Origin of the sequence: Streptomyces sp. NPDC002133, from assembly GCF_040296405.1 — a bacterium.
GTDB lineage: Bacteria > Actinomycetota > Actinomycetes > Streptomycetales > Streptomycetaceae > Streptomyces.
Genome location: NZ_JBEOXF010000028.1, coordinates 1 through 56331, shown reverse-complemented (window position 1 = coordinate 56331; position 56331 = coordinate 1). Strand labels below are relative to the sequence as shown.

At 70.9% G+C, this 56331-nt stretch carries 52 protein-coding genes, 5 tRNA genes, 1 other RNA gene and 5 pseudogenes (1 of these 63 only partly in view); 42 read left to right on the top strand and 21 right to left on the bottom strand.

Going from position 1 to position 56331, the window contains the following annotated elements:
* From purM to ABT078_RS24560, 4 genes are all read right to left on the bottom strand, one after another.
* Positions 1-483, bottom strand: partial view of a phosphoribosylformylglycinamidine cyclo-ligase gene (gene purM, locus ABT078_RS24575; RefSeq protein WP_351231183.1) — the start only. It extends 585 nt beyond the left edge of the window; 483 of the gene's 1068 nt are visible here — the first part of the coding sequence; the start codon lies at positions 481-483; its stop codon lies off the left edge, out of view.
* 36 nt (positions 484-519) lie between these two features.
* On the bottom strand, positions 520-2037 hold the full coding sequence (purF, locus tag ABT078_RS24570; protein WP_351231181.1) for an amidophosphoribosyltransferase: 1518 nt from the start codon (positions 2035-2037) through the stop codon (positions 520-522).
* 294 nt (positions 2038-2331) lie between these two features.
* A complete protein-coding gene (locus tag ABT078_RS24565; protein WP_351231179.1) occupies positions 2332-3162 on the bottom strand; it encodes an META domain-containing protein in 831 nt (276 codons plus the stop codon).
* Between the two features lie 60 nt (positions 3163-3222).
* Positions 3223-4026 (bottom strand): maleylpyruvate isomerase family mycothiol-dependent enzyme, encoded by an 804-nt coding sequence (locus ABT078_RS24560; RefSeq protein WP_351231177.1) that lies wholly within the window; start codon positions 4024-4026, stop codon positions 3223-3225.
* A gap of 139 nt (positions 4027-4165) precedes the next feature.
* Here ABT078_RS24560 and ABT078_RS24555 point away from each other — a divergent pair, with 139 nt between their 5' ends.
* Positions 4166-4573 carry a nuclear transport factor 2 family protein gene (locus ABT078_RS24555; protein ID WP_351231174.1) on the top strand — a complete coding sequence of 136 codons (408 nt, stop codon included), beginning with the start codon at positions 4166-4168 and terminating at the stop codon, positions 4571-4573.
* Positions 4574-4693: 120 nt separating this feature from the next.
* Here ABT078_RS24555 and purL read toward each other — a convergent pair whose 3' ends face one another.
* From purL to purS, 3 genes are read right to left on the bottom strand one after another with little or no spacing between them, the layout of a single operon-like run.
* Positions 4694-6943 (bottom strand): phosphoribosylformylglycinamidine synthase subunit PurL, encoded by a 2250-nt coding sequence (purL, locus tag ABT078_RS24550; protein WP_351231172.1) that lies wholly within the window; start codon positions 6941-6943, stop codon positions 4694-4696.
* The gene (gene purQ / locus ABT078_RS24545; RefSeq protein WP_351231170.1) at positions 6943-7623 is read right to left on the bottom strand and encodes a phosphoribosylformylglycinamidine synthase subunit PurQ; all 681 of its coding nucleotides are present in this window, start codon (positions 7621-7623) and stop codon (positions 6943-6945) included. Before purQ ends, purL begins: the two co-directional genes overlap by 1 nt.
* On the bottom strand, positions 7620-7865 hold the full coding sequence (gene purS, locus ABT078_RS24540; RefSeq protein ID WP_351231168.1) for a phosphoribosylformylglycinamidine synthase subunit PurS: 246 nt from the start codon (positions 7863-7865) through the stop codon (positions 7620-7622). The genes purQ and purS overlap by 4 nt, the downstream gene beginning before the upstream one ends.
* Before the next feature lie 344 nt (positions 7866-8209).
* On the opposite strand from purS, the gene ABT078_RS24535 reads away from it, so the two are divergent.
* The 8 genes and pseudogenes from ABT078_RS24535 to ABT078_RS24505 all read left to right on the top strand — a co-directional run bounded on the left by ABT078_RS24535 (position 8210) and on the right by ABT078_RS24505 (position 11183).
* Positions 8210-8539, top strand: a complete 330-nt coding sequence (locus ABT078_RS24535) for a histone-like nucleoid-structuring protein Lsr2 (protein ID WP_351231166.1) — start codon at positions 8210-8212, stop codon at positions 8537-8539.
* A gap of 137 nt (positions 8540-8676) precedes the next feature.
* A tRNA-Gly gene (locus tag ABT078_RS24530) sits at positions 8677-8748 on the top strand.
* 79 nt (positions 8749-8827) lie between these two features.
* Positions 8828-8900: transfer RNA gene (locus tag ABT078_RS24525), tRNA-Gly, on the top strand.
* Positions 8901-9034: 134 nt separating this feature from the next.
* Positions 9035-9471: pseudogene (locus ABT078_RS42755) on the top strand (ATP-binding cassette domain-containing protein); the annotation flags it as partial.
* Positions 9472-9660: 189 nt separating this feature from the next.
* Entirely contained in the window at positions 9661-9966 is a 306-nt protein-coding gene (locus tag ABT078_RS42750; protein WP_502981298.1) for a hypothetical protein, read from the top strand.
* A complete protein-coding gene (locus ABT078_RS24515) occupies positions 9966-10241 on the top strand; it encodes a hypothetical protein (RefSeq protein ID WP_502981290.1) in 276 nt (91 codons plus the stop codon). The genes ABT078_RS42750 and ABT078_RS24515 overlap by 1 nt, the downstream gene beginning before the upstream one ends.
* A gap of 229 nt (positions 10242-10470) precedes the next feature.
* Positions 10471-11088, top strand: a complete 618-nt coding sequence (locus ABT078_RS24510) for a response regulator (RefSeq protein WP_351231164.1) — start codon at positions 10471-10473, stop codon at positions 11086-11088.
* Between the two features lie 22 nt (positions 11089-11110).
* A tRNA-Gly gene (locus tag ABT078_RS24505) sits at positions 11111-11183 on the top strand.
* A gap of 47 nt (positions 11184-11230) precedes the next feature.
* Here the strand turns inward: ABT078_RS24505 and ABT078_RS24500 are convergent.
* The 6 genes from ABT078_RS24500 to ffs all read right to left on the bottom strand — a co-directional run bounded on the left by ABT078_RS24500 (position 11231) and on the right by ffs (position 19742).
* Complete coding sequence (locus ABT078_RS24500; RefSeq protein ID WP_351231162.1) at positions 11231-12130, bottom strand: phosphoribosylaminoimidazolesuccinocarboxamide synthase; 900 nt, start codon at positions 12128-12130, stop codon at positions 11231-11233.
* A gap of 81 nt (positions 12131-12211) precedes the next feature.
* Positions 12212-13669, bottom strand: coding sequence for a N,N-dimethylformamidase beta subunit family domain-containing protein (locus ABT078_RS24495; protein WP_351231160.1), 1458 nt, complete (start codon positions 13667-13669; stop codon positions 12212-12214).
* A gap of 205 nt (positions 13670-13874) precedes the next feature.
* Positions 13875-15758 (bottom strand): hypothetical protein, encoded by a 1884-nt coding sequence (locus ABT078_RS24490; RefSeq protein ID WP_351231158.1) that lies wholly within the window; start codon positions 15756-15758, stop codon positions 13875-13877.
* 211 nt (positions 15759-15969) lie between these two features.
* On the bottom strand, positions 15970-17220 hold the full coding sequence (gene purD / locus ABT078_RS24485) for a phosphoribosylamine--glycine ligase (protein ID WP_351231156.1): 1251 nt from the start codon (positions 17218-17220) through the stop codon (positions 15970-15972).
* A 61-nt stretch (positions 17221-17281) separates the two neighbouring features.
* Complete coding sequence (locus ABT078_RS24480; RefSeq protein ID WP_351231154.1) at positions 17282-19561, bottom strand: DNA polymerase III subunit gamma and tau; 2280 nt, start codon at positions 19559-19561, stop codon at positions 17282-17284.
* Between the two features lie 86 nt (positions 19562-19647).
* Positions 19648-19742, bottom strand: an RNA gene (gene ffs, locus ABT078_RS24475) — signal recognition particle sRNA small type.
* A 73-nt stretch (positions 19743-19815) separates the two neighbouring features.
* Between ffs and ABT078_RS24470 the strand changes: the two genes are divergently transcribed.
* The 4 genes from ABT078_RS24470 (at position 19816) to ABT078_RS24455 (ending at position 21563) form a co-directional block, all read left to right on the top strand.
* Positions 19816-19903, top strand: a tRNA-Ser gene (locus tag ABT078_RS24470).
* A 270-nt stretch (positions 19904-20173) separates the two neighbouring features.
* A complete protein-coding gene (locus ABT078_RS24465; protein WP_351231152.1) occupies positions 20174-20875 on the top strand; it encodes a helicase-associated domain-containing protein in 702 nt (233 codons plus the stop codon).
* A gap of 53 nt (positions 20876-20928) precedes the next feature.
* Positions 20929-21144 (top strand): type II toxin-antitoxin system VapB family antitoxin, encoded by a 216-nt coding sequence (locus tag ABT078_RS24460; RefSeq protein WP_351231150.1) that lies wholly within the window; start codon positions 20929-20931, stop codon positions 21142-21144.
* Positions 21141-21563 carry a PIN domain nuclease gene (locus ABT078_RS24455; RefSeq protein ID WP_351231148.1) on the top strand — a complete coding sequence of 141 codons (423 nt, stop codon included), beginning with the start codon at positions 21141-21143 and terminating at the stop codon, positions 21561-21563. The genes ABT078_RS24460 and ABT078_RS24455 overlap by 4 nt, the downstream gene beginning before the upstream one ends.
* Positions 21564-21991: 428 nt before the next feature.
* Here ABT078_RS24455 and ABT078_RS24450 read toward each other — a convergent pair whose 3' ends face one another.
* Positions 21992-24169, bottom strand: a complete 2178-nt coding sequence (locus ABT078_RS24450; RefSeq protein ID WP_351231146.1) for an FG-GAP repeat domain-containing protein — start codon at positions 24167-24169, stop codon at positions 21992-21994.
* Between the two features lie 386 nt (positions 24170-24555).
* Here ABT078_RS24450 and ABT078_RS24445 point away from each other — a divergent pair, with 386 nt between their 5' ends.
* From ABT078_RS24445 to ABT078_RS24420, 6 genes are all read left to right on the top strand, one after another.
* Positions 24556-26784 (top strand): FG-GAP repeat domain-containing protein, encoded by a 2229-nt coding sequence (locus tag ABT078_RS24445; protein ID WP_351231144.1) that lies wholly within the window; start codon positions 24556-24558, stop codon positions 26782-26784.
* On the top strand, positions 26781-26993 hold the full coding sequence (locus ABT078_RS24440; RefSeq protein WP_351231142.1) for a hypothetical protein: 213 nt from the start codon (positions 26781-26783) through the stop codon (positions 26991-26993). The genes ABT078_RS24445 and ABT078_RS24440 overlap by 4 nt, the downstream gene beginning before the upstream one ends.
* A 348-nt stretch (positions 26994-27341) precedes the next feature.
* Entirely contained in the window at positions 27342-27554 is a 213-nt protein-coding gene (locus ABT078_RS24435) for a DUF4287 domain-containing protein (RefSeq protein ID WP_351231140.1), read from the top strand.
* 266 nt (positions 27555-27820) lie between these two features.
* Entirely contained in the window at positions 27821-28519 is a 699-nt protein-coding gene (locus tag ABT078_RS24430) for a L,D-transpeptidase (protein WP_351231138.1), read from the top strand.
* A gap of 608 nt (positions 28520-29127) precedes the next feature.
* Positions 29128-29889 (top strand): CAP domain-containing protein, encoded by a 762-nt coding sequence (locus tag ABT078_RS24425; protein ID WP_351231136.1) that lies wholly within the window; start codon positions 29128-29130, stop codon positions 29887-29889.
* A 450-nt stretch (positions 29890-30339) separates the two neighbouring features.
* Positions 30340-31185 carry a nitroreductase/quinone reductase family protein gene (locus ABT078_RS24420; RefSeq protein WP_351231134.1) on the top strand — a complete coding sequence of 282 codons (846 nt, stop codon included), beginning with the start codon at positions 30340-30342 and terminating at the stop codon, positions 31183-31185.
* 4 nt (positions 31186-31189) lie between these two features.
* Here ABT078_RS24420 and ABT078_RS24415 read toward each other — a convergent pair whose 3' ends face one another.
* Positions 31190-31573, bottom strand: coding sequence for an ArsR/SmtB family transcription factor (locus ABT078_RS24415; RefSeq protein ID WP_351231131.1), 384 nt, complete (start codon positions 31571-31573; stop codon positions 31190-31192).
* Positions 31574-31670: 97 nt separating this feature from the next.
* On the opposite strand from ABT078_RS24415, the pseudogene ABT078_RS24410 reads away from it, so the two are divergent.
* The 8 genes and pseudogenes from ABT078_RS24410 to ABT078_RS24375 all read left to right on the top strand — a co-directional run.
* Positions 31671-32093, top strand: a pseudogene (locus tag ABT078_RS24410) (quinone oxidoreductase family protein); the annotation flags it as partial.
* A gap of 11 nt (positions 32094-32104) precedes the next feature.
* A complete protein-coding gene (locus ABT078_RS24405; RefSeq protein ID WP_351231129.1) occupies positions 32105-33091 on the top strand; it encodes a 2-dehydropantoate 2-reductase in 987 nt (328 codons plus the stop codon).
* Between the two features lie 109 nt (positions 33092-33200).
* Complete coding sequence (locus tag ABT078_RS24400) at positions 33201-33620, top strand: YciI family protein (protein ID WP_351231127.1); 420 nt, start codon at positions 33201-33203, stop codon at positions 33618-33620.
* Positions 33617-34849, top strand: a complete 1233-nt coding sequence (locus tag ABT078_RS24395) for an RNA polymerase sigma factor (protein ID WP_351231125.1) — start codon at positions 33617-33619, stop codon at positions 34847-34849. Before ABT078_RS24400 ends, ABT078_RS24395 begins: the two co-directional genes overlap by 4 nt.
* A 127-nt stretch (positions 34850-34976) precedes the next feature.
* On the top strand, positions 34977-36230 hold the full coding sequence (locus ABT078_RS24390) for a YncE family protein (protein ID WP_351231123.1): 1254 nt from the start codon (positions 34977-34979) through the stop codon (positions 36228-36230).
* Between the two features lie 118 nt (positions 36231-36348).
* Positions 36349-37114, top strand: a pseudogene (locus ABT078_RS24385) (class I SAM-dependent methyltransferase).
* Between the two features lie 45 nt (positions 37115-37159).
* The gene (locus ABT078_RS24380) at positions 37160-37741 is read left to right on the top strand and encodes an HhH-GPD-type base excision DNA repair protein (protein ID WP_351231121.1); all 582 of its coding nucleotides are present in this window, start codon (positions 37160-37162) and stop codon (positions 37739-37741) included.
* A 155-nt stretch (positions 37742-37896) separates the two neighbouring features.
* Complete coding sequence (locus ABT078_RS24375) at positions 37897-39438, top strand: M28 family metallopeptidase (RefSeq protein ID WP_351231234.1); 1542 nt, start codon at positions 37897-37899, stop codon at positions 39436-39438.
* Positions 39439-39621: 183 nt separating this feature from the next.
* Here ABT078_RS24375 and ABT078_RS24370 read toward each other — a convergent pair.
* Positions 39622-40047: pseudogene (locus ABT078_RS24370) on the bottom strand (helicase HerA-like domain-containing protein); the annotation flags it as partial.
* Positions 40048-40361: 314 nt separating this feature from the next.
* Here ABT078_RS24370 and ABT078_RS24360 point away from each other — a divergent pair.
* Together ABT078_RS24360 and ABT078_RS24355 are read left to right on the top strand one after the other, a co-directional pair.
* Positions 40362-40658, top strand: coding sequence for a type II toxin-antitoxin system VapB family antitoxin (locus ABT078_RS24360; protein WP_003999914.1), 297 nt, complete (start codon positions 40362-40364; stop codon positions 40656-40658).
* A 207-nt stretch (positions 40659-40865) separates the two neighbouring features.
* Complete coding sequence (locus ABT078_RS24355; RefSeq protein WP_351231120.1) at positions 40866-41486, top strand: LytR C-terminal domain-containing protein; 621 nt, start codon at positions 40866-40868, stop codon at positions 41484-41486.
* Between the two features lie 122 nt (positions 41487-41608).
* Here ABT078_RS24355 and upp read toward each other — a convergent pair whose 3' ends face one another.
* Positions 41609-42244 carry a uracil phosphoribosyltransferase gene (gene upp, locus ABT078_RS24350; RefSeq protein WP_351231118.1) on the bottom strand — a complete coding sequence of 212 codons (636 nt, stop codon included), beginning with the start codon at positions 42242-42244 and terminating at the stop codon, positions 41609-41611.
* 98 nt (positions 42245-42342) lie between these two features.
* On the opposite strand from upp, the gene ABT078_RS24345 reads away from it, so the two are divergent.
* The 9 genes from ABT078_RS24345 to ABT078_RS24305 all read left to right on the top strand — a co-directional run bounded on the left by ABT078_RS24345 (position 42343) and on the right by ABT078_RS24305 (position 48217).
* Positions 42343-42576 carry a hypothetical protein gene (locus tag ABT078_RS24345; protein ID WP_351231232.1) on the top strand — a complete coding sequence of 78 codons (234 nt, stop codon included), beginning with the start codon at positions 42343-42345 and terminating at the stop codon, positions 42574-42576.
* Positions 42577-42733: 157 nt separating this feature from the next.
* Positions 42734-43276 (top strand): tRNA adenosine deaminase-associated protein, encoded by a 543-nt coding sequence (locus ABT078_RS24340; protein ID WP_351231116.1) that lies wholly within the window; start codon positions 42734-42736, stop codon positions 43274-43276.
* Positions 43277-43323: 47 nt separating this feature from the next.
* Positions 43324-43752: a tRNA adenosine(34) deaminase TadA gene (tadA, locus tag ABT078_RS24335; protein WP_351231114.1), complete on the top strand. Its 429-nt coding sequence runs from the start codon at positions 43324-43326 to the stop codon at positions 43750-43752.
* Positions 43753-43800: 48 nt separating this feature from the next.
* A tRNA-Ser gene (locus ABT078_RS24330) sits at positions 43801-43885 on the top strand.
* 577 nt (positions 43886-44462) lie between these two features.
* Positions 44463-44627 carry a hypothetical protein gene (locus ABT078_RS24325; protein WP_351231112.1) on the top strand — a complete coding sequence of 55 codons (165 nt, stop codon included), beginning with the start codon at positions 44463-44465 and terminating at the stop codon, positions 44625-44627.
* 20 nt (positions 44628-44647) lie between these two features.
* A complete protein-coding gene (locus ABT078_RS24320) occupies positions 44648-44941 on the top strand; it encodes a Dabb family protein (RefSeq protein ID WP_351231110.1) in 294 nt (97 codons plus the stop codon).
* A 200-nt stretch (positions 44942-45141) separates the two neighbouring features.
* Positions 45142-45975 carry an RNA polymerase sigma factor SigF gene (locus ABT078_RS24315; RefSeq protein ID WP_351231108.1) on the top strand — a complete coding sequence of 278 codons (834 nt, stop codon included), beginning with the start codon at positions 45142-45144 and terminating at the stop codon, positions 45973-45975.
* A gap of 234 nt (positions 45976-46209) precedes the next feature.
* Positions 46210-47106, top strand: coding sequence for an RNA polymerase sigma factor SigF (locus tag ABT078_RS24310; RefSeq protein WP_351231106.1), 897 nt, complete (start codon positions 46210-46212; stop codon positions 47104-47106).
* Positions 47107-47452: 346 nt separating this feature from the next.
* Positions 47453-48217: a hypothetical protein gene (locus ABT078_RS24305; protein ID WP_351231104.1), complete on the top strand. Its 765-nt coding sequence runs from the start codon at positions 47453-47455 to the stop codon at positions 48215-48217.
* Positions 48218-48271: 54 nt separating this feature from the next.
* Here ABT078_RS24305 and ABT078_RS24300 read toward each other — a convergent pair whose 3' ends face one another.
* Positions 48272-48490 carry a hypothetical protein gene (locus ABT078_RS24300; protein WP_351231102.1) on the bottom strand — a complete coding sequence of 73 codons (219 nt, stop codon included), beginning with the start codon at positions 48488-48490 and terminating at the stop codon, positions 48272-48274.
* Between the two features lie 202 nt (positions 48491-48692).
* On the opposite strand from ABT078_RS24300, the gene ABT078_RS24295 reads away from it, so the two are divergent.
* The 4 genes from ABT078_RS24295 (at position 48693) to ABT078_RS24280 (ending at position 52942) form a co-directional block, all read left to right on the top strand.
* The gene (locus tag ABT078_RS24295; RefSeq protein ID WP_351231100.1) at positions 48693-49142 is read left to right on the top strand and encodes a MarR family winged helix-turn-helix transcriptional regulator; all 450 of its coding nucleotides are present in this window, start codon (positions 48693-48695) and stop codon (positions 49140-49142) included.
* An 84-nt stretch (positions 49143-49226) separates the two neighbouring features.
* Positions 49227-51557, top strand: a complete 2331-nt coding sequence (locus tag ABT078_RS24290) for an MFS transporter (protein ID WP_502981296.1) — start codon at positions 49227-49229, stop codon at positions 51555-51557.
* 98 nt (positions 51558-51655) lie between these two features.
* Positions 51656-52468: a YceI family protein gene (locus ABT078_RS24285; protein WP_351231096.1), complete on the top strand. Its 813-nt coding sequence runs from the start codon at positions 51656-51658 to the stop codon at positions 52466-52468.
* Between the two features lie 9 nt (positions 52469-52477).
* Positions 52478-52942: a PPOX class F420-dependent oxidoreductase gene (locus ABT078_RS24280; RefSeq protein WP_351231094.1), complete on the top strand. Its 465-nt coding sequence runs from the start codon at positions 52478-52480 to the stop codon at positions 52940-52942.
* A 27-nt stretch (positions 52943-52969) separates the two neighbouring features.
* Here ABT078_RS24280 and ABT078_RS24275 read toward each other — a convergent pair whose 3' ends face one another.
* The 3 genes and pseudogenes from ABT078_RS24275 to ABT078_RS24265 form a co-directional block, all read right to left on the bottom strand.
* Positions 52970-53737, bottom strand: a complete 768-nt coding sequence (locus ABT078_RS24275) for a TetR/AcrR family transcriptional regulator (RefSeq protein ID WP_351231092.1) — start codon at positions 53735-53737, stop codon at positions 52970-52972.
* Between the two features lie 70 nt (positions 53738-53807).
* Positions 53808-54128, bottom strand: a pseudogene (locus ABT078_RS24270) (MFS transporter); the annotation flags it as partial.
* Between the two features lie 57 nt (positions 54129-54185).
* Positions 54186-56204 carry an ArnT family glycosyltransferase gene (locus ABT078_RS24265; RefSeq protein WP_502981295.1) on the bottom strand — a complete coding sequence of 673 codons (2019 nt, stop codon included), beginning with the start codon at positions 56202-56204 and terminating at the stop codon, positions 54186-54188.
* Between the last annotated feature and the right edge of the window lie 127 nt (positions 56205-56331).

Genomic DNA, 56331 nt, shown 5'->3' with positions numbered 1-56331 from the left:
GGCGCCGGCGACGTCGAAGTCGTCCGGACCCAGCAGGCCCGGGTGCTCGGCGGTCTCGCCGCCGATCAGGGCCGTTCCGGCCAGCACACAGCCCTCGGCGATGCCCTTCACGATGGCGGCGACTCGCTCCGGGTGGACCTTGCCCACGCAGATGTAGTCGGTCATGAACAGGGGCTCGGCTCCGCAGACGACGATGTCGTCCATGACCATCGCCACGAGGTCGTGGCCGATCGTGTCGTAGACGCCCATCTGACGGGCCAGGTCGACCTTGGTACCGACGCCGTCGGTGGCGGAGGCGAGCAGCGGGCGCTCGTAGCGCTTGAACGCGGAGGCGTCGAAGAGGCCGGCGAAGCCGCCGATGCCACCGAGGACCTCGGGACGCCGCGTCTTCTTCACCCACTCCTTCATGAGCTCGACGGCGCGGTCGCCCGCCTCGATGTCGACACCCGCAGCCGCGTAGGAAGCACCAGCAGTCTCAGACATTGCCTGAAATCTTTCGATTGGTTGAACGGGGCCTGATTACGGACGACGGAGCGCGTCGGCGGCGTCGGCGCCGCCCGCCAGCTCGGTCTCCAGCAGCTGCTTGCCCAGCAGCTCGGGGTCGGGCAGCTCCATCGGGTACTCGCCGTCGAAGCAGGCGCGGCACAGGTTCGGCTTGGCGATGGTGGTCGCCTCGATCATGCCGTCGAGGGAGATGTACGCGAGGGAGTCGGCGCCGAGCGAGGTGCCGATCTCCTCGATGGACATGCCGTTCGCGATGAGCTCGGCACGGGTGGCGAAATCTATGCCGAAGAAGCACGGCCACTTGACGGGCGGCGACGAGATCCGGATGTGGACCTCGGCGGCGCCGGCCTCCCGGAGCATCCTGACCAGGGCGCGCTGGGTGTTGCCGCGGACGATCGAGTCGTCGACGACCACCAGGCGCTTGCCCTTGATGACTTCCTTCAGGGGGTTCAGCTTGAGGCGGATGCCGAGCTGGCGGATGGTCTGCGAGGGCTGGATGAAGGTCCGGCCGACATACGCGTTCTTGACCAGTCCCGCGCCGTAGGGGATGCCGGAAGCCTCCGCGTAGCCGATGGCGGCGGGGGTGCCGGACTCGGGCGTCGCTATGACGAGGTCGGCCTCGGCGGGCGCTTCCTTCGCGAGGCGGCGGCCCATCTCCACACGGGAGAGATAGACGTTGCGCCCGGCGATGTCCGTGTCGGGGCGGGCGAGGTACACGTACTCGAAGACACAGCCCTTGGGCTTCGCTTCTGCGAATCGAGAGGTGCGCAAGCCGTTCTCGTCGATCGCGATGAGCTCGCCCGCCTCGATCTCGCGGACGAAACTCGCACCGCAGATGTCGAGGGCGGCGGTCTCGGACGCGACGACCCAGCCGCGCTCCAGCCGGCCGAGGACCAACGGGCGGATGCCCTGCGGGTCGCGGGCGGCATAGAGGGTGTGCTCGTCCATGAAGACGAGGGAGAAGGCGCCCCTGACCTCGGGCAGGACCTTGGCGGCCGCCTCCTCGACGGTCAGCGGCTTGCCGTCCGCGTCGGTCTGCCCGGCGAGCAGCGCGGTGACGAGGTCGGTGTCGTTGGTGGCGGCGACCTGGGTGGCGCGGCCGTCCTTGCGGGGCAGATCGGCGACCATCTCGGCGAGCTGCGCCGTGTTCACCAGATTGCCGTTGTGGCCGAGCGCGATCGAACCGTGGGCGGTGGCCCGGAAGGTCGGCTGCGCGTTCTCCCATACGGAGGCACCGGTGGTCGAGTAGCGGGCGTGACCGACCGCGATATGCCCCTGGAGGGAGCCGAGGGAAGTCTCGTCGAAGACCTGGGACACAAGGCCCATGTCCTTGAAGACGAGGATCTGGGAGCCGTTGCTGACCGCGATACCCGCGGATTCCTGGCCCCGGTGTTGGAGGGCGTAGAGCCCGAAGTACGTGAGCTTGGCGACCTCTTCGCCCGGAGCCCAGACACCGAAGACGCCGCAAGCGTCCTGGGGGCCCTTCTCGCCGGGGAGCAGGTCGTGGTTGAGTCGTCCGTCACCACGTGGCACGCCACCGAGTGTAGGCGAGATCGACCACTGGTCCGAATTGGGGACGGCGCGGAAGCGGGTCCGAAGGACTCGGAGGTTCCCACAAAAGCCGCGTAACGAAGCCTTTGGGGGCTTGTACGGGCGGCTGCGGGGCGTCCGGGGGCGTGCCGCACATCACTCTCCGCACTGTCCCGGCAGGCCCTTTGCCGAGACGTCGTGCCCCGAGGGGCTCCGGCCCACCGCAGCCCCTCGCCGACCGCGCGGTCGCGCTCGTGGAGCGCCGACACGCCGACCGCACAGGGCCCGGCCGCGAGATCAGCCGGCCGTCGCCGCCAGCCCCTCGCCGCCCTGCGCTGTGAGGGTCAGGCCGCGGTGCTCCAGCTCGTACGTCACCTTGCCCTGCAGGACCTTGGCCACGGCCCGCTCCAGGGTCGTCTCGGGGCGGGGGCACATCCTGCGTGTGGTGGCCAGCCGGCCGAAGGTGATCTCGGATCCGGAGATCTTCGCAGCGCCGCTGAAGGTGTTGCAGCCGAGGCTGCCGCGTACGGAACCGTCCTTGCCGAAGACGAAGTGTGCCTTCTTCTCCGTGCCGGCCGGCAGGGAGGCCGCCGTGTCACCCGTCAGCAGGGACGTGACCGTCCACTCGGTGCCGACGAGCGGGGCGGCGGTCTGCCTGCTCAGGGCGATGGAGTCGCCGCTCGCCGTCGTCAGGGTGAGGTTCCGGCTCCCGTCCGACAGTTTCGCCGTGAGCTTGCCGGAGAACGCCTTGGTCATCGCCTTCTCGAAGGCAGCCAGGTCCTCCGGGCAGCCGATCTCGGTCATCTCGCCCGGTCCGACCGTGATCGTGTCGCCGTGGACCGTGACATCGGCGCCGAAGTGGTTGCAGCCGTTGTTGCCCGAGGCACGCCCCTTGGCCCCGTCCTTGGTGTCGATCTCGAGATGGGCACCGGCCGGGGCGGCCGTCCTCTTCCCGCCGACGGTGACGCTCTCGACGGTCCAGTGGATGCCGGTGACGGGCACCTCGGGCCGTACGGATCCGCCCGCGCCGTCCGAGCCCGCGCCCGCACCGGTATCCGTGCCACAGGCGGTGAGCGTGAGGACGGCGGTCACGGCGGCCGCGACGGGAACGATCAGCTGGGTTCGCATGCCGATGTGACGGTGCGGCCGCGACAGCGGTTCCCTCGTCGGTCCGGCCGGAGCGGCTGCTCAGCCCATCAGGGGCAGCAGCCCGGACAGGTCGGCCCGCTCCCCGCTCGCACTCACCTTCGCCGCGCCGACCGCCTCGCCCCACTCCGTACGCCCCGTCGCCAGCCGGATCCAGGTCAGCGGGTCGGTCTCGACGACGTTCGGCGGGGTGCCACGTGTGTGCCGGGGCCCCTCGACGCACTGCACCACGGCGTAGGGCGGGACCCGCACCTCCACCGAGCCACCGGGCGCCTTCACGGCGAGCGCGTCCGCGAGCAGCCGTACGCAGGCGGCGAGCGCCTGCCGGTCGTACGGGACGTCGAGTCCGGTCGCGGCATTGAAGTCGTCGGTGTGGACGACGAGCTCCACGACGCGGGTGACCAGGAAGTCACCGAGCCGCATCACTCCCATCCGGGCCTGGATCAACCGGTCGTCGGAGGTCGCCGCCAGGATGTCGGCGAGCTCCGCGGCGGTGCGCTCGTACAGCGCGTGCAGCGCGTCGACGTCCTGGGCCGCCTCCGTGACGGCGCGCGTGTCCTCGTCGATCGCCCCGGCCCGCTCGGCCGTCGTGAACGGCCAGTCCAGCAGCGCGACGTCCCGCTTCGGCGGCTCCGGCTGCCCGGCGGTCCGGGCGACGGACCCGACCGCGAGCGTGAAGTGGGCGGCCAGCTCGCGGACGGTCCAGTCGCCGAGCCGCGTGGGCAGGTCGAGCTGCTCGGGCGTCAACGCCCGCACCGCCTCCCGCACATGCCCGAACTGCGCGAGCACGGCGGCACGGATCTTGGCGGAGTCATAGCTGCGGGTGCGCTTCCTGGCCGGGGGCATGGAGCGAGGCTAGCCTCCCCCGGAGCTTCGCCCGGGAGGTGCCCGCCCCCTTCCGCCTGGCAGGTGGTACGGACCCGGCGGAGGATGAGAGAGGGCGGACCCATCACGGACGTACTCGCACGAAAGGCATGAAACGATCATGGCTGAGCACCCGGACAGCGCCCTCGTACGCCGCGGCTACGAAGCATTCGGCAAAGGCGACTGGGACGCCCTCGCGTCCATGACGACAGCGGACGTCGTCCACCACGTTCCCGGGAACAACCCGGTCTCCGGGCACCACAAGGGCCGCGACGCGGTGCTGGAGCTCTACGGGAAGGTCGCCGAGCTGACGCATGGCACCTACCGGAACGACCTGAGGACGGTGTCCGCCGACGGCCGCGGACACGTCATGGCCTTCCACCGGACCTTCGCCGAGTGCGGCGACCGCGGGATCGAGATGAACAACGGGCTGTTCTTCACCATCGTCGGCGGCAAGATCAGCGACATCGACGAGTGTGTCGAGGACATCGACGAGTCGGACGCGTTCTGGCACGCCGCCGCGGCCTGAGCCGGGAGCCCGCGCTCCTACGGCACGCGGCCCCGCTCCCGGGTGGGAGCGGGGCCGCGTACGGGTCCCAGCAGGGCGCCCGGCACCCGGCGCCGCGCGTCAGGTGTCAGGCCTGAGGCCTCAGGCGAGCAGAGCCGGAATGGTCTCCTCGTGCGCGGTGCGCAGCTCGCTCAGCGGAATGCCGAACTCGCCCTGCACCTCCACCGCGTCCCCGTCGACCACACCGATCCGCGTCGCCGGCAGACCCCGCGCGCCGCACATGTCGGTGAAGCGGAGCTCCTCGCTGCGCGGGACGGCGACGACCGCGCGGCCCGCCGACTCGCTGAAGAGGAACGTGAACGCGTCGAGGCCGTCGGGGACGACCAGGCGCGCGCCCTTGCCGCCGCGCAGACACGACTCGGTGACCGCCTGGATCACGCCGCCGTCCGACACGTCGTGCGCCGCGTCGACCATGCCGTCGCGGGAGGCGGAGATCAGGATCTCGCCGAGCAGCTTCTCCCGGTCCAGGTCGACCTTCGGCGGCAGGCCGCCGAGGTGGTCGTGGACGACCTGCGACCAGGCCGACCCGCCGAACTCCTCGCGCGTCTCGCCCAGCAGGTAGAGCAGCTGGCCCTCCTCGGCGAAGGCGATCGGCGTACGGCGCGTGACGTCGTCGATCACACCGAGGACCGCCACGACCGGCGTCGGGTGGATCGCCGTCTCACCCGTCTGGTTGTAGAGGGAGACGTTGCCGCCGGTCACCGGCGTGCCGAGCTGCAGGCAGCCGTCCGCCAGGCCGCGCGTGGCCTCGGCGAACTGCCACATGACGGCCGGGTCCTCGGGCGAGCCGAAGTTCAGGCAGTCCGAGATCGCGAGCGGCTTGGCACCCGACGCGGCGACATTGCGGTACGCCTCGGCCAGGGCGAGCTGCGCACCCGTGTACGGGTCGAGCTTCGCGTACCGGCCGTTGCCGTCCGTGGCGACCGCGACACCGAGGTTGGTGTCCGGGTCGATCCGGACCATGCCGGAGTCCTCGGGCTGGGCGAGCACGGTGTTGCCCTGCACGAAGCGGTCGTACTGGCCGGTGATCCACGCCTTCGACGCCTGGTTCGGCGACGCGACGACCTTGAGCACCTGCGCGCGCAGCTCCTCGGCGGTCGCCGGACGGGGCAGCGCACCCGCGTCGTCGGCCTGCAGCGCGTCCTGCCACTCGGGGCGGGCGTAGGGGCGCTCGTACACCGGGCCCTCGTGCGCCACGGTCCGCGGCGGCACGTCGACGATCTGCTCACCGTGCCAGAAGATCTCCAGGCGCTCGCCGTCCGTCACCTCGCCGATGACGGTGGCGATGACGTCCCACTTCTCGCAGATCTCCAGGAAGCGGTCGACGTACCGCGGCTCGACGATCGCGCACATGCGCTCCTGCGACTCGCTCATGAGGATCTCCTCGGGCGAGAGCGTCGCGTCACGCAGCGGCACGGTGTCGAGCTCGACCCGCATACCGCCGGAGCCGGCGGAGGCGAGCTCGCTGGTGGCGCAGGACAGACCGGCGCCGCCGAGGTCCTGGATGCCCGCGACCAGCTGCTCCTTGAAGATCTCGAGCGTGCACTCGATGAGGAGCTTCTCCTGGAACGGGTCGCCGACCTGGACGGCCGGGCGCTTGGCCGGGCCGGTCGACTCGAAGGTCTCGCTCGCGAGGACCGACACGCCGCCGATGCCGTCGCCGCCGGTACGGGCGCCGTACAGGATCACCTTGTTGCCGGGGCCGGACGCCTTCGCGAGGTGGATGTCCTCGTGCTTCATGACGCCCACGCACAGGGCGTTGACCAGCGGGTTGCCCTGGTAGCAGGAGTCGAAGACGACCTCGCCGCCGATGTTCGGCAGGCCCAGGCAGTTGCCGTAGCCTCCGATGCCCGCGACGACGCCCGGCAGGACGCGCTTGGTGTCGGGGTGGTCGGCCGCGCCGAAGCGCAGCGGGTCCATGACGGCGACCGGGCGGGCGCCCATGGCGAGGATGTCGCGGACGATGCCGCCGACGCCGGTGGCCGCGCCCTGGTACGGCTCGATGTAGCTGGGGTGGTTGTGCGACTCGACCTTGAAGGTGACCGCGTACCCCTGGCCGACGTCCACGACGCCGGCGTTCTCGCCGATGCCGACGAGGAGGGCGTCGTTCTCGGGGGCCTTCTCGCCGAACTGGCGCAGGTGGACCTTGCTGCTCTTGTACGAGCAGTGCTCGGACCACATGACGGAGTACATGGCGAGCTCGGCGCCGGTGGGCCGGCGGCCGAGGATCTCGCGGATGCGCGCGTACTCGTCCTCCTTGAGGCCGAGCTCCTTCCAGGGCTGCTCGACCTCGGGCGTCTCGGTGGCGTGCTTGACGGTGTCGAGAGTCATCAGACGTTGACCAGCTTCTTCAGGATCGAGGTGAAGAACCCGAGGCCGTCGGTGCGGCCGGTCCCGATCAGCGGCTCCACGGCGTGCTCGGGGTGCGGCATCAGACCGACGACGTTGCCGGCGGCGTTGGTGATGCCGGCGATGTCGCGCAGCGAGCCGTTGGGGTTCATGTCGACGTAGCGGAAGGCGACACGGCCCTCGGCCTCCAGCTCGTCGAGGACGCGCTCGTCCGCCACGTACCGGCCGTCGATGTTCTTGAGCGGGACGGAGATCTCCTGGCCCGCTTCGTAGTCGGTCGTCCAGGCGGTGCCGGCGTTCTCGACGCGGAGCTTCTGGTCACGGCAGATGAAGTGCAGGTGGTTGTTGCGCAGCATCGCACCGGGGAGCAGGTGCGTCTCGGTGAGCACCTGGAAACCGTTGCAGATGCCGAGAACCGGCATTCCGGCCTTCGCCTGGTCGATGATCGTCTCCATCACCGGCGAGAAGCGGGAGATCGCTCCGGCTCGCAGATAGTCGCCGTAGGAGAAGCCACCGGCAAGGACGACCGCGTCGACCTGCTTGAGGTCCTTGTCGCGGTGCCACAGCGACACCGGCTCGGCGCCCGCGATACGGACGGCACGCAGTGTGTCCCGGTCGTCGAGCGTTCCGGGGAAGGTGACGACTCCGATGCGAGCTGTCACGACTCCACCTTTACGACGAAGTCCTCGATGACGGTGTTGGCGAGGAACGTTTCGGCCATCTTGTGGATACGGGCGAGGGCGGCGTCGTCGACGGGCCCTTCCACCTCGAGTTCGAAGCGCTTTCCCTGACGTACGTCGGCGATCCCGTCGAAGCCCAGGCGGGGCAGTGCGCGCTGCACCGCCTGCCCCTGCGGGTCGAGGATCTCCGGCTTGAGCATGACGTCGACTACGACGCGTGCCACTGGCACTCCCGGTGGTGTGGTGCTGAAGGCGGTTCCCTCAGCGTACCCGCCCGAAAAATCTACGCGCATAGATATCCGGAGAGCCCCGGTGAAACCCCATGTGAAAATCCAGAGAAAAACCTTCCAGCCCCATTGCGGAAGACACGCTGATGCAATTGGCTGGGCTTCACAATGCGACGCCGACCGCTGTACAAAGGAATACAGCGGAAAGCAGCATTGCCCACGCATCAGCCGGAATACCGGTACCGCCGCATGTCAACACCGACCGGATGGCAATCCGGTCGCGATCCGGTCGCATCCGACCGGCCCTGACACGGCGAAACCGCAGGAAAGGACCGATATCCGTGGCTCAGCGCGTAGTGGTCACGCTCTTCGACGACATCGATGGCGGAGAAGCGGCGGAAACGGTCACGTTCGGCCTGGACGGGAAGTCGTACGAGATCGACCTGAATCCCTCCAATGCAGAGAAACTGCGCAACGCGCTCGCCCCGTACGTGGCGGCAGGACGCAAGACGTCCAGGCACGCGGGCAAGGCCCGCACGGAGTACCGGCACACCGCACTCGAACCCGCCCCGGCCGCCGTTCGCGCCTGGGCCCAGTCCAACAAGATGGACGTGCCGGCCCGCGGCCGGATCCCCAAGCGGGTCTACGAGGCCTTCCGCGAAGCGAGCTGAACCCACCCCGGAAAACCGGCAGAAGAGCCCCCGGAACCTCGTCGCCGATGAACCGAGTTGCACTCCACCCCCGCAGGTGGGCTAGAGTCTGGATCACGCCGAGGGGCGAGGCCGGAAGGCCGGACCTCGCGGAGCGTGCGGGTGTAGTTCAGTAGCAGAACAGCCCTCTTCCAGAGGGAAGGCGCAGTGTGCAATTCCTGTCACCCGCTCCGCACCACTCATCGACCACTCCGGTGGATCAGGTACAGTGGTGAACGCACCGCCCAGTGAGAGCTGAGCGGCAGCAATGCGGACGTGGCTCAGTTGGTAGAGCATCACCTTGCCAAGGTGAGGGTCGCGAGTTCGAATCTCGTCGTCCGCTCAGAGAGCGAAGGCCCTGGTCATCACGACCAGGGCCTTCCTCGTTCCCCTCCCGCCATCGGCACTGACATTTGTCATCTGCGGCGATGACATCGCGCACTGCCCGACGCCCCGTTCCGGCGGAAGCCCTGCAGCATGAAGACCGATGGCTCCTTGAAACACGTGATCGAAGCCGGTGAACTGCGCCGCAGTTGCGCGGGCGGCTTCGAGGCCGTGAGCGGAATCACCTTTTCCGTGGCACGCGGTGAGCTGTTCGCGCTGCTGGGCACGAACGGCGCGGGCAAGACCTCCACCGTCGAACTGCTGGAGGGCATGGCCGTCCCGAGCGGCTGCACCGTACGGGTGCTCAGGCAGGACCCGTACTGCGAACGGGCCGCCGTACGCCCCCGGATCGGGTCATGCTCCAGGAAGGCGGCTTTCCCTCCGAGCTGACGGTCACCGAGACCGTGCGGATGTGGGCCGGCTGCACGAGCGGCGCCCGCCCGGTGGCGGAGGCACTGGACATGGTCGGTCCCGGCGGCCGGTCCGGCGTGCGCGTCAAGCAGCTCTCCGGCGGGGAGCGGCGGCGGCTCGATCTGGCGTTGGCCCTGCTCGGCAGCCCCGAGGTCCTCTTCCTCGACGAGCCGACGACGGGGCTCGCCGCGGAAGGGCGCCGGGGCACCTGGGAGTTGGTGCGCCGCCTGCGGGACGGCGGGACGACCGTGCTGCTGACCACGCACTACCTGGAGGAGGCGGAGGCGCTCGCCGATCGCCTGGCGCTCATGCACCAGGGACGGATCGTGGTGTCCGGAACCCCGGCGGAGGTGACCGCCGCGCCCCTCCGGTATCCGCTTCCGTCTCCTGAGGGCGTCCCTGCGGGGCGACTGCCACTCACCCTGCGGGCAGCTGCGGACGAACGGCGCATCGAGACCCGCACCCGGGAGCTGCAGACCGCGCTCGGTGAACTGCTGCGCCGGGCGGCCGAGTCCGGCGTACGGCCGGCAGGGCTCGACGCCCGCTCCGCCTCGCTCGAAGAGGCGTTCCTCGACATCGCCGAGACGGCGCAGACGGAAACGGTGGGCATGTGATGCCGGTGGGTACGGTACGGCTGACCGCGCTCGGGCGGGCCGAGCTGACGCTTCTGGTGCGCAACCGGACGGCGCTGTTCGTCGCGCTGCTCCTGCCCGTGGCGATGGTGGCCGCGCTGCGGTCCTCGCTCGGCAGGTTCGACCTCGAAGGCGCGGGTGTGAGCCCGCACGGCGCACTGCTCAGCGGCGGCATCGGGATGGTGCTGATCCTTGTCGGGTACGTCAACCTCAACTCCGCGTTCGTGGCGCGGCGCGGCGCCAGGAGCTGGTGCTGAAGCGGCCGCGGGCGGGCGAGGTGACCCACACGGAGATCCTCGCCGGGACCGCGGGCATGGCGGGTGTGACCGTCGTGATGGGCGTGACGGGCATGACCGGTGTGACCGGCGCCCGCGATGACCGGCCGGAACCGCCGGGCGGCTCCCCGGTGTCCGGCCGCGGGCCGGGCGGGCGCGGGCCGACGGATGCTGGGGCGGGAAGCAGGACGTCATGGGTCGGGAGGACCACGTGCGCCGGAACCGCGTGCGGGTGCTGCTCGCCGACGACGAGCACCTCATCCGGGGAGCGCTCGCCGCGCTGCTCGGGCTTGAGGACGATCTCGTCGTCGTCGCCGAGGCGGCCTCCGGACCCGAGGCGCTCGCCATGGCGCGGGCCCACCGGCCCGATGTGGCGGTGCCGGACCTCCAGATGCCGGGCGCCGAGGGTGTGAACGTGGCCACATCACTGCGGGCCGAGCTGCCGGAGTGCCGGACCATGATCGTGACCGGCCACGGTCGCCCCGGGCATCTGAAGCGAGCCCTCGCTGCGGGGGTGCGCGGCTTCGTGCCGAAGACCCTCAGCGCCCGGCGGCTCGCCGAGATCATCCGCACCGTCCACCAGGGAAACCGTTACGTGGACCCCGAATTGGCCGCCGACGCCATCTCCGCCGGCGACTCGCCGCTCACTGCGCGCGAGGCCGAGGTGCTGGAACCGGCCGGGGACGGGGCGCCCATCGCGGAGATCGCGGAGCGGGCCTCACTGTCCCAGGGAACGGTCCGCGACTACCTGTCGTCGGCGGCCGCGAAGCTCGGCGCCGAGAACCGGCACACGGCGGTGCGCCTCGCACGCGAGCGAGGTTGGGTATAGTGGTTCCCGCGCTACGGCGCATGCGGACGTGGCTCAGTTGGTAGAGCATCACCTTGCCAAGGTGAGGGTCGCGAGTTCGAATCTCGTCGTCCGCTCTGTACGAACGAAGCCCCCGGCCGGTCGGCCGGGGGCTTCGTCGTGCTCAGGACCAGCTCGTACCGGTCAGCCGCTCGTACGCCTCCACGTACTTGGCGCGGGTCGCGTCCACGACCTCCTGTGGCAGCGCCGGCGGCGGCTGTTCGCTCCTGCGGTCCCAGCCGGAGGCCGGGGAGGTCAGCCAGTCGCGCACGTACTGCTTGTCGTACGAGGGCTGGGCGCGACCGGGCTGCCACTGGTCGGCGGGCCAGAAGCGCGAGGAGTCCGGGGTCAGCACCTCGTCGGCGATGATCAGCTGCTCGCCTTCGAAGCCGAACTCGAACTTGGTGTCCGCGAGGATGATCCCCCGCTCGCGGGCGATGTCCCGGGCGCGGCCGTAGACGGCGAGGGTCTTCTGGCGCAGCAGGGCGGCGTTCTCGGCGCCGACCTGGTGGACGACTTCCTGGTACGGCACGTTCTCGTCATGGTCGCCGACGGCCGCCTTCGTGGCGGGGGTGAAGATCGGGGCCGGGAGCTCGGATCCGTCCACCAGGCCCTCGGGGAGGGCGAGGCCGCAGACCGTGCGGGACTGCTCGTACTCGGCGAGGCCGGAGCCGGTCAGATAGCCGCGGGCGACGCACTCGACCGGCACCATCTCCAGGGCCTTGCAGACGAGTGTGCGGCCCGCCCAGTCGGCGGGGGCCCCGGCCGGGAGGTCGGTGGAGATCACATGGTTGGGGACGAGGTCCACGAGGCGCTCGAACCACCAGAGGGACAGCTGTGTGAGGACCCGTCCCTTGTCGGGGATCTCGGTGGGCAGCACCCAGTCGTACGCGGACATCCGGTCGCTCGCGACCATCACGAGCTCACCGGCCTCGGTCTCGTACAGGTCTCGCACCTTGCCCGTGTGGAGGTGGGTCAGACCCGGAACCTGAAGCGGCTCGGGCTTTTCTACGAATCCGGACACGGTTCCTCCGCGTAGATTGATCCAGGAGCGCTTCGATTCTCCCGTATGCGACGCGGACCGGCTCCCGTGGGGGTCCTGCGGTCAGTCGCGCTTGCAGATGCGGTCGAGGAGATTGGCAGTCGCGCGCTGGATACGGGTGTCCACATGGCCGGGGCGGTCGAGGGCAGGGGACCAGGCGAACGTGCCGGACGCGAAGACGAGGGCACCCGAGGGGGCTCGGTAGAGGGACGTCTCCTGGTGGCGGAGGACGCCGTCGCCGTCCTGGTAGGGCGAGTGGGCGAGGAGGATGCGGCCCTGGTGATCGGGGAGCGGGGTGCGGGGGAAGTAGCGGTCGGCCTCGCCCGCGACCAGGCCCGGGATCTCGTCGCCGTCTCCCGCGCCGGTCGCCTCCCAGAGCCAGTGCTCTGCGTTGCGGACCACCAGGGGGTGGGGCTCGGGGACCCGGCCCACGTACTGGATGCCGAGCAGCTGCTGCTCCGCGCGGTCGACCTCGCGCCAGAGGGCGGGGCGGCCGGGGCCTCGGCGCTTGCGGCAGGTGAGGAGTCGGTCGGCGACGCCGGAGGGGGACGGGCCGAGCTCGACCTGCCAGTACATGGTGTTGGCGGAGAGGAAGACGAGGGATGTGCCGTGCTCGCGGGCGAGCTCGGCGGTGCGGCGCATGGGCGCCGACCAGTACTCGTCGTGGCCGGGGAAGACCAGGCCCCGGTAGCGGGTGGGGTCGACCCGCCCGGCGTGCAGATCGCGGGTGTCGGCGTAGGCGAGGTCGTAGCCGTACCGCTCGGCCCAGCGGATGAAGTCGTACGCGTGCCCCACGTGCAGAGGGAGGCCCGCGCCCGCGTACGGGCGGTCGAAGGAGACCGTGATCGCGGCGTCCTCCTCGCCGAGGAGCCGCCCGTGCTCGTCCCAGGCGTGGTAAAGGCTGGCCCCGGTGCGGCCGTCCTCGGGATAGAGGTTGTACGCCTGCCAGGTGACGTCGGGGAGCAGCAGGAGCAGATCGGCCGGATGGCTGTCGCGGACGGTGAAGGGGATGTGCGAGCGGTATCCGTCGACGGTGGTCAGGACCGCGACGTAGGCCCCGATCGACCAGAAGGCGGGGATCTGCAGCCGCCAGGAGAGCCACCAGTGGTGACAGGAGACCGTGCGGTCGGCGGTGAGCGGGGGCGGCTGGACGATGCCGGAGAGGCGCGGGCTCGTGGTGATCTTGGCGGCGCCGTCGCCGCTGTAGTGACCGATCCGGTAGACGTCGACGGAGAACTGCTGCGGCGGGTCGACCGTCACATGGAAGTCGATGGCCTCGCCCGGGGCGACGGCGCCGGTGGAGGCGAAGCCCTTGATCTGGCGGCGTACGTCGTCGGCGGTGCGGGGGCCGCGGGCACTCCGGCCGCGATCGGGGTCCGCGTACCACGGCACGACCTGGCCGGTGTCGTCGAAGTAGTGCTCGCTGCCGCGCAGCCAGGGCAGGGGGCCCTGGCCGAAGGGGTCGGTGACGGCGTGGGCGAGGGCGCCCGATTCCCACCGCCGGATCTGCTCCGCCCCCATGGCGCCCCTCCTTCGACTCTCCGCGACCGCTGGTGATGAAAGCCGTTGATGACGATGACGGACTGCTGACACCCGTGCCGACAGCGGTCGATGGAAGCGCCTGCTGTCGGTGCCAGTCCCAGCACATCACATAACGCACGCACTCCGTCACCGTTCGTCGTGAATTGACGTGAACGGAATTCACCATTCCGCTCAGGTCCGGTCATCAGACCAGGCGGACGGGCTTCTCGGAGCGGATTCCGACGGAGGTGAACCAGTCGCGCAGGGGCCCCGGATCGCCGTCCTCGACCAGGCTCAGCACCCGGCCGCCCAGATCCGCGCTGCGCTCGCCGCGTATGAGGAGGGCCGGTCCGTCGAGCCAGTCGAGCCCGGGCACGGCGCCCGCGGTGTCGACGGCCGCGCAGCAGACCATGGCGGTGACGTGGTCGGCGAGGAGCTCGCGGTCGGTACGGGGTGGCAGGAGGGGGAACAGGGGCAGCGGGTCCTTGCCCCACATGGCCGCGGCGCCGCTCACCGGGTCGGCGACCGGGGCGCCGCATGCCGTGGCGCCCGCGGACCGTTCGCGCGCGGCCTCTTCGCGTGCCACCTCGGCGCTGATCCCGGCGGCGAGCGCGGCGCCGGGGACGGCGGACGCGGGGAGACGGTCGGTGTCTTCGCCGGCTTCCGCGGCGTCGGCGGTGTCAGCGGCCTCGGACGACTCTGTCGCGGGGCGGCCGGGCCCGGGGGCGGCCGGCGCATGTCCGGCGTCTGCGGCCACGGGAGCGGCCGCGGGTACGGCGGCGCCCGCATCGCCCTTACAGCCGGGACTGGCGCCGGAGAGGTAGTCCACGACCCGGGCGAGGGTCGGCCCTGCGGGCGCCGCGGCGGGGCGGACCCCCATCACGTCCAGGACGCGGTGCAGCCGGGCCGCCTCCGTGCGCCACTTGCGGTCGACGACCTCTTCCGGATACGCCTGCCAGTCCACCGGCGACCAGTCGGCGCCGCCCTCGGCCGGGCCCCCGTGGAAGAGGCGGGCGGCCAGCAGCGATGCGGCCTCGTCGACCGCGCCGGGCTCCTCCAGGAGATCGCAGGCGGGGCGCTCGCCCAGCCGGGACGCGAAGCCCTCCGCCAGCCGGTCGCGCCGGGACAGCTCGGTCAGCGCGGAGACCACGCCGGCGTCGAGGCGGGAGGGCCAGCGCCCCATCCGCCAGGCGGGCAGCGCGACCCGGGTCAGCAGCCGGTCCCAGCCGGCATAGGCGAGCCCGACCTGCTCCTGGGCGACGATCCGCAGACCGTAGTCCACCGTCTGTGCGCGCTCGGACGCGGCGGCGGCGACGCCCCGCTCCATCTCGGTGGCATGGGCACGGCAGCTGCGCAGCAGGACCTTGGCGACCCCGCCGGCCAGGCCCAGCGCCGGGCCGCGTATCGGACCGAGCCCGGGGCGGGCGGCGACGCCCACCGCGGCGTCCAGCCCGCGCACGAAACGGCGGGCGGCGGCTATGTCCGGGTGTGCGGACGGGCCCGTACCGGCAACGACCGGGGCGAGCACGGCCCGCAGCTCGGCCACCCGCATCCACCACAGGAAGGGCGAGCCGATGACCAGCACGGGTGCGTCGGCAGAGCGGCGGGCGCCGCCCGGTATCGCGCCGGACGGTCGGCTGCCGGGGCGCCCGGCGGCCTGTTTCGCCTGGGTCGCCGGATGCGTACGGTCCTCGAGCCAGCTGTCGCAGTCCGGCGTGAGGGCTATCGCGGACGGCACGGGGACGTCCAGCCGGCCGGCGAGGTCCTCCACCAGCCGGTACAGATCCGGGGCCGCCTTCTCGGCCAGCTCCACCGTCGGACTGACGGCCGGCCTGGCCCGGGCGATCACCGCGGCGACGGCCGCCGCGACGAGCAGCACGACGACCGCGGTGACCGTCGCGACCCAGCGGGCGGTCTCCCAACTTCCGCCGCCCGTACGTCCCGTGGCCTCGCCTGCGAGCAGGACGACGGCGACGGCCGCGGGCAGCAGCGCAACGGCCAGCGCCCTGCTGCGGATGCGCAGCACGGCGAGGGCTCGGGAGCGCGCGGACAGCGCGCCCGCCTCCTCACCGATACCGGTTCCGGACACGGCCGGACTCACCCCCTCTGCCCTGCGGCGGTGTAGCTCACTCCCCCACTGTGGCACCCGCCACCGACATCGCAATGCCGGTGGGCCAAGTGCCCGAACGCCTGCGCCGCACCCTAGTTGGGGCGTCGACAGGCGTCATCCGGATGGGGCAGCCGTCACTCGATGGAATGGCTTTGGGCAAAGGTGATGACGGCCGTCGGCGTCCGTGGGTTCAGCCTTCCGCGGCCTTGCGTGCGATGTCCGTACGGTGCTGCGAACCGTCGAGCCGGATACGGCCGACTGCCGCGTACGCACGCTCGCGGGCCTGCGTCAGGTTCGCTCCGGTGGCGGTCACCGAGAGCACACGGCCGCCGGCGCTCACGATCTCGTCGCTTTCCTGCCTGGTCCCGGCGTGCAGGACGTACGCGTACGGCGAATCCTGCTCCGCGACCGCGTCGAGTCCCTCGATCGGGTCGCCGGTGCGCGGTGTGTCCGGGTAGTTGTGCGAGGCGATCACGACGGTGACGGCGGCGTCGTCGTGCCAGTTCAGCGGGGGCTCGATGTCGAGTGTGCCGCGCGCCGCGTTGAGCAGGACGCTCGCGAGCGGGGTCTTGAGGCGGGCGAGGACCACCTGGGTCTCGGGGTCACCGAACCGGGCGTTGAACTCGATGACCCGCACGCCACGGCTCGTGATCGCCAGACCGGCGTACAGGAGTCCGGCGAACGGGGTGCCGCGACGGCGCAGCTCGTCCACGGTGGGCTGGAGCACGGTCGCCATGACCTCGTCGACGAGCTTGGGGTCGGCCCACGGGAGCGGGGAGTACGCGCCCATGCCGCCGGTGTTCGGGCCCTCGTCGTCGTCCAGCGCGCGCTTGAAGTCCTGGGCGGGCTGGAGGGGAAGCACGGTCTCGCCGTCGGTGATGGCGAAGAGGGAGACCTCGGGCCCGTCGAGGTACTCCTCGATGACGACGCGTTCGCAGGCGAGGGCGTGCTCGCGGGCCTTCTCCAGGTCGCCGGTCACGACGACGCCCTTGCCGGCGGCGAGTCCGTCGTCCTTGACGACGTAGGGGGCCCCGAAGGCGTCGAGGGCCTCGTCGATCTCCTCGGGGGTGGTGCACACGTACGAGCGGGCGGTGGGCACGTTCGCCGAGGCCATCACCTCCTTGGCGAAGGCCTTGGAGCCTTCCAGCTGGGCGGCCTCGCGGGACGGGCCGAAGCAGGCGATGCCCGCGGCCCGTACGGCGTCGGCGACTCCTGCGACGAGGGGTGCCTCGGGTCCGACGACGACCAGGTCCGCCTGGAGCCCGGTGGCGAGCGCGGCCACGGCGGCGCCGTCGAGGGCGTCCACCGGGTGCAGTTCGGCGACCCCGGCGATTCCGGCGTTGCCGGGCGCGCAGTGCAGAGCGGTGACGTCGGGGTCGAGGGAGAGAGAGCGGCACAGGGCGTGTTCGCGGGCGCCGCCGCCGATGACGAGGACCTTCACGGCAGCCAGGGTAGCCCGCGCGGTGCGGGTGACCTTGTGCGGGCCGCCGAAGCACCCGTCCCTACTCGTTTGTGTATTCCTCCACGACCGTGGCGCCGAGCTCCCGCACGATCAGGTCGTGGCCGGAGAGCGCGGAGTCCACAAGGTCCGGATCATCCTCTTCCGGGATGTCGTCCTCGGGCGCGACGGGCACCTGCTGAGGCTGCGCATGTCCCTGCGGCCGCGGGCCTGCGGCGGTGGGCGTGGCATGCGAGGGCTCGGGGGCGGACGACTGCGGCGCGGGGCCTTGGCCCTGCGGTGCCTGGGGGGACGGCGCCGCCTGAGGCGCGTGCTGCGCCGGGCGAGGCGGTGCGGGGGCGGGCGCGGGGGCCGCCGGGGGACGGCCCGCGTAGCCGCCGCTGCTTCCACCGGCGGGGCCTGCCGGGGGCTGACCGACGCCGCCCGACGGGTCGATGATCGCCTCGATCTTCCACTGGACGTTGAACTGCTCGGCGAGCGCCTGCCGCAGCACGTCCTCACTGCCGCTGCTCGCGAAATTGTCACGGGCGCCGGCATTGATGAAGCCGATCTGGAGGGTCGTGCCGTCGAAGCCCGCCACCTGGGCGTTCTGACTGAGCAGGATCCAGGTGAACCTGCGGCGGTTCTTGACCGCCTCCAGGATGCCGGGCCACATGTTCCGCACCTGGCCAGCGCCTTGGACGGCTCCCGGCGCGACGGCCTGGGCCGGCTGCGGGGCGGGGAAAGCGGAGGGCGTGGCAGGCCCGGCCGTCGGAGCCGGAGCGGGTGCCGGGGTCGCGGCGGGGCGTCCCTGGCCGGGGGCGGCGGCGGAGGGCCAGGCGCCGGGGCGCTGGGCCGCCGGGGCGGGCGCTCCGTAGTCCTGGGATGCGGGGCTCTGCGCGGCGGGGGGCTGGGATGCGGGGCTCTGCGCGGCGGGGACCGCGGCGGCACCGGGGGTCGCGGCGCCGGGCCAGGCACCGGGCCGCGGTGCGGCGGCGGGCTCCTGGGCAGGCGCGGGCGGAGCCTGGACCTCGGCCGGAGCGGCCTGCGGCTCGGGGGCCTGCCCCCGTGCCGCCGCGCGCGCGGCGGTCGGCCCGCCGACGGGGCCCACGGGGCCGGGCGGCATATGGGCGTCCGTCGCCGGTACGTACCCCATGGCCGGCGCCTGCGCGCCCGTCGAGAAGGTGGCCCCCCGCTCCAGCCGGTCGAGCCGCGCCTGCAGCGAGCGCTCGTCGTCGAAGGCCGCGGGCAGCAGCACCCGGGCGCAGATCAGCTCCAGCTGGAGCCGCGGCGAGGTCGCACCGCGCATCTCCGTGAGCCCCGTGTTGACGAGATCCGCGGCTCGGCTGAGCTCGGCGGCTCCGAACACCTGGGCCTGCGCCTGCATCCGCTCGACGACATCGGCGGGGGCGTCGATCAGCCCCTTCTCGGCCGCGTCCGGCACGGCCGAGAGGATCACCAGGTCGCGCAGCCGCTCCAGCAGATCGGCGACGAAGCGCCGTGGATCGTTCCCGCCCTCGATGACGCGGTCCACGATCTCGAACGCCGCGGCCCCGTCCCCCGCCGCGAAGGCGTCCACGACCGCGTCCAGCAGCGACCCGTCCGTGTACCCGAGCAGGGCCGTCGCCATGGCATACGTCACACCGTCGTCGGCCGCACCGGCGAGCAGCTGGTCCATCACGGACATCGAGTCACGCACCGACCCGGCGCCGGCCCGCACGACCAGGGGAAGCACCCCGTCCTCGACGGGAATGCCCTCCCGGCCACACACCTCCGCCAGGTAGTCCCTGAGCGTCCCGGGCGGCACGAGCCGGAACGGGTAGTGGTGCGTCCTCGACCGGATCGTCCCGATGACCTTCTCGGGCTCGGTCGTGGCGAAGATGAACTTGAGGTGCTCCGGGGGCTCCTCGACCACCTTCAGCAGGGCGTTGAAGCCCGCCGACGTGACCATGTGGGCCTCGTCGATGATGTAGATCTTGTAACGGCTCGACGCGGGCCCGAAGAACGCCTTCTCCCGCAGCTCACGGGCGTCGTCCACACCACCGTGCGACGCGGCGTCGATCTCGATGACATCGATCGAGCCCGGCCCGTTCCGGGCGAGGTCCTGGCAGGACTGACACTCCCCGCAGGGCGTCGGTGTGGGTCCCTGAGCGCAGTTCAGGCAGCGCGCGAGGATGCGCGCACTGGTCGTCTTGCCACAACCGCGCGGCCCGCTGAACAGGTACGCGTGATTGACCCGGTTGTTCCGCAGCGCCTGCTGCAGCGGGTCGGTGACATGCTCCTGCCCGATGACCTCGGCGAAGGACTCGGGACGGTAGCGGCGGTACAGCGCAAGGGACGACACGCCTACGAGGTTATCGGGGCGCGCCGACAACCGGACCCGCCGCACAGATCCACCGCGGAACCACGCTCACGACCCGCTACGGAACGCAAAACGCCCCTCACGCACCCGCCAGAGCCGACCTACCCTTGCTGCCTTCCGGCCCTGGGGGAGTTCAGTCAGATAGCGCCACGTGAGGGGCTCCGCACAGAGTACCTGATGGCGGGGGTGGAGAACGAGTTCGCGAGCACTCCTCGCCGTCATGTAATGTTTCCGGCGGAGGATTCGCCTAGAGGCCTAGGGCGCACGCTTGGAAAGCGTGTTGGGGGCAACCCCTCACGAGTTCGAATCTCGTATCCTCCGCCAGTGCCTCACCGGGCACGATGTCGAAGGGCCCCACCGTTCGCGGTGGGGCCCTTCGACGTGTCTCGGCCCTTGTTGTCCTGGTCTTTGTCCACAAAGGCCTTTCCGGGGCTCCCCGGAAAGGTCCGGCACGTGGAGGTACCGCGCTCGCATCCGCGCGGCACCGCCCACCTTGATCCGCGAGGCCGAGCTCCTCGGCGTACTCGCTCGCGGCGCGCTGTCTCCTCTCGGCAACGCCCTGATGGAAGACGACGTCACAGGGCTGGCCGCCGTGTGCCAACAGCTCCTGCCCACGGCTACCCGGACGGCACGGATCGGATCGGCGCCGACCTCACCGCTGTCGTCACCGGGACCCCATCGGCGCCACTCGCCGCGCTGCTGGATCTGGTCGCCGACCGTGAAACCAGCGGCACGGCCTCGGTGTGGCGCTTCAGTCCCGGCAGCGTCCGTCGGGCACTGGACGCGGGACACTCACCGGACGAACTCACAGCCGACCTTGGCGCCGTCGCCGCCGGGCCCCTACGGAACCGTGCGCCTCGAAATGAAACGACCGCAAAGGGCCGCCGCCCCCGTACCGACCCCCGAAGGGGCGGCGCGGGCGTCGATCGCCGCAGCGCGGTCCGCCACACCGCGACAACACCAACCGCCGCAGACCCGAACGCCCTGGCCGCCCGTCTGCTCACCGCCCCTGACCCCGACCCGTTCGGCAGCGGCGTCCCCTTCGGTACCGACACCGAGGAGATCGTCGCCGGGCACGCGAAGCGGCTGCCCTACACCGATGTCCGTCAGCTCGCCCATGCCATCGACACCGGAACCCGTGTCACGGTCGAATACGTCGCCACCTCCGGCAACCGCACCGTACGCACCCTCAGCCGCCTCGAACTCGACCCGCCCTACCTCGAAGCCTGGTGCCACCTGCGAGAGGACGAGCGCGTTTTCACCCCGTCCCGGATCCACAGCATCATGCCCTCGTAGTCGTACACCTCTCGAGATATACTTGTCTCCATAGTTGATATCAGGAGGTGCACATGAGCCGGACTGTCATCGATCTGGACGACGAGCTGGTCGCCGATGTGGCGAAAGCCCTGGGGACGAGCACCAAGAAGGAAACGGTCAACACCGCGCTGCGCGAGGTGCTGGAAAACCGGCGCCGCGCCCTGGCCCTCACCCGGCTCCGCGCCGCCGCCGAGGAGGGTGCCTTCGACCTGGAGCTGTTCGAGGACAAGAGGAACTACCGGCGGTGAACGCGGCACAGTTCCTGATCGACACCAGTGCCCTCGCACGCTTCCTGCGGGGTGAGGCGGAGCAGTACGGCTGGGACCAGGCGGCAGCCGCCGGGCTCATTGCCACATGCCCGATCACAGAGCTGGAGTTCTTCTACAGCGCCCGGTCCGCCACCGACCGGGCTCGCGGCATCGAGGACATCCGGCTGATCTTCGGCTGGGTCCCCGTCGACGACCGCGCCTACGACCGCGCCTGGCAGGTTCAGGAGGCCCTCACCAAGCAGGGCAAGCACCGCAGTGCCAGCGCAGTGGATCTCGTGGTGGCCGCGACAGCGGAGCTGCAGGGTCTCGCCCTCCTGCACCGCGACCACGACTTCGAATGCATCGCCGCCGTGACCGGACAGCCCCTCCAGTGGTACGGCCCGGACGGAGGCAAGTAGGACCCGTGGTTGCAGTTCTGGTTGCATTCAGCTCCGTCCGGGGCCGTTCGGGCGGCGGCCATCAGAACGATCCGGCCCAGATCAGGACATGCATGGCCTCAGACGGACGGACATACGAACATTTGGAAAGCGTGTTGGGGGCAACCCCTCACGAGTTCGAATCTCGTATCCTCCGCCGGCTCAGAGGGCCGGACCGCATCAGCGGTCCGGCCCTCCGGCGTTCGATGGTGCCGTAGCCCTGCCGGGACTCCGGCCGCTGCGGCGAGGGCACGGTGCTCGACATGGCGATCGGCTCGCTCTTCGCCGAGGCGTTCACGGTCTGTCTGGTGTCGGACCCCGTTCCCGCCCCGCAGCCCGCTGGGTGCCTGTCCGCTCGCTGAGCGGCCAGGGTCGGGGGCTGCGGGGCGTAGACCGTCACATGCGGCCGGTCAGGCGACGTGGTTGTACGGCCCGTTGGCGAGGGTCAGCCCTGCCGGCTGCGCACCGCGCAGGGGGGTGCGCCAGTCGCCCGTGCCCCGGTACAGGTATTCGGACTTCGGGCCGAAGCCGACGAGGTCGGGGCGGCCGTCCCGATTGGCGTCGCCGACGCCGACGAGGTGGGTGTACGCGTTCCAGCCGCCGCCGACCTTCGTCCGCGGCGCGAAGGTGCCGTCGCCATTGCCCAGGTACAGCCAGAGGACACCGGCCTTGTCCCGGGCGAGAAGGTCCCCGGCCGGGCCTCCCGCGAGGTTGCCGACGGCCGCGAGGTCGTTGTAGATCCCCCACCCGGTACCGATCTTCTTCCGCGCGGAGAAGGGGGCGGTGGCGGAGCCGGTGCTCTTGTAGAGCCAGAGACCGCCCGACGTATCGGAGGCGACCAGGTCCGAACGCCCGTCCCCGGTCAGGTCGCTGCCGCCAGCGATCTTGTCGTAGATCTGCCAGCCGGCGCCGACCTTCACGCGCGTGGCGAAGCCGCCGCGGCCCGTCCCCTGGTACAGCCACAGCACACCGGCCTTGTCCCGGGCCAGGACGTCGCCGAACGCCGAGCCGCCGACGTTCCCCGTCGCCTCGATCCGGTCGTAGATCTGCCAGCCCGCACCGATCAGTTGACGCGGGTGGGCCCGCAGTTGGCCGTTGTCCTCGAAGTAGGTGGTGTCGCTCCGCCACAGCCGGCCGGAGCCGTCGCGGAAGAGTGCATCAGGGGCCCCATTGTCGTCGAAGTCGTGCGGCGCGGTCTTGCGGACGGCCTTGAACGTGCCGGAGGCGGTCGCGGTCGGCCCGATGCCGTTGAGCGGCCGTGCGGTCATCTCCCAGGTGTAGTCGCCGTTGTAGGCGCTCTCGGTGTCCGGTCCGAGGTCACCGTGCCATGTGAACGACACACTCGGGTTGTACGGGTGGGTCTCGGAGAACTCGCGGGTCTTCCCGGTCCGGACGTGGCGCAAGGTCACCTTCACGTCCACGGTGTTCCGGGACAGCCCCCAGGTGAAGGTCGTTTTCCCGCCGTTCGTGTCGAGGTCGACGGTGGCGGGGACGTTGTTGCCCGTGATCACGACCTCGGTGGGCTCCCCGGTGCCCGCCACCAGGGCGACGGCCGGAGTCCCGTTCGCACCGGGCGCGATCTTGTACAGGCCCTCGCCCTGGGCGACGGTGCCGCCCCGCACGTACAGGCCGTCGGGGGCGGCGGCGGACGAGGTCAGGTGGTCGAGAAGTTTCACCTTCGTCTTGGTGGCCGGGTCGTACGCGGTGAGGACGTACAACGGGTTCGTGTCGCCGCTGGAGAGGCCGCCCGCCTCGCCGTACACCACCCAGCCGCCGACCAGGCCGACCTGGAGGTCGCTCGCCCACACGTCCTCGACCGGGACCTCCTCGACCGTGCCCGTGGCGCGGTCCAGCAGGAACACCGCAGGCCGGGAGGTCGCAATCCCCTCGGTCCAGGTGACGTGCGTCTCCGAGACGGCGACATCGCCGTTGACGGAGCCCGCCGGGCGGTCGCGGATCTCGTCGACGGCTCCGGTGGCGAGGTCGAGCAGGCCCCACTTCTTCACCGTGCCGTCGGTGAACGTGACCAGAGCGTCCTCGGGGGTGCCCGGGGCGACCGCCACCGCGGTCGCGCCGGCCGGCAGCCCGGTCACGGTCACTGTGCCACCCGCCTTGGTGTGCTTCCGCAGTGTTACACCCTCCGCGGACGCCACGGTCGTGAACAGCGCGTCAGCCGCCGATCCGACGTACACGGCGCCGCCGGCCGAGGTACCGACGGGGACCTCGAGCGACGAAAAAGTCCTCAAGTCCCTGAGCGTCACGGAATAGAGGCCTGGGAAGACCAGGAAGTCCGTGGTCCGCGACGACCGCAAGGCGGTTTTGAGCCCGTACGTCTGCGAGGAACCGTCCGCATACCTCGTCCAGCGCGTCTCGGAGGCCGAGCCGGGCCGCGAGAGGAAGCCGGTCAGTCCGGCATCGATCAGCTTGGAGTCTTTCGGGAGGGTGATGGCGTCCGCCGCGGCGTTCATCGTCCCCGCCGTGGTGGCGGCGCTCGCCGGGACGGACAGCGCACCCGCCCCCATCGTGACGGCGAGAATGGTGGTGACGGCGGCGACGAGGAACCGTCGAGTCGAGCGAGCATGGGGCACGTTCAGTTCTCCCTTAAAACACCAGGCGCACCGTGCGCCGCACATGGTGCGACTCTCGACAGAACAAATGGTTGTACGAGCAAGTGCCGCATCAGGCAACGCTCGCCCTGTTCACGACTTCGCGTCCGAGCTCAGTGCCTCCGCCAGGCGCGGCCCCGGTCGGTCGAGCCGGACGAGCACCGCGTCAGGTCATGGCCCGGATCAGCGCGCGGGGCAGGCGGGGTACGTGCGGGGGTGGTGGAGCAGGCGGACGGGGGTGACGGGCGCTGCCACCCGACCCGATGAAGTCGAACGGTTCATCGAAATCCCCGTACAACTGAGCGACTCGATCATGAGTCTGATCGGGTACGGCACTTCCGTGTCCGATCTTCTCGTGGGGGTTCACCTTGCAGTTCCGCTCCACCGGCACTCGTCTCGCCACGGCCGTCACGGCCGTCCTCGCCGTCACGGCCCTCGGCGCCGGCACTCTGGCCACCGCCCCGGCCGCCTTCGCCGCCACCTCGGGCTCCGTCGCGGGCTCGGCAGCCTCGGACAGTCAACCCGCCTCCCTTCCCGTCTTCCCGGTGGACGCCCAGCTCGGTGGCGCGGGCGCCACCGGTTTCCTCACGTACTCCTTCACCCACGACGGGACCCGGGAGCTGCGCTGGAGGCCGTACGGGGGCGGGGCCCCGACCCTGCTCAACTACCCTGCCGACGGCGGGTGGTCCACGTCGGGCAGCGACGTGGTCGTCCTCGGCGACGACAACTGGGTCTCCCAGATGCGTTCGCTCACCCTGCGGAACATGGCCGACCCGTCCGCCCCGGGCGTGGACATCGACCTCGGCGCGCTCGACGCGAACTACGTGGCAGTGGTGAGCCCGACGAGCGTGCTCGCACAGGTGACGAAGAGCGACGGCACCGCGGAACTGCACGTCGTGAGCAAGGACGGCGCCACGACGACCAGCCGCAAGGTCTCGGGACTGCCCGCGGACGCCACCGACTTCTTCGGCACGACTGTTCGGGACGGCGTCGCCTTCGTCGGGTACGAGACGGGCCCGGCGGACGCGCGGACCGGCGGCCGGGCGCTGATCGACGTGGCGAACGGGACGGTGTCCGAGACGTACTCCTCCGCCGAGTCCGGGTACGGCTTCAGCAACCTGATGTTCTCCGGTTCGCACGTGGCCTGGCTCGACTGGAAGTCCGGCACCGGACTGTTCGTCACGTCCGTCGACCGCAAGACGCGCGAGGAGAAGCGGACCCTCCTCGGCGCCCGCGACGACGAGTGGTACACCGAGCTCGTGGGCAGCTGGCTGGTGCACGGCAACCCCTCGACGCCCGTCCGGGCCGTCTCCCTGACCAGCGGCGAGATCCGCGACCTCGCCGACCGCGCGTCAGGCTCGGCGGCCGCGGGCGACGGCAGCGCGGTGGTGAGCGGCGGGCGGGCCGCCGACGGCGATGGGCTGTTCCGGATCGAGGCCGCGGAGGACGGCACCCCGACGGTCACCAAGGTGGCGGAAGCGGGTCAGCCGGTCGGTGTGGAGATCGAGCAGGTCCACATCCCCGAGGTGGCGTACCTCGACAAGACCGGCGGCAAGGTGACGCTGGGCTGGACGCTGTCCCGTCCCGACGCCCGCCTGGACCTCACGCTCACACACGTCGGCACGGGCAAGGAGTTCCGGAAGCGGGTGAACGCACCGGCCACCGGCACCCTCTTCAGCTACACCTGGGACGGCACCATCGACGGGGTGGACGCGCCGAACGGCACGTACGGGGTGGAGGCCGAGGCGACGCCGCTCGACGGCATCGGCGAGCCCGCCTACCAGGGCTTCCTCATGACGGTCGCCCGGACGAACAACCCGCACGATTACACCGACAACGGCTCCACCGACGTCCTCGCCCGGGACGCCGCCGGCGTGCTGTGGCGCGACGACCTGCGTGACCGGCCGGTGAGCGGCCAGGTCAAGCCCGCCCAGCGCACCCGGGTCGGCTCGGGCTGGCAGACGTACAAGCAGATCGAGGCCGTCGGCAACATCGCGGGCAACCAGGTCGGCGACCTGGTCGCCCTCGACGGCTCGGGCGTGCTCTGGCACTACCTCGGCAAGGGCGACGGCACCTTCACGCCCCGCGCCCGCGTCGGCGCCGGCTGGCAGATCTACAACAAGCTCACCGGCGGCTCGGACCTCGACGGCGACGGCCGCGCCGACCTGGTGGCCGCGGACACCGCCGGCGTGCTGTGGTTCTACAAGGGCACGGGCTCCACCACCGCCCCCTTCGCCACCCGCGTGCGGGTCGGCGGCGGCTGGGGCGTCTACAACCAGCTCACCGCCGTCGGGAACATCGCCGGTACGGCCGCCGGGGACCTGGTCGCCCGCGACAAGGACGGCGTCCTCTGGCTGTACCAGGGCAACGGCCGCGGCAACTTCTCCACCCGCGTGCGGATCGGCGGCGGCTGGGGTGCCTTCACCCAGCTCGTCGGCGCCGGTGACGTCGACAACGACGGGCGCCCGGACCTGATCGCGTACGGCGCGGGCGGCACGTACGTCTACCGCTCGACGGGCTCCACCACCGCCCCCTTCAGCCGTCAGTCGACGTCGCTGTACGCGGGTGAGGGCTCCAAGTTCAACAACATCGCATGAGAAGCAGCACCACCGTGCACTGCACCATCCGGCACCACCACCGGCTCGCCACCGCCGCCGCGGTCACCCTCGGGGTGACCGCAGGCGCCGGGGTGGCCGCCCGGCCATGGGCGGTGGCCGCCTCGTCGGCGGCGGAGGAGCCGGGCCCCGCCGTCGTCGGTCCCGTCTCCCTGCTGCTGGGCGGGGGCCGACCGCATGAACACAGCTGAACGGCCCCGGACAGGTCTCTGACCAGCGCCGACAGACTTGGAAAGCGTGTCGGGGGCAACCCCTCACGAGTTCCAGTCTCGTATCCTCCGCCAGTGATTCGCTCCGGGTGTACGGCAATGGAGACGGCTGCAGCGCTCCGAATTCATCGCGCCGTCAGATGTATCAAGAGTGATGCAGCGCACATGTCCGCACGGCTCCCCGGCCGGATGTGACCCAGGACATATCAGCGAACCGATCACTCCGCTCTTCGCCGCCGGTCCTCCGGACAGCAACACCGCGACGCCCCGGCACCGCGGCGAACGAGGCAACACCCCAGGATCACTCGACACCGATGGATGGACTCGGACATGACCGAACCCGTGAAGGGCCCTGCGAGCTACTTCCCTTCGATCGAGAAGAAGTACGGCCGCCCGGTTGCGGAGTGGAAGGACCTCATCCGTTCCTCGCCCCTGACCGGACACATGGAACTCGTCTCCTGGCTCAAGGCTGAGCACGGACTCGGCCACGGCCACGCCAACGCCCTGGTCGCGCACACCCTGGCCGAGGACAACGGCACCTGATCGTGAGGCTGACACCGGGGCCCACGAGCAGATGACGACGCCACCGGCCACCGCGCCGGGCGAGAGGGCCGGACCGTCTCGACGGTCCGGCCTTCGTCGTCGCCCTGGAGAATCCGGTGGCGACTCCCTCCGCGGCGGGTGACCGCGCCGCGGCCGTTACGGAACTGTCCCCTTCCCGCGTGCAACCACTCCGCACCCTTGCCCGTCTACCAGGCGGAACACGCACCACGTGCGCCACAGCCGCAGGACATGAGGAGTCGACAGCAGTGGGGGACACACGCCGACGAGGAGTCGTCGCACTGGGGATCGCCGCGCTCGTGGCGCCGCTCACGCTCGCCATGGGGACCACGACCGCTCAGGCCGCGACCTCGTGCACGACGCAGACCGGGCCGTACCAGAAGCAGGTCGAGAAGTTCCTCGGACTTCCGGTGGACGGAAGGCAGTCGGCCGCCGACTGCAAGGCGATCCAGGCATTCCAGACGAAGCACTCGATCAGCCCGAACGCCGGGCTGGCGGGGCCCATCACCTGGGGCGTCATGGATCTGATGAACAAGCAGAAGGCCGTCGGGAAGACCCCGAACAAGGCCGGCAAGTGCCCCACGAACAAGGGCCGTATCGCCTGCGTCGACCTGACGCTCCAGCTGAGCTGGATCCAGGACGGCACGAAGCTCGTGTACGGACCGGTCCCGGTGCGTACCGGCCGCGACGGGCACGAGACGCGCACCGGGCCGAAGAAGATCTACTGGCGGCACATCGACCACGTCTCCAGCCTGTACGACGTGCCGATGCCCTACAGCCAGTTCTTCGACGGCGGCCAGGCCTTCCACTCGGTCGGCATCAGCGTCTGGGCACCGCCCGGGTCGCACGGATGCGTGAACATGACCAAGACCGACGCGGCGAAGTACTGGAGCCTGCTGCGCAACGGCGACGACGTCTTCGTCTACGGCCGCAAGCCCGGCACCTGACACACCCCCGGCAGCGCTCGCGCACGCATCACACCGTGATGGCGACCCTTGCCGCGAGCGTTGTCCTCCCGGGGGCGGCGAATGGCCTGGGGGCCTCGTCCAGCGGGTACGTCGCGCCGACAACCGGCGCGACCGCATCAAGGGCGGCCGCGCCGCCCGGAGCGGGCCGGCGGACGGTGCTCGATTCGCGGACCGGAACCAATGGTTCCGTGACATCCGTCACTTCCGCTTCGGGCACTAAGGCTGTCGAATAGTAGATAGCGCCCTGGCGACATAGTGAGATTTGTCCGTCTTGACGTAGACATATGTCGTGCGGGACTCGAGGACGCTCGGGCCGTCCGGCACCCTCGCTCGTTTCTTTAGCAAACAGGCACTTCTGACGATGCGGCAGGTTCTCCGGAGGTCCCGGAAGCCCGGTCAGCACGCCTGTGTCCCCTTTTCAAGGGCCCTGCATCGCTACGAGCGCGCGTAGTACCGAGGCTCGTTGCCCTGCCCTTGGAGTGCTTCTAAGAATGGCGCCCGCAAAGGCGTCCCCGCCGCTCAGGTGCAGTGTCTGGACAGAGTCGGCCGCACCGGGGGCGCTCCGCGATCACCGAGTGAGGTCATGCATGAGGAAGCACCGCAGGAAGACGCACTACCGGAAGATAGCCATCGCCGCCGTCGCCCTGGGCGCAGTGGGTGTGCCCTCCGTCGCCATGGCCTGCATGGATCCGCAGGAGGGCCAGGACGGCAGGTCCTGGGGACAGGAGAGCCAGGACGACAGGTCCTGGGGACAGTGGAAGAACGCGTCCGCCGATGAGCGGTGGTCGGGCGGCGACCGTGACTGGAAGCAGAAGCAGGGCAAGGAGTGGGGCGGCAGGGCGGAGCAGACCGCTCCGGCCGCGCCCGAGCCCACCGCGCCGCCGAGCACCTCGAAGCCCGCCGCCCCGGCCAAGCCCGCCGCTCCGGCCACCACCGCCCCGGCCAAGCCCGCCACGCCTGCCGCCCCCGCGTCCGGCGCCGTGGCCCGCGTCGTCCAGCTCGTCAACAGCGAGCGCAGCAAGGCCGGTTGCTCGCCGGTGAAGCTGAACGCCACGCTGACGAAGGCCGCGCAGGACCACAGCAAGGACATGGCGGCCCACCGGAACATGTCCCACACGGGCTCCGACGGTTCGAACCCGGGCGACCGGATCACCCGCGCCGGTTACAACTGGAGCACCTACGGCGAGAACGTCGCCTACGGCTACTCCACCCCCGAGAGCGTCATGCAGGCCTGGATGACCAGCCCCGGCCACAAGAAGAACATCCTGAACTGCGCGTTCAAGGAGATCGGCGTCGGCCTGGCGCAGCCCAACGACTACTGGACCCAGGACTTCGGCACAGCTCGATAAGCAGCCCGATCGGCAGCCCGGCATCGAGCACAGCGCCAGGCCATCACCCGGCGCAGGGCAGACGCGAGGGCCCCGACCGCATGCGGTCGGGGCCCTCGCGTCTCCGTCCGGGCGCGGCCTGCGGGTTCCTGGCCGGGGTCCGCGCCGTCGGCCGCGGCCGGTTCGGCTGCTGACGCTACGGACGCCCCCGTCGCCGTCTCCGCCCCGGGCGGGCTCCACCGGCCGCACCGGGGTCACCGAGTGCGGGGTGCGGCGGTCGTAGGCGGGAGTCCCGATACGGCGTTGCCCGGCGGCCGTTGACACCTTACGGTTGACGCCGTGACTGCCGGGTCGGCCATGGGCCACGAGCGAGTGGGGTACCCGGCCCTGGCGTGAGCGCAGGGCGGGCGAGGGGCCCGCCGTTCTTCTTTCTTCTCCGTTTCCGTTCGACCCCCGAGAAGAAAGCAGCGCATGCCCAACGATTTCAACCAGCAGATCATCGACGAGTTCCGTGCCAATGGCGGACGCGTCGGCGGCCCCTTCGAGGGCGGCCGGCTGCTCCTGCTCACCACCACCGGGACACGGTCCGGCGCCCGCCACACCACTCCCGTGGGCTATCTGCCCGACGGAGGCGAGCGCGTCCTGGTCATCGCCTCGGCCGGTGGCGCGCCGAGGCATCCGGACTGGTTCCACAACCTGGTGGCCGATCCCCGCGTCACGGTCGAGGCCGGAGTGTTCACGTACGAGGCCGAGGCCGTCGTCCTGGAGGGCCCCGAGCGTGATCGCGCCTTCGCCCGCGCGGTCGAGGCCGACCCCGGGTGGGCCGAGTACCAGGCCAGGACGGAGCGGGTGATCCCCGTGGTCGCCCTCCAGGAGATCCCCGGTCCGCCGAACATCGCCGCGGCGTCGTTCGGAGCGGCCGTCAAGTCCGTGCACGACGGGTTCCGGCGGGAGCTGGCGCTGATCCGCGAGGAGATCGCCGGTTCCGGGACCGGACCGGGAATCGGCGCCCAGCTCCGCGTGAACTGCCTGACCGTCTGCGCCGGAGTGCACCACCACCACACCGGCGAGGACATCGGGATGTTCCCGCTGCTCGCCGAGCATCATCCCGAGCTCGCCCCGGTCCTGGACCGGCTGCGCGACGAGCACGTGCGGATCGCCGAGCTCGTCGAGGACCTGCGGAAGGTCGTGTCGGCCGAAGGGGCCGACGCCGTACGGGTCCGCGCCGAGGTCGAGCGGCTCACGGAGGAGCTGGAGAGCCATCTGCTCTACGAGGAGGAGCAGCTGATCCCGGTGCTCGATCCGCAGGTGTCCTAGGTGTTCAGCCGCCGTCGTGAGCGCCGGGTCCGGCCTGCCGGCGGCGGTCCTCGTCCGCGCGCAGGACCAGGGCCAGCAGCCCCGGGAAGCGCGCGTCGAACTCCTCGCGGCGCAGGCGGTTGACGCGTTTGGGCCCCTCGTCGCGCTGTTCGACCAGGCCGGCCGTGCGCAGGACCGAGAAATGGTGGCTGAGCGCCGCCTTGCCGACCGGTACGTCGAAACTGCCGCAGGTGCGCGTCCAGTCGGCGGATCCCTCGAGCTCGCGGACGAGTTGGAGGCGTACGGGATCGGCGAGCGCCGAGAGGGCGACCAGGACCGGGACCTCGTCGGGATGCGTGTGCACGGGCGCGGCGCGGTGTCCGCCGCTCGCCGTCGTCGCGTCGCTCATGGCGTGCTCGCTCCTCCCCTTGCCGAGTGTTCGATGAACATCATACGCTCCGAGTGTTCGACTTCCATTGAACACTCTTCGAAGGGCGTGTGCTTCTGTGCGTGCGGTCGAGATCCACGAGTACGGCGGTCCCGATGTGCTGACGGTCGTGACGACCGACGCACCCGATCCGGGACCCGGCCAGGTCACCGTCGACGTCGCCTACGCGGGCGTGAACTTCGCCGATCTCAAGGCACGGGCCGAGGGCTACCGGGTGGAGGCCCTGCCCTACGTCCCGGGTCTGGAGGTCTCGGGCCGGATCCGAGCCGTCGGCACGGGCGTGACGGGCCTGCGCCCGGGGCAGGAGGTCGCCGCACTCACCGCCGCGGGCGCGTACGCCGAGGTCGTGGCCGTACCGGCCGCCACCGTGTTCCCGCTGCCCGAAGGGGTGGACCTGCGGACCGCCGCCACACTGCCCACCGTGCTGCCGACCGCGCACGCCCTGATGGGCGGACGCACCTCGACCGGCAAGCTCCTGCTGAAGGTGGCGCCGTGAACTCCACGAGCTCCACGGGTCCCACGAGCTCCACAGGCTCCACGGGCCCGCTGAGGATCGCGGTCGTCGGCGCGGGCGGCATCGGCGGCTACTTCGGTGGCCGCCTCGCGCTCGCCGGACACGACGTCGCCTTCGTCGCCCGCGGCGCCCACCTCGAAGCGCTCCGGCGCGACGGGCTCGCCGTGAAGAGCGTGGCAGGCGACTTCACGGTGCCGTCGGCCCGGGCGACGGACGACACCGCGGAGATCGGCGAGGTGGACTACGTCCTCCTGTGTGTGAAGACGTGGCAGCTGGCGGCCGTCATCGACGCGCTGCCCCCGCTCCTGGGGACCGGCACCGCCGTCGTCACGCTCCAGAACGGCGTCGAGGCGCCCGCCGAGGTCGCGCGGGCCATCGGCCGGGACGCGGTCCTGCCGGGTACGGCGAAGATCATCGCCCATCTCGACGGACCCGGTCGCGTACGCCATCTCGGCGGACCCGGCCTGCTGGCCTTCGCGGAGTGGGACAACCGGCCGACGGGCCGGGTCGCACGGCTGCAGGCCGCGCTCGACGCGGCCGACGGCGTGACCGCCGTCGTCTCCGAGGACATCTGGGCCGAGCTCTGGGCCAAGTTCCTGTTCGTCGTGCCGCCCGGCGGCCTCGGCGCCGTGACGGACGTCCCGTTCGGGCTACTGCGCACCCGGCCGGGTACGCGGCAGCTGCTCGTGGCCGCGATGACCGAGATCCGGCAGGTGGCGCAGGCGATGGACGTCGAACTGCCGGACGATGTCGTCCCGACGTCGATGGCTTTCCTCGACCAGCAGCCCGCCGCCGGCACGACGTCGCTGCACCGCGACCTCGTCGCCGGGCTGCCCTCCGAGCTGGAGGCCCTGACCGGTGCCGTCGTGCGCATCGGCGAGCGGACGGGGACGGCGACGCCCGTCAACAGCGTCCTCTACGAGGTGCTGCGCCTGCGGGAGGAGGCGTCGCGCAGCACCTCCTGACATCGGGGCAAAAAACTTCCCGCGCCGTGTCGAGAAACCGTCGTCCGCTCCGACGTCCCCTGTGAGAGTTGCCCACAAGGGGCGGCCCCGCACCCGAGGGAGCGAAACCATGAAGTATCTGGTGATGGTCCAGGCGAGCCAGGCCGACTACGACGCCATGCGCGGCAAGGGCTCCGAGCACAGCCCCGCCTGGAGCGAGAAGGACCTGCAGGCGATGTTCTCCTTCATGGAGGCCGTCAACAACGACCTGGCCGAGTCCGGTGAGCTCGTGGACGGGCAAGGCCTGGTCGAGCCCGCGCAGACCCGTTTCGTGAGCGCGGGCGAGGACGGCAGGCCGGTGATCTCGGACGGGCCGTACGGCGAGACGAAGGAACTCCTCTGCGGCTACTGGGTGCTGGACTGCGAGAGCCTCGACCGGGTCACGGAGATCGCGGCGCGCATCGTGCAGTGCCCCCAGCCCGAGGGCACGCCCGACTACCCGGTGGTCATCCGCCCGATCGACGGAAGCGGAGGCGACCTGCGCCCGTGACGCGCGCGAACGGCATCGAGGACCTGCTGCGCCTGCACGCGCCGCAGGTCCTCGGCGCGCTCGTACGCCGGTACGGGCACTTCGGCCCGGCCGAGGACGCCGTACAGGAGGCGCTGCTCGCCGCCGCGCAGCAGTGGCCCGAGGCGGGTGTGCCGGACAATCCGCGCGGCTGGCTGATCAAGGTGGCCTCGCGCCGCCTCACCGACCAGCTGCGCAGCGACGAGGCGCGGCGCCGCCGCGAGGAGACCGCCGCGCAGCTGGCACCCCCGGACGCCTTCATCGCCCGGCCGCCCGGTGAGGGCCGGGCGCCGTCCGAGGACGACACCCTCACGCTGCTGTTCCTCTGCTGCCATCCCGACCTGACGCCCGCCGCGCAGATCGCGCTCACCCTGCGTGCCGTCGGCGGTCTGACGACCGCGGAGATCGCCCGAGCGCTGCTGCTGCCCGAGGCGACGACGGCCCAGCGCGTCAGCCGGGCCAAGGCGAAGATCAAGGGCGTGCCCTTCCGCCGGCCGGGGCCCGAGGACCGCGACCAGCGGCTCGCGGCGGTCCTCCAGGTCCTCTACCTGATCTTCAACGAGGGCTACACGGCCTCGTCCGGCGCCGCCCTGCACCGCGCCGACCTGGCCCAGGAGGCGATCCGGCTGACTCGTGCCGTACGCAGGCTGCTGCCGCACGACGGCACGGTCACCGGACTCCTGGCCCTCATGCTCCTCACCGAGGCGCGCAGTGCCGCCCGCACCGGCCCGCACGGCGAGCTGATCCCCCTCGACGAGCAGGACCGGGCGCTCTGGGACCGGGACGCGATCGCCGAGGGCACGGCGCTGGTGGAGGAGGCCCTGGTCCAAGGGCCGGCGGGCGCCTACCAGTTGCAGGCGGCGATCGCGGCGCTCCACGACGAGGCGGCGCGTGCGGAGGACACCGACTGGCCGCAGATCCGCGCCCTGTACGACGTGCTCGTGCACCGCGCTCCGGAGCCCATGGCCGAGCTGGGACGGGCGGTGGCGGTGGCCATGGTGGACGGGCCGGAGGCGGGGCTCGCCGAAGTGGCGAAGCTGGTGGACCGGTTGGCGGGCCACCACCGACTCGACGCCGTACGGGCCCATCTGCTGGAGAAGGCCGGGGACCGGGAGGGCGCGCGGGCGGCGTACCAGCGGGCGGCCCAGCACACACTCAGCGTCCCGGAGACCCGCTACCTCCGGATGCGGGCGGCCCGGCTGAACCCCTGAACACGGGGCCCGAGGAAGTCGGGAACGGAAGTCGGGAACGGACTATGGCCATTCATCTGACCCGCCAGTACCTTACCGCGCAGTAAGTTTCTGTCTCCCTCCTGCCCCACACCTTCAGGAGCGCGCCGTGAAGACCGCACTCACGCCTGCCATCACCGCCGTGGCCGCCGCTCTCGCGGTCACCGTCACGTCCGCCGCCCCGGCGGCGTCGGCCACGAACCCGGACGGGCTCCGGGAAGTGCTGTTCGTCGGCAACAACTGGGAAGGAACCGCCGACGTACTCGAATCGTCAGGAGCCCTCACGAAGATCGGCCGGGTGAACGTCGTCCCCGACAAGGACGAACGGCTGCTGGAGATCCACCTCAATCCCGTGAAGCTCGCCTACTTCCTCGGAATACGGATGACCGTGGGCGAGGGCCACGACCAGTACGTGGACGACATGTACTCGACGCCCGACGGGTCGGCCGTCGTCGTCTCCCGCCCGAGCTTCGCCGACGTCGTCTCGATCGACGTCGCGACCAACAAGGTCAACTGGCGCTTCCCCGTGTCCGGTTACCGCTCCGACCACATGGCCGTCTCCCCGGACGGCAAGCGGGTCGCCGTGTCCGCGTCCACCTCCAACACCGTGCATGTGCTGGACATCGCCACCGGTCGCCAGACCGGCTCGTTCAAGACCGGCGACAAGCCGCACGAGAACGTCTTCACGGCGGACGGCAGGCACATCTGGAACTCGGCCATCGGCGAGGTCAACACAGCGCTCGACGATCCGCTCCTCGACTGGACCAAGGGAGACCGGAAGATCACGGTCGTGGACGCGGACACGTACCGGACCGTGAAGGTGATCGACATGCGGGAGCGGCTGGACGCCTTCGGGCGCAAGGACCTGTCCGACGCGGTACGGCCGGTGGCGTTCACGCCCGACGAGTCCAAGCTCTACTTCCAGGTGTCGTTCTTCAACGGCTTCCTCGAGTACGACGTCGCCGCCGACCGGATCACCCGCCAGAAGACGCTCCCGAAGAACCCGGCCACGAGCGAGGACCGGACGACCTGGGTCAACGACTCGCGCCACCACGGCATGTCGATGAGCCCGAAGGGCGACAAGCTCTGCATCGCCGGGACGATGGACGACTACGCCACGGTCGTCGACCGGGCGACGCTCCAGGAGGGTCCGCTCGTCACGGCGTCGAAGCCGTACTGGGCGACGGTGAGCGGTGACGGGAAGTCCTGCGTGATCTCCGAGAGCGGCTCCGACACGGTCACCGCGATCGACTTCGCCACCGGGCGGAAGGTCGCGTCCGTCGCCGTGGGCGACCACCCGCAGCGGGTGCGGCTCGGCCATGTGGCCGCGGACTGGACGGGTCCCTCGGCAGGTCGGGACTAGCCTCCGCGGCGTCCGAGGACGCACACCCGGTGGGGGGATCGCAGGGGAACGCAGAGAACCCGGGAGCCCCCACCGGAAATGTGTGGCGGACGCTTCGGCCGGGCGCGACCATCGGGGCATGACCCGCACGTTCGACCACCTCGTCGCCGAGGCCGAGTCCGTGTCCGTGGCCGGCTGGGACTTCTCGTGGCTCGACGGCCGGGCCACCGAGCAGCGCCCGTCCTGGGGCTACCAGCGCCTGATGAGCGAGCGGCTGGCGCGGGCGTCCGCCGCCCTCGACATCCAGACGGGCGGCGGGGAGGTCCTCGCCGGAGCGCCGGAACTGCCGCCGCTCATGGTGGACACCGAGTCCTGGCCACCGAACGTCGCCAGGGCCACCCGGCTGCTCCATCCGCTGGGCGTGGCCGTCGTCGTCGACACCGACGAGCCGCCGCTCCCCTTCGGCGACGGGGCCTTCGACCTCGTCGTCAGCCGCCACCCGGTGACCGTCCGGTGGAACGAGATCGCCCGCGTGCTGCGCCCGGGCGGCACGTACCTCTCCCAGCAGGTCGGCCCCGCCGGCGTCTTCGAGCTGGTCGAGTACTTCCTGGGACCGCAGCCGGAGGAGGTACGCCGCGGCCGTCACCCGGACGACGCACGGGCGGCCGCCGAGGCGGCGGGCCTGGAGATCACCGACCTGCGGTCGGAGTCGCTGCGCACCGAGTTCTTCGACATCGGCGCGGTGATCTACTTCCTGCGGACGGAAGGTGGTCTGGATGGTCCCGGGCTTCACCGTCGCCCGGTACCGCGACCGCCTCCGGGAGCTCCACGACCGGATCGAGGCCGAGGGCCCGTCCGTCGCCCGCACGGCCCGCTTCCTGATCGACGCCCGCAAGCCCGGCTGACCCACGGGACGTGCGTGGCGCCCGCGCCGGAGTCATCATCGGGGCATGAGCCCCACTATTCACCTCGCCCAGCAGACCGAAGCCGACGAACTCCTCGGACGCAGCCCGCTCGCCGCCCTGATCGGCATGCTGCTGGACCAGCAGGTCCCCATGGAATGGGCCTTCTCCGGCCCGTACACGATCGCCCAGCGCCTGGGCACCGACGATCTGGACGCCCACGAGATCGCCGCCCACGACCCGGAGGCCTTCGTCGCGCTGCTGTCCGAGAAGCCGGCCGTGCACCGCTACCCGGGGTCCATGGCGAAGCGGATCCAGCAGCTGTGCCAGTACCTCGTGGACGAGTACGACGGCGATGCGACGGCCCTGTGGCGGGACGCGAAGACGGGCAAGGAGCTGCTCGCACGGCTGAACGCGCTGCCCGGATTCGGCAAGCAGAAGTCGCAGATCTTCCTGGCCCTGCTGGGCAAGCAGTTCGGCGTCACGCCCGAGGGCTGGAGGGAGGCGGCGGGACCGTACGGCGAGGCGGGCTCGTACCGCTCGGCGGCCGACATCACGGGCCCCGAGTCGCTGGCCAAGGTGCGTTCGTACAAGCAGGAGATGAAGCGGGCGGCAAAGCCCGCGAAATGACCTACGTCTACGCCCGAAGACGTACAACTTGATGTCAATGCTGCTAAATATCACGTGAGTTGCGGCACAACTGTTCACAGAGCCCTCAGAGATCGCTAACTTCCCCTCAACCTCGTTCGGGAAGGACCTCTGTGAACGCAACCCATCGCAGAGCCGTGGCCACCCTGGCCGCAGCCGCACTCGCGACCCCGCTCCTGCTGGCATCCGCCTCCCCCGCAACCGCCCACCGGCATGACCCTGCCAAAGAAGCGGCCAAGGAAGCGGCCAAGCTCTCCAAGAAGCTGGTTCGCGAGTCGTCCGCCAAGGACGCCTTCAAGCACCTGCAGAAGTTCCAGCAGATAGCCGACAGCGCGGGAGGCAACCGCGCCGCCGGTACGCTCGGCCACGACGCGTCCGCCGCGTACGTGTACCAGCTGATGAAGAAGGCCGGGTACAACGTCTCGTACCAGGACTTCGAGTTCTTCTACACCGAGACGAAGGCCGAGAGGCTGTCGGTGGTCTCGCCCGCGCCGCGCGACGTCGCGATATCGGCCATGACGTACACCAAGTCGACGCCCGTCGGCGGTGTGAAGGCGGACCTGGTCGCCGCCCCCGTCGACGCCGACGGCACCACCGGCTGTGAACCCGGCGACTTCGCCTCCGGGGCGTTCACCGGCAAGATCGCGCTCATCAAGCGCGGCGGCTGCACCTTCGCCGTCAAGCAGGAGAACGCGGCGGCCGCGGGCGCGCTCGGCGCCGTCATCTACAACAACACCGAGGGCGTGCTCTCCGGCACCCTCGGCGGCCCGGAGGCCGGCAAGATCCCGACCGGCGGCATCACGCTGGCCGAGGGCGAGAAGCTCGCCGCGGACCTCGCGCAGGGGCCGGTGAGCATCGACTTCGAGATCCGCCAGCTCCAGGAGAAGCGGACCACCCGCAACGTCATCGCGGAGACCAAGCACGGCAATGCCGCCAACACGGTGATGCTCGGCTCCCACCTCGACTCCGTCGTTGCCGGCCCCGGCATCAACGACAACGGCTCCGGCTCCGCCGGTCTGCTCGAAGTCGCCCTGGAGCTCGCCGAGTCCCACAAGCGGCCCGCCAACAAGGTGCGCTTCGCCTGGTGGGGCGCGGAGGAGAACGGCCTGCTCGGTTCGGACCACTACGTCGCGAACCTCAGCGAGCTGGGCAAGAAGGAGATCAAGCTCTACCTCAACTTCGACATGATCGCGTCGCCGAACTACGGGCTGTTCGTGTACGACGGCGACGACTCGGACGGTGTCGGCGCGCCGGCGGGCCCGGCGGGCTCCGCTCAGCTCGAGCGCGACATCAACGAGTTCATGGACAAGGTGGGCGCGCGGCACGAGGGCACGGACTTCACCGGTCGCTCCGACTACGGCCCGTTCATCGCGGTCGGCATCCCGTCCGGCGGCACCTTCACCGGCGCGGAGGGCATCAAGACCGCCGCGCAGGCTCAGAAGTTCGGCGGCACGGCCGGGGTCGCGTACGACCCGTGCTACCACGCCAAGTGCGACGACATCAAGAACGTCAGCATGAAGGCGTTCGACGTCAACATCGACGTCATCGCCAACGCGGTCGGCACCTACACCCAGGACCTGAGCTCGCTGCGCAAGCCGGTCACCACCGTCCCGACGGACGGCGACGAGGGCAGCGGTGGCGGTCTCCACGACGGCCACGGCCACGAGGTCACGGAGTAGCCCCTCCGCCCTTTTGAGAGGCGGGCCATCGGCCCCGGCACCGTCCAGCGGACCCGCGTGTCCGTCCTCGATCGCCGGACGGGCTCCTTGTGAGCCCTCCGGCGATCGAGGTGGAGGTCCTCCCCACGCCCGCCAGGGCGTGGGGAGGGGCCGAGGCGGAGCCCCGGTGAGGGCTGGAGGCCCCTACCGGCGGCGGGACGTGCCGAAGAGGGAGCGGGAGATCTCACGGCCCAGTTGCGTGCCGACCGAGCGCGCGAGGGACTTGAAGAGACCGCTGCCCATGACCTGCCCGACGACGGACTCGTCACGACGCGGAGCGCGGGCCCCGCGGGCCGACTCCTTCGCCGCCTCCTTCGCCGACTCCGCCTCCCGCGCCGCTCGCAGCGCCGCCTCCACCGCAGCCTGCTGCTCGGCCGTCAGCCGCTCGTACGCCGACTCGCGGTCCACAGCCTGTTCATAACGGGCGTACAGCACCGACGACTTCACCGCCCGGTCCATCGCCTCCGCAGCGATCGGCCCCATCAGCGACTGCGGCGCCATCAGCCGGGTGACGGCCACCGGCGTCGGCACACCCGTCAGTTGGAGGGTCTTGGTCTTGCCGGTGCCGGTGGCCCCGGCAACCGGACCGTGGCGGTTGAGCATGCCCAGCGGAATCCGGATCTGCGCCTGCGGACGGCACTGCCCGTCCCGGAGCAGCGCACCAGGTCGAGCTCCGGCCCCAGGACGGCGTAACCGGCCGCGATCTCCCCGGCCTCGGCGGGAAGCACCCCGGCATGCGGCGAACCGGCGGGCTGCGGGGCGGTCGGTGACAGCTCGGGCTCGCTGATGAGAGGGCCCCTATTCCGGGTTTGCGGGGTTTTGACCAGCATCGCACCGGCGCCGCCTGGCTGCGCCGACTGCCGCTTGCCCGGTAGGCTTTCCGTGTGATCTTCAAGCGCATCGGCAACGGCCGGCCGTATCCCGACCACGGCCGGGAAAGCACCCGGCAGTGGGCGGACGTCGCGCCGCGCCCGGTCCGCCTCGATCAGCTCGTGACCACCAAGGGTCAGCTGGACCTCGAGACCCTGCTCGCCGAGGACTCCACGTTCTACGGCGATCTGTTCGCCCACGTCGTGAAGTGGCAGGGCGATCTCTACCTCGAGGACGGGCTGCACCGCGCCGTGCGCGCGGCGCTCCAGCAGCGCCAGGTGCTGCACGCCCGCGTGCTGGAGCTGGACTGAGAGCCTGGCGTCGGCCCGCCCGGCTCTCCACCGGACGGCTGACCCGGCTCCCCGGCGGACCGACGGCCGGCCGCCCCTCGCGGGCACCGCTCCCCTGCGCCCTCCGAAGCGTTTTCCGACCCGTACGGGCGGAGTTTCCGACCCATACGGACGCAGTGCGATGATCGTTTAGTAGGCACAGCCGCGCGACCGCACTACGCTGCGCCCATGAGCATGCTCACTCCCCCAGGCATGGGCGGAAAGTACCGCATTACGGGCAACGCGTATCCACGCATGCGCCGCCCTCGACGCCGTCGCAGGATCGTGCTCGCAGTCGTCGCCGCCGGGGCCGTCCTCGGCCTCGGCGGCTGGGGGACGCTGCAGCTCATCGATGTGTTCTCGGGCGGCGGGAAGAAGGCCACGGCAGGCACCGAAGCGGCGTCCTGCAAACCCCGGGCGGCGGTCTCCGCCGCGCCCCTCCCGCCGAAACCGGCCCGGATCACGGTGAACGTCTACAACGCGACCCCGCGCAGCGGACTCGCCAAGGCCACCGCCGACGAGCTGCGCAAACGCGGGTTCGCCATCGGCAAGGTGGGCAATGCCCCGGCGGCGTACGACAAGAAGGTCCCCGGCACGGCGATACTGCTGGGCGCCGCCGCGGCGAACGACGGATCGTTCCGGGTGCTCGCCACACAGCTCGCGGGCACCCAGCTCAGGACGGACGCCCGCAAGACCGCGGACGTCGATCTGATCCTGGGCACCGCCTTCAAGACGCTCACCGCCAAACCGGCGTCGGACAAGGCGCTGGCTGCACTGGCCACCCCGCCGAAGCCGGCCACGACCTGCTGAGAGCGGCCCGTACGTGCAGGAGCGGCTGCTCACCGAGCAGCCGCTCCTGGTCACTGGCACGTCCCGTCGGCCGCGCACTACCGCGTACGGCCCGCGCGGTGCCGGGCGCAATCGCGTGTGAGCTACTCCGCCGCGCCGTACATCCGGTCGCCCGCGTCGCCCAGGCCCGGGACGATGTAGCCCTGCTCGTTGAGCCGCTCGTCGACCGAGGCCGTGACGACCGTCACCGGCGTGCCCGCCAGGTCGCGCTCCATGACCTCGACGCCCTCGGGCGCCGCCAGCAGCACGACCGCGGTCACATCGTCGGCACCGCGCTTGATCAGCTCCTGGATCGCCGCCACGAGCGTGCCGCCGGTGGCCAGCATCGGGTCCAGGACGTACACCTGGCGGCCGGAGAGGTCCTCGGGCATGCGCGTCGCGTACGTCGACGCCTGGAGGGTCTCCTCGTTGCGGATCATCCCGAGGAAACCCACCTCGGCGGTCGGCAGCAGCCGCACCATGCCGTCGAGCATGCCGAGCCCGGCCCGCAGGATCGGCACCACCAAGGGGCGCGGGCGGGAGAGCTTGACGCCCGTGGTCCGCGCGACCGGGGTCTGGATGTCGATCTGCTCGGTGCGCACGTCCCGCGTGGCCTCGTACGCGAGCAGGGTCACCAGCTCGTCGGCGAGCCGCCGGAAGGTGGGGGAATCGGTGCGCTGGTCGCGCAGGGTGGTGAGCTTGTGCGCCACCAGAGGGTGGTCGACAACGTGGATCCGCATGGGCCAACAGTAGCCGGGAGCCGCCACCCCCTGGCATCAACGGGCGCTTCGGAGGGAAGGTGGGACGTACCCCTTCCAGCACCGAGGTGGTGTGGCCGATGCCGGACCGGGAACATCAGGACCCGCGGGATCCGCCGGACCCGCGGGCATGGACGGAACAGGAGCAGGAACGAGAGCAGGAGGCCGATGCCGACGCCGAGCGACGCCGGCGGCGCGCCCAATTCCTGCGCGAACTGAACGAGGCCAAGGCGCTGCGTGACCGCGTCCAGCCGCGACGGGCTCGGGCCGCCAGGATGCGCCAAGCCATGCGGATGCGAGCCTTCCGCTGGTGAGCCCGAGTGCGCGACTGTGCGAGCACTTGACTGAACGCGTGCACGACGCAACGCCGGAAGACCTCTCGCAAGGCCGTTGTTTCTGTCACGATTCCGAAAGGGCGGGGCACCAAGCGCACCGCCGGTCGTCACAACTCTGATCAGTGGGAGAGTCACGGTGTACTTCGCCGCACTGCTCGCGCGCACCGAAGACGGGTGGGAAGCGAGCGACACAGAGCTCGACGATGTGGAGACCCTGTCGGACCTGACCGACTTGGCCCACGAAGCCTCGGTGGACGAGGACACGGTGCTCGTCTTCATCGAGCAGGAGGACGCATGGTTCGCCCTCGTCCGCGTGGAAGGCGAGGACGACCCTCGTATCTACGTCTCGGACGCGGCCGCGGCCGCCCGCTCGTCGTACGGGGAGATCCTCACCAACGAACTGCTGGGCGGTGACCAGGACGACGACGACGCCGACCTGGACTCGCTGGACCTCGACGGTACGGAGGACGGCGAGCCCGCCGTCGTGGACGACAAGGAGGAGGAAGAGGAGGAGACGTCGGTCTCGGCGGAGTTCGTCCCGGCCGGGCCGGCCGGCGACCGCGAGATCCTCGCGGACCTGGGCATGTCCGAGAAGGAGCTGCTGGCCCTCGGCACGGAGGCGCTCGGTGAGATCGCCGACGCGCTGGGCGCCGCCGAGGTGCTGGAGACCGTCCGCTAGTGACCCAGGCGGCCGGGGACCCCGTACGTGCTCCGTGGGAGGCGCCCATGCGTCTCGCCCTCAAGGAGGCGGCGCGGGCGGCGCAGGCCGGTGACGTACCGGTCGGCGCCGTTGTCCTGGACGCGGGCGGATCGGTCCTCGCCACGGGCCACAACGAACGGGAACTGACCGGTGACCCGACCGCGCACGCGGAGGTGCTCGCGCTCCGGAGGGCCGCGTCCCGGCGCGGGGAGTGGCGGCTCACCGGCTGCACCCTCGTCGTGACGCTGGAGCCGTGCACGATGTGCGCGGGCGCGCTGGTGCTGTCCCGCGTGGACCGGGTGGTCTACGGCGCGCGGGACGAGAAGGCGGGTGCGGCCGGCTCGCTGTGGGATCTCGTACGGGACCGACGGCTCAACCACCGGCCCGAAGTGATCCTCGGCGTGCTCGAGGCGGAGTGCTCGGAGCAGTTGTCGGCGTTCTTCCGGGACCGCTGATCCATATCGATTTCAGAGCACGGCCCACCTTGGGCTAAGCTCTCTCCCGGTAGCGTGTCCGAGCGGCCGAAGGAGCTCGCCTCGAAAGCGAGTGTGGCGCAAGTCACCGAGGGTTCAAATCCCTCCGCTACCGCTGGTAGACGAAAGGGCGGTCCCGATGGGGCCGCCCTTTCGCGATCTTCCGTATCGGTTTCCGTCTCAGATCGAGGTTCTCTCCGGCGTGGCGTGAACGCCGGTGAACGAGTCGGGATCATCGTCCGACCAGCACGAACAGAACAGACCTCAAGAGCGGCAAGCTGCCGAGGGTTCGAACCCTCCGCTGCCGCGCGCAGAAGGGCCACCGGTGTTCGATACCGGGGCCCTTCCGCGCTGCGGTTGCCGTTCGCCGCCTCTGCCGCCTCCCGAGGAGAGAAGGAGGAAGAGGAGGCTCGGGGGAGCGGCATCGGGGGGACAAGCCGCTCCCCCAGGAGAACCGGTCCGCCCGGACCCGGGCCGCTCTCGGGGGGAAGCACGCGGCACGGCATCCCCGCAGTGGGGGCCGGTTCCTCACCCTTCGGATTCCTGCCGGATCCTCCGGGTTCATCTCCCATCCTGCGCCGGTGGGCACCGTTACCGGGCCGGGCAAAGGGCCCGGATCTCCGGGTCCTTGGTCCATAAAGGCTCAGTTAGACTCACGCGACTTCACAGGGGCCGCAGGGGAGGCAGGACCGATGGTGCAAACGAAGAAGATCGCCCTCTACATAGTCGTCGTCTTCGTCCTGTACACGATCATCAACTCCCCCGAGCGCGCGGCCGACCTGGTCGGGGTAGGGTTCGAGGGCATTTCGAGCGCCGCTCAAGGCGTAGGAGAGTTCATGACCGAGCTCGTCAACTAGCTCGACACGAGGAGCTTCCCTTGATCCGCCACCTGGTCCTGTTCAAGCTCAACGAGGGCGTCCGGCGCGACGAACCCCGCGTCGTCGCCGGCGTGCGAGCGTTCCAGGAGCTCGGCGGAATCGTCCCCGAACTGGAGTTCTGGGAGTGCGCCTGGAACATCACCGACCGGCCGATCGCCTACGACTTCGCGATCAACTCGGCGGTCGCGGACGAGGACACCCTCAAGCGCTACCTCGAACACCCGGCCCATCAGGCAGCCGCCGGTCAGTGGCGTGAGTTCGCCACGTGGGTGATCGCCGACTACGAGTTCTGAGCCGCCTGCCGCCCCCGACTCCCCCTGGCCTCCCTCCGAATCGGTGGGGGGCCTCGTTGCTGGTGCCCCAACTTGCCCTCAACACGGAGTTATGCGGTGCTTGCACACAGTGGACATGTCTTGTGATGCTATGACCGCTTTTGACGGATGAGTTGACCGAGATCGATCCGCTGTTCGAACCGTGAAGGGGTGGCGTGACCGTGCCGGCCAGTACTGCGCCTCAAGTGCCACCCCAGAACGAGAGCGAGGTCCCGGCCGCCAGACCCCAGAGCCGGGGCGCGGACACCAGAGCGCTCACCCAGGTCCTGTTCGCCCAGCTCAAGGACCTGGAGCCGGGTACCACCGAGCACACACGGGTGCGGGCGGCACTGATCGAGGCCAATCTGCCGCTCGTGCGGTACGCCGCCGCCCGCTTCCGCAGCCGCAACGAGCCGATGGAGGACGTGGTCCAGGTCGGCACGATCGGCCTGATCAACGCGATCGACCGGTTCGACCCCGACCGCGGGGTCCAGTTCCCCACCTTCGCGATGCCCACCGTCGTCGGCGAGATCAAGCGGTACTTCCGGGACAACGTACGGACCGTTCACGTGCCGCGCCGGTTGCACGAGCTCTGGGTGCAGGTCAACGGCGCGACCGAGGACCTGACCACGGCACACGGACGCTCCCCGACGACCGCCGAGATCGCCGAGCGGCTGAAGATCTCCGAGGACGAGGTCCTCGCCTGCATCGAGGCGGGCCGGTCGTACCACGCCACCTCGCTGGAGGCCGCGCAGGAGGGCGACGGGCTGCCCGGACTGCTGGACCGGCTCGGTTACGAGGACCCGGCGCTGGCCGGGGTCGAGCACCGCGATCTCGTACGTCATCTACTCGTACAACTGCCCGAACGTGAGCAGCGGATCCTGCTTCTCCGGTACTACAGCAATCTGACGCAGTCCCAGATCAGCGCGGAACTGGGGGTTTCCCAGATGCATGTGTCAAGGCTCCTCGCCCGGAGCTTCGCGCGATTGAGATCCGCAAACAGGATCGAGGCGTAACCGAAACGGGTAGACCCCTTTCAGCCCATTCCCCAGCGCACAAAAGCCGCAGACACCCTTTTTCCTGCGCTGATCTGACGCTTCGTTGTCGACATGTCACTACAGCGTGTTGCCGACATGTGACATTCTGCGGGAACCGCGTTTGCCGCGGCCCCACCTCCGGTATTCAGGTGGAGGCTGCGTTCCTCCGATGGTCGCGGCCCACGCGACCGTCCGCGACCTCCAGGGGGTGGCATGTCCGCAGAACAGGGCAGCTCAAAGGTGCTCACGCGCGAGTCGAGCGCTCCCTCGCCCGACGTCCTTCCGGAGCCCGTGCCGCTTCCGGCCCCGGCGGCGCCGGAAGCCTCGGAAGCGTCGGCGGCCCCGGAAGCCATCGACACCCGCACACTCTCCCGCTCCCTCTTCCTGCGGCTGGCCGCTCTGGACCAGGACAGCCCGGAGCGTACGTACGTACGCGACACCCTCATCGAGCTCAATCTGCCGCTCGTGCGGTACGCGGCGGCGCGCTTCCGCAGCCGCAACGAGCCGATGGAGGACATCGTCCAGGTCGGCACGATCGGGCTGATCAAGGCGATCGACCGGTTCGACTGCGAACGGGGCGTGGAGTTCCCGACATTCGCTATGCCGACCGTCGTCGGCGAGATCAAGCGCTTCTTCCGCGACACGAGTTGGTCGGTGCGGGTGCCGCGCCGGCTGCAGGAGCTGCGACTCGCCCTCACGAAGGCGAGCGACGAGCTGGCCCAGAAGCTCGACCGCTCCCCGACGGTGCCCGAACTCGCGGCGGTGCTCGGCGTGTCGGAGGAGGACGTCGTCGACGGTCTCGCCGTCGGCAACGCGTACACGGCCTCGTCCCTCGACTCCCCGTCCCCCGAGGACGACGGCGGCGAGGGTTCCCTGGCGGACCGTCTGGGCTACGAGGACAGTGCGCTGGAGGGCGTCGAGTACCGCGAGTCGCTCAAGCCGCTGCTGGCCAAACTCCCGCCGCGGGAGCGCCAGATCATCATGCTGCGCTTCTTCGCGAACATGACGCAGTCGCAGATCGGCGAGGAGGTCGGCATCTCCCAGATGCACGTCTCGCGCCTGCTGACCCGCACGCTGGCGCAGCTGCGCGAGGGCCTGATCGCGGACTGACGCGCCCACCGGGCATGTGCGCCGGGGCCCCCGGTACCGCCGGGGGCCCCGGGCGCCCCGACACCTCCGGCGGGCCCGGGCCGCGCTCGGACGGCGGACGGCCTCGAAGAGGAACCCGACCGCTCGGACGGCTCGGATTGAGCCCCCTGCACCCGCCGGGGTGCAGGGGAACGGGCCCGGGGCGAGGTCCCCCCGTCCAGCCACGTCGATGGGTGAGGCGCGGGGTCCTGCGGCAGAGCCCTGCTTCGGTAAGGGGCGAGGACGGGGGCAAGGAAAGTGCACCCGCCCCCGCGCCGGTCTCCGCCGACCGCTTCCTAATTGACGCGCCGTCAGACAGACTGGCGCGATGCGACGTCGACAGGTCGGATACGGACTTGCGGGGGTCGCGCTCTGCCTCGGTGGGGTGCTCGCCGCCTGCGGAGGTGGCGGCGACGGCCGCGGTTATGTGGCCGTCGGGGCCGGGCCCGAGGAGGGGCCGGCCGATGCGGTGGCACCGTCGGGCGAGGTCGAGATGCATCCCCTGGACGGACAGACTCCGCCCGCGGGGACATCCTCCGCCGGTGGCCCGTCCGGCGGCGGCACCGGCGCCGGCACGGGTACGGGAACAGGTACGGACACAGGAACGGGCGCCGGTACGGGCACGGCGGGACCGGGCACCGACGCGGGCACGCCCACGGCACCCGGGCGCACCGGGCCGGCCACCCCGCCGTCCACCGGCACGGGAGGCGCACCGGTACCGACCATCCCGGGGACGACCCCGCCGGGCCCCACCGCACCCGGCACCACGCCTCCTGCGACACCGCCCGGGCCCGCGCTACTGAGCATCGTGGACCTCGTGCGGGACATCACGGAGCAGCGCTGGTGCGAGAAAGTGACGCTGGAGTTCCGGAACACCGGGGGCTCGCCCGTGCGGTCCGGCAGCGTCACGTTCGAGACGCACATCATCGGCGCCCTCGGCATCGACTGGGCGACCGTCGAGTCGGCCCAGCCGCTGCCCGCGCCGATCTCCGCGGGCGCGGCGAAGACCCGGACGTACACCGTGTGCGTCGAGTCCTGGCGTGTGCCGCTCGGCATGCACATCGAGACGCAGGACGTGCGCGCCGAGTACTAACCGAGTGGGGCGGCTACGGAACGTGCTGCGTACCCGCGTACCGGAGAAGTGGTGTCAGCCGAGGGCGAGCCAGGCGACCGCGCCGAGGATCGCGATGACGGCGACGACACCGAGGATCAGTCCGACCCGCGGACCGGCCGCCGGCGCGGGCGCCGCCGCGCGGCCGCCGTGCTGCTGCGCACCCTCGTCGACGAAGGCGCGGAACATCTGGGTATTGCCCGCGGGGTCGTAATTGCCCTCGGGACCTTGGGGGGCTTGGGGGTTGTGTGCCATGGGGCAGGACCCTAGCGAACCCGGGTGACCTCCCCCAACCCCCGGCCCACCGCCCTCGCGACATACCCCCAACATGTCCGCACCATGACCTCGCACATGCAAAGCCTTTTGGGTTCCTTTACTCCCTGAGGCCCGTTTTCGTTTGCCTTCAGCAACCAACATTCCTATGGTTGCCCTAAGCAACAAGATCTGAGGGGTGCCCATGGCCGATCGGAGCCAGTACGAAGAGCTGGCCCGGCAGATCAGCGGAATAGGCGCCGTCAAACGCGGCATCGGACGTCTGCTCCCGGCCGAGTGCCCCGCCGGATCCGGTGCCGTGCTCGCACTCCTCGACCGGTACGGAGAGATGCGGATGAGCCGGCTCGCCGAGCTGCTCGCCGTCGACATGTCCGTCACCAGCCGGCACGTGGCGCACGTCGCGGACCGCGGCTGGATCGAGCGCTCGCCCGACCCGGACGATCGCCGCTCCCGCATCCTGCGGCTCACCCCCGCGGGCGAGGAGATGGTCGACGACCTCGGCCGGCGCACCGCGGACATGCTCGCCCATCACCTCGACGACTGGTCCGACGACGATGTCGGACGGCTGAATGCGCTGCTGGCCCGCCTCCGCACCTCCTTCGGGGACTGCCGGACCGCCCACACGCACACGTAACAGACAAGGAAGTACATGGCTACGACCACACCGACCGGTGTGCGGGGCGGCCACGCCAGGACGCGTGACGACAACGGCGCCCCGATGACACACCGGCAGATCATGGAGGCACTGTCCGGGCTGCTGCTCGGCATGTTCGTCGCCATCCTGTCCTCGACGATCGTCTCCAACGCCCTGCCGGAGATCATCACCGACCTCGACGGTGGCCAGTCCGCCTACACCTGGGTGGTCACGGCGGCCCTGCTGTCGATGACCGCGACCACCCCGCTGTGGGGGAAGCTCGCCGACCTGTTCTCCAAGAAGTCGCTCGTCCAGATAGCCCTGCTCATCTATATGGCGGGCTCGGTCGTCGCCGGCCTCTCCCAGAACACCGGCATGCTGATCGCCTGCCGCATCGTCCAGGGCATCGGCGTCGGCGGTCTCACCGCCCTCGCCCAGGTCATCATGGCCGCGATGATCGCGCCGCGGGAGCGCGGCCGCTACAGCGGCTACCTCGGCGCGACGTTCGCCGTCGCAACAGTCGGCGGTCCGCTGATCGGCGGGGTCATCACCGACACCGAATGGCTGGGCTGGCGCTGGTGCTTCTACGTCGGCGTACCGTTCGCGCTCCTCGCGCTCATCGTGCTCCAGAGGACCCTGAAGCTCCCGGTCGTGAAACGGCAGGTGAAGGTCGACTGGGCGGGTGCGCTCTTCATCAGCGCCGCCGTCTCGCTGCTGCTGATCTGGGTGACCTTCGCCGGCGACAAGTACGACTGGATGTCGTGGCAGACGTACGCCCTGACCGGCGGCGCGGTCGTCCTCGGCGCGATCTTCCTGATCGTCGAGTCCAGGGCGAGCGAGCCGATCATCCCGCTGCGGCTTTTCCGCAACCGCACCATCACGCTCGCCTCGCTCGCGTCTCTCTTCGTCGGTGTCGCGATGTTCGCCGCCACGGTCTTCTTCAGCCAGTACTTCCAACTGGCGCGCGGTGAGTCGCCGACGAGGTCGGGCGTCCTGACCATCCCGATGATCGCGGGCCTGTTCGTCTCTTCGACCGTCAGCGGCCTGATCATCACCAAGACCGGCAGGTGGAAGGCGTGGCTGGTCAGCGGCGGTGTGCTGGTGACCGGTGGCCTCGGGCTGCTGGGCATGATCCGCTACGACACCGAGTACTGGCGCATCGCGGTCTTCATGGCCGTCATGGGCCTCGGCATCGGCATGATGATGCAGAACCTGGTGCTGGCCACCCAGAACCAGGTGGCCCCGCAGGACCTCGGCGCGGCCTCGTCGGTCGTCACCTTCTTCCGGTCCCTGGGCGGAGCGATCGGCGTCTCGGCGCTCGGCGCCGTGCTCGCCACCCGCGTCACCCGCTACGTCGAGGAGGGTTTCGCCGCACTCGGTCCGCGCGGTGCGGCGCTGGGACACGGCGGCACGGGCGGCGGAGGCATCCCCGACCTGGACACCCTGCCCGCCCCGGTCCGTACCGTCGTGGAGAGCGCGTACGGGCACGGTGTCGCCGATGTCTTCCTCTACGCGGCGCCGTTCGCCCTGCTGGCGTTCCTGGTGACGCTGTTCATCAAGGAGGTGGCGCTGAAGAGCGGTGTCACGGCTGCGGCGGACGAGTCTGCGGCCGCGGTGGCCGCGGCCCCCGCAGTCACCACGAACCCCCCGGCCACCGCCGTGCGCGGCGTCGTGCGCGGTGCGGAGGGCCTCCCCGTCGGGCAGGCCGCGGTCACCCTGATCTCGCTGGGCGGACGGCAGTTGGGCCGGTCCGTGGCGCAGGAGGACGGCTCGTACGCGCTGGACGCGCCTGAAGCCGGCTCGTACGTCCTGATCGCCTCCGCCGACGGCTTCCAGCCGCAGGCATCCACCGTGGTCGTCGGGGACGGGCCGCTGGTGTACGACATCGCGCTCGCCGCCACGAGCGGGCTGGCGGGCGTCGTGATCGCCGCCGACGACCGTGCCCCGGTGGAGGGCGCCATGGTCGTCGTCACCGATGTACGCGGCGACGTCCTGGCCAACGGCAAGTCCGCGCCGGACGGCGGCTTCGCCTTCGCCGAACTGGTCCCGGGCGCGGTGACCGTCGCTGTGAACGCGGCGGGTTTCCGGCCCCTGGCGCTCCCCGTGGAGATCGGCGGCCAGGGCGTGACCCGGATCGAGGCCGCCCTGCAAGCGGGTGCGGTGGTCCAGGGCACCGTACGGGCCGGGTCCGCGCGGAGGCCGCTGGCCGACGCGCGGGTGACGCTGATCGACGCCGCGGGCAACGTCGTCGCGAACGCGACGACCGGCGAGGACGGGGCGTACGCCTTCGCCGACCTGGACGCGGGCGCGTACACGGTCATCGCGACCGGCTACCCGCCGGTGGCGGACGCGCTCACCGTGGCCGGACGCGGGATCGACGGCCACGACATCGAACTCGCCCACCCCGGCGAGTGACCAGACCCCCCGGGCGCCGCTTCCAGCGGAGGCGCGCCCGGGGCCGGGGCGGCGGGCAGGGACGGCCCGCCGCCCCGGCAACCCACCCAAGGAGAGACATGGGGCTTCGCGCACAGGTACGGACCCGGGACGGCTGGGCCGTACGGCACGCGGTCGTGACGCTGACCGACGGTGCGGGCTCGCAGGTGCTGCGGGCGGAGGCGGACCCGGACGGCGCCGTGCGCGCCGACACCACGCTGCCCCCCGGCCCGTACACGGCGATCGTGACGGCCGTCGGACACGCTCCGCACGCCTCGACCGCGCTCGTCACCGCGAGCGGCCGGGCCGACGTCGGCACCGTGGTGCTCGACCGCGTGGGCGGGGCCGAGCTGCCGACGCCGGGCATCTGGTCGCTGGACCCGGCGCACTCGTCGGTCGGCGCGGTCGCCCGGCATCTGGGGATCTCCAGCGTGCACGGCCGGTTCACGGACTTCGCCGGCCGGATCGAGGTCGCGGAGGACGTGTCCCGCTCGCGCGTGGACGCGGTGATCGAGGCCGTGTCCATCGACACCGGCAACGGCCTGCGGGACAAGCACCTCAGGTCACCGGACTTCCTGGACGTGGAGCGCTTCCCGCGGATCACGTACCGCGGCCACGGTCTGACGGCGGCCGGTCCGGACCGCTGGACGGTGCACGGCTCGCTCTCGATGCGTGGTGTCGAGCGGGACGTCGACCTGTCGCTGACGTATCTGGGGACGGGCGGAGACCCGTGGGGAGGGGTGCGGGCGGCCTTCCGCGCGACGGCGGAACTGCACCGCGAGGACTTCGCGATGACGTACAACCAGGTGGTGCGGGCGGGGGTCACGGCCATCGGCACGACACTGAAGGTGGAGCTGGACGTCCAGGCGGTCCGGGGCGAGCCGCTGCCCTAGGGTGCGGGTATGGCACCGAACATCGCGAGCAACACATCTGTCGACCTGGAGCAGTTGCTGGAGTTCGTCCGGCCCCGCCACCGCGCGATCCTGCTCACGCGCCGCGCCGACGGCTCCCCGCAGGGCTCCCCGCTGACCTGCGGCGTCGACGACTCGGGCCGGATCGTCGTCTCGACCTACCCCGAACGGGCGAAGACGCGGAACGCGAAGCGCGACGAGCGGGTGAGCATCATCGTGCTGAGCGACGACTGGGACGGGCCCTGGGTCCAGGTCGACGGCACGGCGGAGGTCATCGACACACCGGACTCGGTGGAACCGCTCGTCGAGTACTACCGCAACATCGCGGGGGAGCACCCGGACTGGGCGGAGTACCGCGAGGCGATGGTCAAGCAGGGCAAGTCCATCATCCGGATCACGCCTGTGCGATGGGGCCCCGTGGCGAAGGGCGGCTTCCCGGCACGGCTTGCTCCGTAGGGCTGAGCCGGCCCGCGCAGGCACTTCCTACGCCCGGGCCACCATCGTCTCGATGCCGGCGATCAGCAGCTCCAGACCGTGGTCGAAGTCGCGGTCGAGCATCTCCTCGACCGTGTCCCCGCCTCGCGCCTCCATAAGCTGCTCAGCCTCCTGGAACAGCTCCTCGACCTCCGGCATCGTTCGGGTCGCCCCCATGGCGTCCGCGTAGAAGGCGTCCATCGTCATCCCGGCGTCGGAACACCGCTTCCTGAACTGTCCCTCGACCGTGCCGTAGCCGTAGACGAACTGGAAGACGGCGGACATTCCCGCCGCCTGCCAGTTCAGCGGGAGCCCGGTGTTGCGGATGATCCTCTGCACGGTCCCCGAGAAGGCCAGCGAGTGCGGTCCGATGTTCAGATACGTGCCGATGAGCGAAGACACCCAGGGGTGGGAGATCAGCAACGCCCGGTAGGCGGCTGCGAGTTCGCGGAGCTGGTCGCGCCACTCCGCGCGCTCCTGCCCCCGGTCGGGCAGCCGCATCTCGCCGAAGACCGAGTCGAGTGCCAGTTCCAGCAGGTCGTCCTTGGTGTCGACGTACCAGTAGACGGACATCGCGGTCACGCCCATCTCCGCGGCGAGCCGCCGCATCGAGAACTTCGCCAGCCCCTCCGCGTCGAGCAGCCGTACCGTCACCGCAGTGATCTTGTCCCGGTCGAGTCCGGACGGCTGTTCGGCCTTGCGGCCCCGGGAAGCCTTGCCCTCCAGCCACACGCTCGTCACCACCGAGCGCTTCGTGCGGTCGGCTGCCGACACCATGACGTACCCTCCTCGGTCGTGCGGGGGCGGTCCGCCCGGTCCCGATGCTATGCCGCGACCTGCGGTGCGTCAGCGAGCCGATCCCGAGGAGTGCGAGGCCCGCGGTGAGCATCTTCTTGCGGCTGTAGCGGTCGGCGGCGCTGCCCGCGGTGAGCAGCAGGCCCGACCGGACCAGCGAGTAGGCGTTGATCATCCACTGGATGTCGGCGGTGGAGGCGTCGAGTTCCGTGGTGAGGGAGGGGATGGCGACGCTGAGGACGGTGTTGTCGAGCAGCACCGTGAGCTGGGCCAGGCAGATGACGCCGAGGATGAGCCGGCGCTGGGGGTGACTGCCGGTGGGGCCGGTGGGCTGCTCTTCCGTGAGTTGGCTGTCCGTGGACGTGGTGGTCACGCCGACTCCTTGTGCGGTGTACGGGACGCGTTCTCGTACACCGCACAAGGAGTTCTCCTACGTCGTAGAGGACCATTTCTCGGCGGTCAGGTCGTAGAGGGTGGTGCCGCCCACCGTGACCTGCGTGAAGTTCTCCTCGACCCAGGTGGAGATCTCGCTGTTCCCTCCGGGCCCGCCGCCCTGGCCGCTGCCCGCGCCACCGCTTCCGACGAAGTAGTGGATCTTCCCCGCGGCGACGTACTGCTTGAACTGCGCGAGGGTCGGGGACGGGTCACTGCCGTTGAAGCCGCCGATCGCCATGACCGGCCGTTCGGTGGCCAGCTGGTAGCCGGCGGCGTTCTGGGAGCCGACGGCGGCGGCGACCCACGTGTAGTCGGCGGCGTTCCGCTCGAGCTCGGCCGCGACGGCGGAGCTGACGTTCGCGCCGTTGAGGAGGCCGCCCAGGCCGCCGCCCCCTCCCGCGCCGCCGGGCCGTTCGCCCTGCGCGGCCTGGCCGGGCATCCGGCCCTGGCCCGGCTGCTGTCCCTGCCCCCGACCCTGGCCCGCCTGGCCCTGGCCGCCACCGGGCATCCGACCCGCCGCGCCCGGCGGCATCGTCCCCGCGCCACCACCTCCACGGCCACCGTCACCGCCGCCCGGACCGCCCCGCGTGCCCGCCGGGCCCGCCGTCACGATCGAGCCCTGATGCCCGGTGTTCACCGTGGACAGGGTGTACGCGACCGGCCCGGCGAGGGCCGCCGCCAGCCCGAGGCCCGCCGCGGCGAGGCCGAGCCGCCGCCCGAACCGCCCCGCGAACAGCAGCCCGGCCGCCGCCACGAGGCCACCGACCAGCACCGCCGTGCCCAGCCAGGCCACGAAGTCCTCGGTGCGGCCGAGCAGTACGTAGGCCCAGACCGCCGTCACCGCCACCGTGCCGGCCAGCGCGGTACGGGCGGCGACGTGCGCCCGCTCCTCCCACAGCACCGTCGCGCCCATGCCGACGAGCGCGGCGATGTAGGGGGCGAGTGCGACCGTGTAGTACTCGTGGAAGATCCCCGCCATGAAGCTGAACACCGCAAGGGTGCTCAGCAGCGAACCGCCCCACACCAGGAACGCCGCCCGGGCCGTGTCCGCCCTCCTGCCCCGCCAGGTGACGAGGATCCCCGCGACCAGCAGGATCAGCGCGGCGGGCAGCAGCCACGAGATCTGGCCGCCGATGGTCTCGTTGAACATCCGTCCGATGCCGGTCTCGCCCCAGCCGCCGCCCTGCCGACCACCGCCTCCGACACTCCCCGTCTCGTTGCCGCTGATCCGGCCGAGACCGTTGTAGCCGAAGGTGAGCTCCAGGAAGCTGTTGGTCTGCGAGCCGCCGATGTACGGGCGTGAGGACGTCGGCCACAGCTCGACGACGGCCACCCACCAGCCGCCGGACACGAGCAACGCCACTCCTGTCACCGCGAGTTGGCCGAGTCGTCGGCGTACGGTCGTCGGCGCGCACACCAGGTACACCAGCGCGAGCGGCGGCAGGATCAGAAACGCCTGCAGGGTCTTCGTCAGAAACGCGAACCCGACCGCGACGCCCGCCCAGACCAGCCACGTCGTCCGGGCGCCTTCGAGGGCGCGGAGCACGCAGTAGACGGTCACGGGCATCAGCAGCGCGAGCAGTGCGTCCGGGTTGTTGAACCGGAACATCAGAGCCGCGACCGGTGTGAGCGCCAGCACCGCCCCCGCGATCAGCCCGGCGGCCGCGCTGAACCTCCTGCGCACGGCCGCGTACACGACGCCGACGGTCGCGGCGCCCATCAGTACCTCGGGTACGAGGATCTGCCACGACCCGAGCCCGAACAGCCGCACGGACAACGCCATCGGCCACAGCGCGGCGGGCGGCTTGTCGACCGTGATGGAGTTCCCGGCGTCGGACGACCCGAAGAAGAAGGCCTTCCAGCTCTCGCCGCCTGCCTGAACGGCGGCGGAGTAGAAGGAGTTGGCGTAGCCGGACGCACTGAGGTTGTACAGGTACAGCACCCCGGTGAGCAGCAGCAGCGCAAGCAGCGCGGGCCGCACCCAGGCGGCGTCCTCGGGCCGCCCGCGCCACAGCCGGGCACCCCGTGCGCGAGGCGGCGCGCCGTCTTGTGCTTGTGCTTGTGCTTGTGCCTGTGCCGCGTTCCGCCCGCCGCGCGTTCCCCGGCGCCGCCACGTGTGCGTCGCGCACAACGCCGAAGGG

Excerpts from the sequence above, each read along its gene's own strand:
- ABT078_RS24565 (WP_351231179.1), bottom strand. The coding sequence starts at position 3,162 with ATGCGAACCCAGCTGATCGTTCCCGTCGCGGCCGCCGTGACCGCCGTC.
- ABT078_RS24560 (WP_351231177.1), bottom strand. The coding sequence starts at position 4,026 with ATGCCCCCGGCCAGGAAGCGCACCCGCAGCTATGACTCCGCCAAGATC.
- ABT078_RS24555 (WP_351231174.1), top strand. The coding sequence starts at position 4,166 with ATGGCTGAGCACCCGGACAGCGCCCTCGTACGCCGCGGCTACGAAGCA.
- purL (WP_351231172.1), bottom strand. The coding sequence starts at position 6,943 with ATGACTCTCGACACCGTCAAGCACGCCACCGAGACGCCCGAGGTCGAG.
- ABT078_RS42750 (WP_502981298.1), top strand. The coding sequence starts at position 9,661 with ATGCACCAGGGACGGATCGTGGTGTCCGGAACCCCGGCGGAGGTGACC.
- ABT078_RS24515 (WP_502981290.1), top strand. The coding sequence starts at position 9,966 with ATGCCGGTGGGTACGGTACGGCTGACCGCGCTCGGGCGGGCCGAGCTG.
- ABT078_RS24495 (WP_351231160.1), bottom strand. The coding sequence starts at position 13,669 with ATGGGGGCGGAGCAGATCCGGCGGTGGGAATCGGGCGCCCTCGCCCAC.
- ABT078_RS24460 (WP_351231150.1), top strand. The coding sequence starts at position 20,929 with ATGAGCCGGACTGTCATCGATCTGGACGACGAGCTGGTCGCCGATGTG.
- ABT078_RS24440 (WP_351231142.1), top strand. The coding sequence starts at position 26,781 with ATGAGAAGCAGCACCACCGTGCACTGCACCATCCGGCACCACCACCGG.
- ABT078_RS24435 (WP_351231140.1), top strand. The coding sequence starts at position 27,342 with ATGACCGAACCCGTGAAGGGCCCTGCGAGCTACTTCCCTTCGATCGAG.
- ABT078_RS24425 (WP_351231136.1), top strand. The coding sequence starts at position 29,128 with ATGAGGAAGCACCGCAGGAAGACGCACTACCGGAAGATAGCCATCGCC.
- ABT078_RS24420 (WP_351231134.1), top strand. The coding sequence starts at position 30,340 with ATGCCCAACGATTTCAACCAGCAGATCATCGACGAGTTCCGTGCCAAT.
- ABT078_RS24415 (WP_351231131.1), bottom strand. The coding sequence starts at position 31,573 with ATGAGCGACGCGACGACGGCGAGCGGCGGACACCGCGCCGCGCCCGTG.
- ABT078_RS24400 (WP_351231127.1), top strand. The coding sequence starts at position 33,201 with ATGAAGTATCTGGTGATGGTCCAGGCGAGCCAGGCCGACTACGACGCC.
- ABT078_RS24380 (WP_351231121.1), top strand. The coding sequence starts at position 37,160 with ATGAGCCCCACTATTCACCTCGCCCAGCAGACCGAAGCCGACGAACTC.
- ABT078_RS24355 (WP_351231120.1), top strand. The coding sequence starts at position 40,866 with ATGAGCATGCTCACTCCCCCAGGCATGGGCGGAAAGTACCGCATTACG.
- upp (WP_351231118.1), bottom strand. The coding sequence starts at position 42,244 with ATGCGGATCCACGTTGTCGACCACCCTCTGGTGGCGCACAAGCTCACC.
- ABT078_RS24345 (WP_351231232.1), top strand. The coding sequence starts at position 42,343 with ATGCCGGACCGGGAACATCAGGACCCGCGGGATCCGCCGGACCCGCGG.
- tadA (WP_351231114.1), top strand. The coding sequence starts at position 43,324 with ATGCGTCTCGCCCTCAAGGAGGCGGCGCGGGCGGCGCAGGCCGGTGAC.
- ABT078_RS24325 (WP_351231112.1), top strand. The coding sequence starts at position 44,463 with ATGGTGCAAACGAAGAAGATCGCCCTCTACATAGTCGTCGTCTTCGTC.
- ABT078_RS24310 (WP_351231106.1), top strand. The coding sequence starts at position 46,210 with ATGTCCGCAGAACAGGGCAGCTCAAAGGTGCTCACGCGCGAGTCGAGC.
- ABT078_RS24305 (WP_351231104.1), top strand. The coding sequence starts at position 47,453 with ATGCGACGTCGACAGGTCGGATACGGACTTGCGGGGGTCGCGCTCTGC.
- ABT078_RS24300 (WP_351231102.1), bottom strand. The coding sequence starts at position 48,490 with ATGGCACACAACCCCCAAGCCCCCCAAGGTCCCGAGGGCAATTACGAC.
- ABT078_RS24295 (WP_351231100.1), top strand. The coding sequence starts at position 48,693 with ATGGCCGATCGGAGCCAGTACGAAGAGCTGGCCCGGCAGATCAGCGGA.
- ABT078_RS24290 (WP_502981296.1), top strand. The coding sequence starts at position 49,227 with ATGACACACCGGCAGATCATGGAGGCACTGTCCGGGCTGCTGCTCGGC.
- ABT078_RS24285 (WP_351231096.1), top strand. The coding sequence starts at position 51,656 with ATGGGGCTTCGCGCACAGGTACGGACCCGGGACGGCTGGGCCGTACGG.
- ABT078_RS24280 (WP_351231094.1), top strand. The coding sequence starts at position 52,478 with ATGGCACCGAACATCGCGAGCAACACATCTGTCGACCTGGAGCAGTTG.
- ABT078_RS24275 (WP_351231092.1), bottom strand. The coding sequence starts at position 53,737 with ATGGTGTCGGCAGCCGACCGCACGAAGCGCTCGGTGGTGACGAGCGTG.